Below are 56,147 nucleotides of genomic sequence, written 5' to 3'. Positions count from 1 at the left end.
TGAGCCAGATCGTGTAGACGAACACGTAGAACAGGATCGAGACGGCGAGGATCAGCGTCGCGACCAGGTTGATCGCGACATACATCAGCACCACGCTGAATACCGCGAGACCCACGCCGAAATGCAGCGCCGACTGGCGGTCCATCCGGCCGGCGGGGAGCGGACGGCCTTGCGTCCGCTTCATCTTGGCGTCGAGATCGGCCTCATACCATTGGTTGAGCGCGCCCGCGGCGCCCGCACCCAGCGCAATGCACAGAATCGCGGTGAAGCCGAGCACCGGGTGGATCGGCACGGGGGCGGCCAGCATGCCGCAAAGCCCGGTGAAGACGACCAGCGTCATCACCCGGGGTTTGGTGAGGGCAAGGAAATCGCGCCAATCGGCGGGCATAGCGGGATTGGCGTTGGTCACGGACATCATCGTTCCCGATATACGGCGCACGGCCGGCGGGCGAAAGAGGTCAGCCGAGCCGCTTGGCGTTCGCCCGCACCTTGCGGCGATAATGCCGCAGAGTCTTGCTCGCCTGCGCCTCGGGCGTGCTGCCCAGGCGGCCGGTGGCGGCGGCGACCTGGAGCTCCCAGGCGGCCTGCATCTTCTCGGCGACCATGCGCTGTGCCTCGGCCGTGGCGCCGGGGCCGCCGGCGGCGAGCTTGGTCAGGCGCATCCCGATCACGGTCGAGGCCTCGATGCCCAGCATCCAGCTGTCGAGGCCGATCTTCATCCAGTCGGCATAGGGGCTGCGCATAGACGTCTCCAAAAACTGCCGTATCCCAGATTGAACGCACCAGCGACGCGTACGGGGGCGTCGCGCAGGATAGCGGATACACGTTACCGAATTCGCTGATGCGCCGATCGCCGCGGCGAGGCCAGCCGATTCGGCCTCGGCCTGCCGCGCTGCGCTCAGATGCTATTGCAACTGATTATTAACATGCTTATGCGGCCCGCAAATAAGAACATCTGCATCGGGGCGCATCCATGAACCTATCCTCTCTTCGCCGGCCCAGCATCCTGCTGGCCGCGCTGGCCAGTGGCGCCGCGCTGCCCGCGGCGGCACAGGCGGTGCAGGGAGGGGACGACATCGTCGTTACCGGGCGCGGGGCCAATGCCAGCATCCTCGGCGCCGACGTGCCCGCGTTCACCTATCCGCAATCGGTGCGCGCGCTCGATCGAGACCTGATCGACGCGGTGAACCCGACGCGACTCGGCGACCTGTTCGATCTGGCCGGCGGCGTGGCGCGGCAGAATGATTTTGGCGGCCTGTGGGACAAGGTGTCGATCCGCGGCTTTGCCGGCGACGAGAATGCCGGGCCGGACATCCGCCTCAACCGCTTCAGCAGCAATTTCGGCTTCAACGCGCCGATCGATTCGGCAACGATCGAGCGGGTCGAGGTGCTCAAGGGCGCCACCGCGGCGCTGTCGGGGATCGGCGAGCCGGGCGGGGCGATCAACATCGTCACCAAGGCGCCGCTCGATCACTTCCAGGGCAGTGCCGATCTGAGCGCGGGCAGCTGGAACAGCTGGCGGACGAGCGCCGACGTGACCGGGCCGCTGGCCGAGGGGCTCTCTGCCCGGCTGATCGGCGTGGCGGAAGGGCATGACAGCTTCCGCGACCATGTCGACGGGCCGCGCCGGTTGATCGCGCCGTCGCTCGCCTGGGTGCCGGCGGAAGGGCTGCGGCTGCTCTACCAGGCCGAATATATGCGCAACACCAGCGTGCTCGATCGCGGCGTGGCGGCGGTGGGCGGCGATGCGCGGGCGATGGACCGCAGCACCTTCCTCGGCGAGCCCTCGGACGGGCACATCGTGCAGAACGGCTTCTGGCAGCAGGGCAGCCTGTTCGCCGATCTCTCCAAGGACGTGCGGCTCGAGCTCGGCGCCAGCCAGCGCGACGGATCGCTGCGCGGGTTCGGCACGATGGTCGATTTCGGCCCGCGCGGGCTGCAGGCGGACGGGCGTACTGCCGGGCGCGACCGGCGCTATCACGATTTCGCCTGGAACGACCTGTCGCTCCGCGCCGAACTGGCTGCCAAGGCCACGCTGTTCGGCATGACGCACGATCTGCGAGTCGGCGCCGACCGCGTCCGCTACCACATGGACTTCGTGCTGGACCGCGCGCGCGGCACCCCGACCCGGCCGCTGCTGCCGATCGACCTGTTCGACCCGGTCTATGCCACCACCGCGCTGCCCGTGCCCCCGCCCTTCGCCAGCCGCGACAGCCACTTCCGCAGCGAGAGCGTCTATGCGCAGGACCTGATCGGCGCGGGGCCGTTCACGCTGCTGCTCGGCGCGCGCTGGAACAGCTTCCGCGAGACGGTGAACAACCGGCTGACCGGCGCGCGGTTGAACACGGTGGACAAGGGCGTGACGCCGCGCGCCGCGCTGACCTGGAAGGCGAGCGAGGCGCTGGCCTTCTATGCCAGCTGGGGCCAGTCGCTGCGGCTCAACCCCTCGGACGGCACCAGCACCTTCCATGCGGAGCGCAGCCAGTCGATCGAGGGCGGGGTGAAGTTCGCGCTGTTCGGGCAGCGGCTCACCGGCCAAGCGGCGCTGTTCGACATGATCAAGCGCAACGTGCTCAATCCCAATGCGGTCGATCCGTTCGAGAAGACGCAGATCGGGCGGCAGCGCTCGCGCGGGGGCGAGCTGGAGCTGAACTGGAAGGCGGCGAACGACCTGCTAGTCACCGGCACCTATACCCATCTCGACGCCAAGGTGCGCAACGACGTCAATCCCGCGCTGATCGGCACCGCGCTGAGCAACGTGCCGACCGACATGGGCAGCCTGTTCGTGCAGAAGACGCTGGGCCCGGTGGCGCTGGGCGGCGGGGCGACGCATGTCGGGGCGCGGGCGGGGGATCCGTTCGGGACCAGCTACCGCCTGCCGGCCTACACGATCGCGCGGGCGAACCTGAGCGTCGCGGTGAACGACCGTCTCACGCTGCGCGCGGACGTCGATAACCTGTTCGATGCGTACTACATCGCCAGCTCCTACGCGAATGTCTGGACCACGCCCGGCGCACCCCGCAGCTTCCGGGTGACGGCGTCGACGCGATTCTAGCGCCCGGAGCGCTGACCTCGTGGCGAGGGACGATGACGACAAGCGTGTTCCAGTTTCGACCCGAGTGGAAGGAACGGCTGGTGGTGACGGGCCCCGGCGGCGCCTTCGAGCTCGATCTGCCAATGGGCATCCTGTCCGCCCATCTGCCGAGTGCGATCGCCTGGGCGGAAACAGCACCAGACTGGGCGCGGGACCTGTGGCCGGTGCTCCACGAAGAGCTCGCCCAATGGTGTCTCGACCATGGCGCCGATCTTTATGTGAGCCACGCCGCCACGGCGATCTGGTTGTAGCGTCGGCGCCCCGACCACCGGCATAGAAAAAGCCCCGGAGGTCTCCCCCCCCGGGGCTTTTGTCGTTCGGCTGCGGCCCGATCAGTCGATCTTGGGCAGCGTCTCGAACTGGTGGAAGGGCGGGGGGCTCGACAGCGTCCACTCGAGCGTCGTCGCGCCTTCGCCCCAGGGATTGGCCTCCGCCTTCTTGCCGGCGAGCAGCGAGTAGATGATGTTGACGAAGAACACCGCCATGCCCGCCGCCATGATCATATAGCCCACGGTCGCCGTGTGATTCCAATAGGCAAACTGGTCCGTATAGTCGGGGATGCGGCGCGGCATGCCCTGCAGGCCCAGGAAGTGCATCGGGAAGAACAGCAGGTTCACGCCCACGAAGAACACCCAGAAGTGCAGCTGGCCGAGGAATTCGTTGTACATCTTGCCCGTCATCTTCGGGAACCAGTAGTAGAAGCCTGCGAACAGGCTGAACACTGCGCCTAGCGAGAGCACATAGTGGAAGTGGGCGACGACGTAATAGGTGTCCTGCATGTAGTCGTCGACGCCGCCATTGGCGAGGACGACGCCGGTCACGCCGCCGACGGTGAACATGAAGATGAAGCCGATCGCCCAGACCATCGGGGTCTTGAAGCTGATCGAGCCGCCCCACATCGTCGCGATCCAGGAGAAGATCTTCACGCCAGTCGGCACCGCGATCACCATGGTGGCGGCGGTGAAGTACATCTTCACCTGCACCGGCAGGCCGGTGGTGAACATGTGGTGCGCCCAGACGACGAAGCCGACCAAGCCGATCGCCACCATCGCATAGGCCATGCCGAGATAGCCGAACACCGGCTTGCGGCTAAACGTCGCGATGATGTGGCTGACGATACCGAAGCCCGGCAGGATCATGATGTACACTTCGGGGTGGCCGAAGAACCAGAACAGGTGCTGGTAGAGCACCGGATCGCCGCCGTACTGCGGATCGTAGAAGGCGGTGCCGAAGTTGCGATCGGTGATCAGCATGGTGATCGCCGCGGCCAGCACCGGCAGTGCCAGCAGCAGCAGGAAGGCGGTGACCAGCACCGACCAGGCGAACAGCGGCATCTTGTGCAGCGTCATGCCCGGCGCGCGCATGTTGAAGATCGTGGTGATGAAGTTGATCGCGCCGAGGATCGACGCCGCGCCGGCCAGGTGGAGCGAGAAGATCGCGAAATCGACCGAGGGCCCCGGCTCGCCATAGGTGGAGAGCGGCGCATAGACCGTCCAGCCCGTACCCGCGCCGACGCCCACGAACGGCGACAACATCAGCAGCACGAAGCCCGCCACGGTGAGCCAGAACGAGATGTTGTTCATCCGCGGGAAGGCCATGTCCGGCGCGCCGATCATGATCGGCACGAACCAGTTGCCGAAGCCGCCGATCATCGCCGGCATCACCATGAAGAACACCATGATCAGGCCGTGCGCGGTGATCAGCACGTTCCAGAAGTGCATCGCCTCGTCGAAGGTGCCTTCGCCGTGCAGCTTGGCGACCCACCAGGGCAGATACTGGATGCCCGGCTGCATCAGCTCGGCGCGCATGATGCCCGAGATCGCGCCGCCGATGATCCCCGCGAAGATCGCGAAGATCAGGTAGAGCGTGCCGATGTCCTTGTGGTTGGTCGACATGAACCAGCGCGCGAAGAAGCTCGGCTTGTGATCGGCGTCATGGTCGCCATGCGCTTGGTCGTGCGCGGCGGAATAGGGGAGCGCGGTATCGGTCATGGCTCAGTTGCCCGTGTTGCCGGCGCCGGCGGGGTTCGCGGTCGCAGGCTTGTTGGACGGTGCCGGAGTGGCGGTGGCGTCGACGGTGGGGGCCTTGTCCGCCGCGCTGTTGGCGGTGGGGTCGCTGGCGTCGTTGCCCAGCGCGGTGGTGCTCGCCGGCTCTGCCTTGGCGCCCGGCATGGTGCCGCCCTTGGAGGCGACCCACTGGGCGAACTTGGCTGGGCTCACCGCCTCGACCGCGATCGGCATATAGGCGTGGCGCGCACCGCACAGTTCGGAGCACTGGCCGAAATAGACGCCTTCCTTCTGGATGATGAAGCTTGTCTCGTTCAGCCGGCCGGGGATCGCGTCCAGCTTGATCCAGAAGGCCGGCATCGCCCAGCTGTGGATCACGTCGGTCGCGGTGGTGACGAGGCGGATCGGCACGCCCACCGGCAGCACCACGCGCTGATCAGTGGCGAGAAGGCGGGGACCGTCGGCATCGGTGCGATAGCGCTGACCCTTGCCGACCTGCCCCTCTTCCTTGAGCATGTTGGCGGTCAGCTGGATGTTGCCGTTGTCGGGATATTCGTATGACCAGAACCACTGGTTGCCGATCGCCTTCAGCGTCACTGCGTTCTTCGGCGCGGGCTTGAACTGCGCGGCGAGCAGCTTGATCGAGGGGATGGCGATCGCCACCAGGATCAGCACCGGCGCCAGCGTCCAGACGATCTCGATCGCGGTGTTGTGGCTGGTGCGCGACGGCGTCGGGTTGGCGGCGCGGCGATAGCGGACGATCACCCATACCAGCAGCAGCAGCACGAACACCGAGATGATCGTGATCAGCGGCAGCAGAATGGTGTTATGGAACCAGTGTGCTTCCTGGCCCGTCGGCGTTACCTGTTGCTGGAGATAGAAGGCCTTGTCGACCGGCTCGCCGATGCCCGGCTGGGCGGTGTGCAGCGGCTTGCCCGCGGCATCGAGCGTCGGATCGGCAACCTTTGCGGCGGGCGCGGCCGCAGCTGCAGCGGGCGCCGGCGATGCGGCAGGGGCCGGGGCGGCGGGTTGCGCCAGTCCCGGAGAAGCGAAGGCCAGCCCAGTGGCCAGCAGGATCGTCGGTACCAAGAAACTGCGCATAATGGTGTTGTCACCCCTCTCCAGGAACGCACAACCGGGGCATCCTAGCGGCCCTTTGTACCAAAGGTATAGCTGGGAAAAGGCCATGCTCAACCTTTTTCGCGTGCGGTTGCGGTAGCAGCCCCCGCCACTTAAAGGATCGTTCCACCGTTGACTTCAGGAGCCCAGACATTGACCGGAGACGCCATCCTCGACGAATTTCGCGACGCAGGCGCGTTGCTTGAGGGGCATTTTATCCTGTCTTCGGGTTTGCGCTCTCCCGTATTTCTCCAGAAGATGCGCATCTTCGAGGACCCGGTCCGCACCGAGCGGGTGTGCGGCGCGCTCGGCAAGCTGATTCGCGAGAGCTTCGGCGAGGTCGACATCGTCGTCTCGCCCGCGATCGGCGGGATCATCCCCGGCTATGAGACGGCGCGCGCGCTCGGCTGCAAGGCGGTGTTCGTCGAGCGCGAGGACGGCGAGTTCCAGCTGCGCCGGAGCTTCGAGATTCCCGAAGGTGCACGTGTCGTGATGGTGGAGGACATCGTCACCACCGGGCTCTCCTCGCGCGAGTGCATCGCGGCGATCCGCAAGCATCCCGGCACACTGGTGGGTGCGGCGTGCATCGTCGATCGCTCGAACGGCAAGGCCGATGTCGGCGTGCCGCTGATTTCGCTGACCAAGCTCGACGTGCCCGCCTATCCGGCCGACCAACTGCCCCCCGAGCTGGCGGCGATCCCGGCGATCAAGCCGGGGAGCCGGGCGATCACCGCATGACCGGCAAGCTGCGCCTCGGGGTCAATATCGACCATGTCGCGACCGTGCGGAACGCGCGCGGCAGCGGCTATCCGGATCCCGTGCGCGCGGCACTGCTCGCCGCCGAGGCCGGCGCGGACGGGATCACCGCGCACCTGCGCGAAGATCGCCGGCACATCACCGATGCCGACATCGCCCGGCTCTCGGCCGAGCTCACCGTCCCGCTCAACCTCGAAATGGCGGCGACCGAGGAGATGCTGGCGATTGCGCTGAAGCATCGCCCGCACGCCGTGTGCATCGTCCCCGAGAAGCGCGAGGAGCGCACCACCGAGGGCGGGCTGGACGCGGCGGGCATGTTCGAACTGCTTGCGCCGATGGTCGCCAGGTTGCGCGACAATGGCAGCCGGGTGTCGCTGTTCATCGAGCCCGAGGCGCGCCAGATCGATGCGGCCATCCGGCTCGGTGCCCCCGTCGTCGAACTGCATACCGGCCGATATGCCGAGCTGGACGGCGAGGACCTCGCCGTGGAGCTGAAGCGCCTGTCCGATGCGGCGGCGCTGGCGGCGCGCAACGGCATCGAGCCGCATGCGGGCCACGGCCTCACCTTCGACAATGTCGTGCCGATCGCCGCGATCCCGCAGGTGATGGAGCTCAACATCGGGCATTTCCTGATCGGCGAGGCGATTTTCGACGGGCTCGGCCCGGTGGTCCAGCGGATGCGCGCGCTGATGGATTCGGCCCGGTGAGCTTCGAGCCCCTTCTCCCTCTCCCGCTTGCGGGAGAGGGGCGGGATGAGGGTGAGTCAGGTGTCTTCAGGCCGACGATTTCGTCGAACCCACACACCCTCACCCTTCCGCCGCCTGCGGCGGCTCCCTCCCTCTCCCGCAGGCGGGAGACGGCAATATGATCCTCGGCCTCGGTTCTGACCTGTGCAACATCGAGCGGATCCGCAATTCGCTCGATCGCTACGGCGCGCGGTTCGAGCAGCGCGTGTTCACCGAGGTCGAACTCGCCAAGGCTGCCAAGCGCCCGCACAATTACGCGCCCACGCTTGCCAAGCGCTTTGCGGCCAAGGAGGCATTTTCCAAGGCGGTTGGAACCGGGTTCAGCCGGGGCGTGTTCATGAAGGATATCGGCGTGGTTAATGCACCGTCTGGCGCACCCACGCTGGCGCTGACCGGCGGGGCCAAGGCGAGACTTGACGCCATGACGCCACCGGGACACGTGGCCAAGGTGCACCTGACGCTTACGGACGACATGCCCTGGGCGTTCGCGATGGTGATGATCGAGGCCGTGCCGGCGGAAAAGGAAGTGTAATGGGGGCGGACGAACTGGCGTTGAGCAGCAAGCGGAGCGAGCGACGCCAGAGCGCCACACGCCAGGGTACCGATTGGTGGGCCGAACTGCGCGGCCTCGTCTGGCTGGTGCTGGGGGTGCTCGCCTTCCACAGCTTGATCGCCAAGCCCTTCTACATCCCTTCGGAATCGATGCTGCCCACGCTGCGGGTGGGCGATCAGCTGATCGTCAGCAAATATCCGTACGGCTATTCCTTCGTAACGCCGACCTTCCATCTGCTGCCGCCGATTCCCGGCCGCATCCTCGGCCGGTTGCCGGCGCGCGGCGACATCGTGATCGTTACCCCGCCCCAGCACAGCACCGACTATATCAAGCGTGTCATCGGCCTGCCGGGCGACACCATTGCGGTGCGGGACGGCATCGTCTGGCTGAACGGCAAGGCCGTGCCGCGCGAGCCGCTGGGCGAACGACTGGTGCCGATCGACGGCAACACCCACTGTGATCCCGATCCCGAGCGCGGCGGATCGATCTTCTACGAAGGCCGCCGCGTCGTCCACCAGGGCAAGGCCTATTGCAGCCTGACGCTGTTCCGCGAGACGCTGCCGAACGGCGCCAGCTACGACATCGCCGACCTCGGCGACTCCGCCGGCGACAATTTTCCGCCGACCGTCATTCCCAAAAACCATGTCTTCCTGATGGGCGACAATCGCGACAACAGCGCCGACAGCCGTTTCAGCCTCGAACAGGGTGGGCTGGGCGGTCCGGTGCCGTGGGAAAATCTGGGCGGGCGTGCCGAGTTCATCACTTTTTCGCGCGACGGCTCGTCGACATGGAACCCGCTGACGTGGTTCACGGGTTTCCGCGGGGATCGGTTCGGCATTTCGCTGCACCCTACCCACGAGGATAAATGAGCAACGATCCGCTGGAATCCGCGCACGTCCGCGTCGTGCGCGAGCCGGGCCCGAACGAGTTTCGCGATCCCGCCACCCGCGCCGAATTCAAGAAGGCCGCGGTATGGCTGGGCATGGCGGTGGGCATTGCGCTGATCGTCCTGCTGATCCAGCCGCTGCTGATCATCTTCGCCGGTCTCGTCTTCGCCTCGATGCTCGATGGCGGCGCGCGGCTGCTCGGCAAGGTACTGCCGATCCCGCGCGGCCTGCGCATCGGCCTGGTGCTGCTCCTCGTCTTCGCCTTTTTCGGCCTCGTCTTCTACCGCACCGGCATGCAGATCTCGGCCCAGGCCGAGCAGCTGCGCACCACGCTGGAAACCCAGGCCAACCGCGTCGCGGGCTGGGCATCGAACATGGGCCTGATGCCGGGCAAGTCGGACATCAACGGCATGCTGCGCGAGGCACTCGGCTCGGTTGGCAAGCTGACCAGCGCCGTGGGCACCGCGATCGGCGCCGTGACCAGCATGGTCATGATCCTGATCCTCGGCCTGTTCATCGCGCTCGAGCCGCGCATCTACGAACGCGGGCTGCAATGGATGGTGCCGCTCGACCAGCGCCATGCTTTCGCCCACATGCTGGGCGGCATGGCGACGACGATGCGACGGCTGCTCGCCGGCCGCCTGCTCGGCATGGCGTTCGAAGGCGTGCTGACCTGGATCCTGCTCAGCGTCGCGGGCGTGCCGATGGCGCTGCTGCTCGGTATCATCACCGGCGTGCTGGCCTTCATTCCCAATGTCGGCGCGATCATCTCTGGCGTGCTGATGGCGGCGGTGGGTTTCAGCGCGGGCCAGGAAACCGGCATCTGGGCGCTCGTCATCTATTTCGCCGTGCAGAATTTCGACGGCTATGTCGTGATTCCGATGGTCGCCAAGCGCACCGTCGACCTGCCGCCTGCGCTGACGCTATCGTCGCAGATCCTTGCCGGCACGCTGTTCGGCGTGCTCGGGCTGGCGCTGGCCGATCCGATGGTGGCGATGATCAAGGTGGCGCTGGAGAGCAACGCCCGCCTCAATGGCAAGAAGCCGAAGAGCGACGACGACTCCGAAAAGGACTGAGCCGATGCTCGTGCTGCACGACTATTTCCGCTCCTCGGCGGGGTATCGGGTGCGGATCGCACTCAACCTTAAGGGCGTGGACTATGTGCGGCACGAGGTGCCCTTGCTGGAGAATGCCCAGCGCAGCCCCGAGCATCTCGCACGCAACCCGCAGGGGCTGGTGCCGGCGCTGGAGGCGGACGGCCGCGTGTTCACCCAGAGCCTCGCGATCCTCGACTGGCTCGATGCGCGCTATCCCGAGCCGCGGCTGATCCCAGCCGATCCCGATGCACGCGCCGACGCGCTGGCGCGGGCGATGGTGATCGGGATGGACGTGCACCCGATCAACAATCTGCGGGTGATGCGCCATCTGGAGCATGGCGTGGGCGCTGATGCGGCGTCGCGCTCGGCCTGGACGGCGTACTGGATGACCGAGGGTTTTTCGGCGCTGGAGGCGATGGTGCGCAACTCCGGCGGCGACGGCCCGTTCCTCGGCGGTGCCGCACCCGACATCTCCGACTGTTTCCTGGTCCCGCAATTGTTCAACGCCCGGCGATTCGCCGTGCCGCTGGACGCCTACCCCCTGCTGCGCCGTGCCGAAGCGGCTGCCGTCTCCCATCCGGCGTTCGTCGCCGCCCATCCGGATACCGTCGCACCACATGCTTGAAAAACTGGGATGTGCCGTCGCGGCGCTGTGCGTGGCGGCGCCTGCCGTCGCGCAGGACCGTTCGCAGGACGAGATCGTCGTCACCGGCCGCGGGCTCGATGTGCCGCCGGGCGATGCCGCGTATGACGTGGTGACGATCGACCGCGCGCGGCTTGCCGATACCGCGAGCAACCGGATCGAGGACGTTCTGGCCGATGTCGCCGGGCTGGCGCAGTACCGCCGCTCGACTTCGTCCTCGGCGCATCCGACCAGCCAGGGCATCACCCTGCGCGGCTTGGGCGGCAATGCCTCGAGCCGCGCGCTGCTGCTGCTCGACGGGGTGCCGCAGACCGATCCGTTCGGCGGCTGGGTGCCGTTTCCGGCGTACATGCCCGGTCGCCTCGCCGGCGTGCGCGTGACGCGTGGCGGCGGCAGCGGGTTCGCCGGTCCGGGTGCGCTGGCGGGCACGGTGGAGCTGGAGAGCGGCAGTCCTGCCGAGCTGGGCTTGCTGAACCTTGGCGCTTTCTACGGCAGCCGGAACAGCGTCGACGCGAACGCGGTCGCCGCGGTGCCGGTCCGCAGCGGCTTCTTCACGGTCGCGGGACAATATGGCCGCAGCGACGGCTTCGTGCCGATCGTGAATCCCGGCCGCGTCGACCGCGCTGCGCCCTATGAGCAGGCGAGCCTCGCGGTGCGCGGCGTGACGGATGTCGGGGGCGGCACTGAGCTGCAGACCAACCTTTCCGGTTTCACCGACCAGCGCGATCGCGGGACCGCCTACACCGACGTGCTCAGCAAGGGGGCCGATGCCAGCGTGCGGCTCGTTCACCGTGGCAATGGGCAGAAGGGGGAGTGGGGCTGGTCCGCGCTCGCCTATCTGCAAGTGCGGCAGTTCGAGAGCGGCTTCGCCAGCATCTCCGCTCCACGCGACACGGTGAGCCCGGTGGTGCAGCAGGAAGTGCCCGCGACCGGCATCGGCGGCCGCATCGAAGTCGCGCCGCCGGTGGGCGGCGGCGTCACGCTGCGACTCGGCGGCGACCTGCGCCGCGTCTCGGGCGAGACGCGCGAACTTTACACCTTTGTCGGCACCAACCCCACGCGGCGGCGCATCGCTGGCGGCGCGAGCCTCACCACCGGCGGCTTCGCCAATGCCAGCTACAATAGCGGCGGCCTGACGCTCGATGCCGGGGGGCGGCTTGACCATTGGACGATCTATGACGGCAGCCTGTTCGAGGCGCCGCTCGCTGCCGGCCCGGTGCTGACCGATTCGCGCTACGCCAACCGCCATGGTTGGGAGCCGACCGGGCGGCTGGGCGCGGCCTATGCGATGGGCCCGGTGACGCTACGCGCGGCGGGCTATCGCGGCTGGCGGCTGCCGACGCTCAACGAGCTCTATCGCCCGTTTCGCGCCGGTGCCGATGCCACCGCGGCCAATCCGGGGCTTGATCCCGAGCGGCTCTGGGGCGGGGAAGTCGGCGTCGACCTGCGCCCGCTCCCCGACCTCGTCTTCCGCGCGACCGGCTATTGGAACCGGCTCGACGGCGCGATTGCCAATGTCACGCTGGCGCGCGGGCCGGGGACATTCCCCGGTGTCGGCTTCGTCTCGGCGGCGGGGGCCTATCGCCAGCGGCAGAATCTCGATGCGGTCGAGGCCAAGGGCATCGAACTCGACGGCCAATGGACGCTGGGCGCCTGGAGCCTTGCCGGCTCCTGGGCCTATGCCGACAGCCGTGTCCATGCCTCGGGCGCGGCGGTGTCGCTCGACGGGCTGCGCCCGGCGCAGACTCCGCGCTTCCAGGGATCGGCGACGCTCGCCTGGCGCGCCGCGCTGGCCAACGCTTCGGTGACCGCCCGCTATGCCGGGGCGCGGTTCGAGGATGACCAGAACAGCGCCCGGCTGGATCCGGCATGGACCGTGGATGCGACGCTGGGCGTGCCGGTCACCCGCGCGCTGCGGATCGAGGGGCGTGCCGAGAATCTGTTTGATGCCGAGGTGCAGGCGGGAATCAGCGGCGGCAACGTGATCGAACGCGCGACGCCGCGCACGCTGTGGATCGGCCTGCGCTACGCGATGCGCTGACGAGCCAGCCGGCTGAACAGCGCGAGATAGTCGCCGACCGGATCGCCTTCGTCGGCGCGCGGCGTGGGGCGGGGGCGGCCGGGGACGATCCAGTGGTCGAGCGCCGCCGCCAGCGCATCCCCGTCCTCGCGCGGGACGACGGTGCCGAGCACCGGCGAGTCGATGAGCTCGCGCACCGCCACGCTCGCCTCGGTCGCCACCACGGGCGTGCCTTGCGACAGCGCTTCGCGCACCACGCCGGGCACGCCCTCAAAGTCCGAGGTCAGCGCCGCCACGGTCGCGTGCTTCAGCGCCGGCAGCGGATCGCTGACATGGCCGGGCATCGTCACCCGGTGCGCGAGGCCGAGTCGCGCGACCTGCGCCTCCAGCGGCGCGCGGGCGCTGCCCTCGCCGAGCAGCAGCAGCCGAATCGCCGGGTCCGCGAGCCGTGGCAGCGCGTCGATCAGCCGGTCCCAGCGCTTCTGCGGCTCCAGTCGGCCGACACCGACGATATAGCGGCCCTGCGGCAGCGCGATCGGCACGGCATCGGCGATGCGTTCGGCCGGGGGATTGGCGATCACGCTCACCCGGTCGGCGGGCAGGGCCATTTCCGTCATCGCCTCACGCGCCATCGCCGGCGTCATCGCCACGACGTGATCGAGGAACCAGGGGTGCCAGCGCAGCCAACGGTTGTAGCCCCACGCCACCATCCGCCACATTTCGTGCCGCACCAGCGCGTTCGAGACCTTGGCGATGATCGGCGGGCAGTCGCGGCCGAGCCGGAGGCGGATCATCGCGGCGGCGGCGGTGTAGTAGTTGCCCGGGCAGAACACGATGTCGGGATCGACCTTGCGGACCACGCCGGGCAGCCGCATCAGGATCGGATAATGCGGGCTGCCCAGCTCGATCATCTCGATGCCGGCGGGCACCTCGGCTGCCAGCGGCCCCTCGCACGCACCCAGCACCAGCGTTACCCGGTGTCCCCTTTCGAGCCACCCCGCCGCCATGCGCAGCAATGCGCGTTCGACGCCGCCGCCCTGCAGAGTCTCTGCGAACGCCAGGATGTGGAGCGGCGTGGAGGGGGGAGAGCGGTACAGCATCTACTTGCGGTTTGCCTTTCTAAAGCCCAAATCGCTGCCGGAATAAACCGCAATGTGTTGGGAAAGCCGAGCGTCGCGCGACGCACCCCGGAGACGGGATACGCCAAAACGCGGGAAGTGAGTGATTGTTTCGATCTTGTCGGTGGCGCTTTTGAATCGATTGAACAGGCAGGCAGGGGAGGCTTCGGTGAATACGCGCACAGCCGAAGCTGCGATTCCGGCTGCACCCGATCTTGCAGGGCTCGAGCCCGTCGAGAAGATCAAGCGTCGCTGGCCGATGTGGCTGGGCGCTGGGCTCACGCTGCTGATGGTGGCGGGGCTGGCGCGCGAGCTGTTCGGCGGCGGGCTGACCGGGCTGGCGCGGGCAATGCCCACCAACCCGCTCTTCTACCTCGTCTTCGTGCTGTATTATCTCGGCTCGCCGACCTTCGACTACATCATTTTCCGCAAGCTGTGGCGCATCCCGATCGACGGGATGATCGCGCTCCACAAGAAGCGGATCGCGAACGAAGTGCTGCTCGGCTATTCGGGCGAGGCCTATTTCTACGCCTGGGCACGCCAGCGCACGCAGATGGTCGCGGCCCCTTTCGGCGCGGTGAAGGACGTGACGATCCTTTCCGCGATCGCCGGCAACGCGATGACGCTGGCGGTGGTGGCGATGGCGCTGCCATTCGGCATCGACCTGCTGAAGCCCGCTGAGTTCAATACGCTGATGGGCTCGATCGCGGTGATCTTCGCGATGTCGCTGCCCTTCCTGATCTTTTCCAAGCGAGTCTTCTCGCTGCCCCGCGGCGAGCTGTGGTGGGTGTTCAGCATCCATTGCATGCGCATCATCACCAGCTCGGTGCTGATCGCCTTCGCCTGGCATTTCGCGATGCCGCAGGTTTCGATCGGCATCTGGCTGCTGCTGTCGGCAGGGCGCCTGCTCGCCTGGCGCCTGCCGCTGGTGCCGAACAAGGAACTGCTGTTCGCCAGCTTCGCGATCATGGTGATCGGTCAGGGCGAGGCGCTATCCGAACTGATGGCGCTGATCGCCGGCCTTTCGCTGGTCGCGCACATGGTCCTGATTGCCGGCTTCGGCCTGCATGCTTTGCTTACGAGGAAAACCGCATGAAGCGCACCGTCCTTCTGGCCGCGACGCTGCTTGCCGCCGCTGCTGCGCATCCGGCCTTTGCGCAGACGCTGGGCGAGGACGCCGGCGCCTGCACCAGCGGCCACGGCCCGGCCATCCAGGCCGAGATCGTCGGTCTCAAGGACCGCACCGGGCGGCTGAAGCTGGAGCTGTATCCGGCGACCGAGGAAGATTTCCTCAAAGACGACCGCGACCTGATCAAGGAAGGCAAGACCTTCCGCCGGATCTGGGCGAATGCGCCGCCCTCGGGCCCGGTGATCCTGTGCATCCGCGTGCCGGCGCCGGGCGAATATGCGGTGCTGTTCACCCATGATCGCGACGGCAAGAACAAGTTCAACTTCTGGTCGGACGGCGCCGGCTTTCCGTCAAACCAGCGCCTGGGCCGCAGCCGTCCCAAATTGCGTCAGGCGATGGTGCGGGTCGGGAACGGTGTGACGACCGTGACGATTAGAGCGCAGTATCTGCGCGGCCTGGGAGGATTCAGCCCGCTCGATTGAGGAGCCGCATGCGCATCGTCGACGTCAACGAGTTCTACTCACCCACCGGCGGCGGGGTGCGCACCTATCTCGATCGCAAGATGGGCCTGATGGCCGATCTGGGGCATGAGCTGATCGTCGTCGCCCCCGGCGCCGAGAATGCAGTGGAGGAACGCCCCGGCGGCGGCGCGATCCACTGGATCAAGGCGCCGCCGCTGCTGCTCGATCGCAACTACCGCATCTTCGTCAAGGACGAGCCGGTCTGGGCCGCGCTCGATCGGCTCAAGCCCGATATCGTCGAGAACAGCTCGCCCTGGCTGCCCGCCTGGACGGTAGGGCGCTGGCAGGGCGACGCGCTCAAGGTCTATTTCGCGCATGGCGACCTGGTCGGCACCTATCCGCAGCGCTGGCTCGACACGGTCGCTACGCCGCTGCAGGTTGAGCAGGCGTTCGGCTGGTACACCAAATATATGGCGCGCTTCCTGGCGCACTACGACGCGTTCGTGACCAACGGCCCGGCGCTCGCCAAACGGTTCGAGCGGCGTGGGCTCAAGGTCGATGCTTCGGTGCCGCTGGGCATCGATCGCGGGTGGTTCTCTCCCGATCTGCGCGACGAGAAGCTGCGGGTGTCGCTGCTAGCGCAGCTGGGCCTGCCGCCCGAGGGGCATCTGCTGCTCGGGCTCGGGCGCCAGCACAAGGAAAAGCGCTGGCCGCTGGTGGTCGAGGCGGTGGAAGCCGCCGCCAACGATCTGCCGGTGGGGCTGATGCTGCTCGGCGACGGGCCGCAGCGCGCGCAGCTCGAGGCGCTGATCGCCGGCAGCCCCCACATCCGCATCTTCCGCCCCGTCTATGACCGGCTGCGACTGTCGCGCATCGTCGCCAGCTGCGACGCGCTGATCCACGGATCGGATGCCGAACCGTTCGGGCTGGTCGCCTGGGAGGCGCTCGCCTCCGGGCTGCCGCTGATCGGCCCCGACGAGGGTGGCTTCGCCGAGATCGCCGAGCCGCCCTTTGCGGAGACCTATGCAGCGCGGGACACGCGGTCGGCGGCGGAAGCAATTCGGCGGCTGTTCGCGCGCGACCAGACGATCCTGCGGCACGGGGCTCGGGTAGGCGCCAGGAAGGTGCGCAGCGACGCCGATCACGCCGCCGCGCTGATGGACTATTATGCCGGCTTGCTGGCGGCGCGGCGCGGCGGCTCGGCCGCCGAAGTCTCGGGCGCGGCATAGACGGTGGTCGGCACCGTGCCGATCATATAAGTACCGCGCGACGCATAGCCTAGGCGGTGGAGATAGTGCTCCACGCGGCCCCGCACCGCCAGCCGCTCGCCGCGAAACGGCGTGCGCATCACCACGACTGCCGGGCGCTGGGCGAAAATCCGATCCACCTCGGCGATCTGGTCGACCCCGAGCGCGCCGTTTTCGCGCTCGCGCGACAAGTGATCGGGGAATAGCCATGGGCTCAGTGCGCAGCGCCCGGTTGCGCCATACAGCATCGAATTGCCCGAATGGACATAGAGGCAGCCGTCTCCCCGTCCGATCGCATCGGCGATCGTCGCCAACTGGACGGCGTTGCCGCGCTTGGCCTGGGCGGTGAACACGCAGACCGTTCCCGCGACGAACGCCGTCGCCAGCAGCAAAGGGGCGACGATACGGCGGCCGATACGCTCGCGGGCGAAGAAGGCGGCGCAGCCCAGGCTGCCTGGCACCATCGCCGGCAGCGCGTAATGCGGATACCAAGAACCGAACACGATCAGGCCGACCAGCGCCGCGATCAGCCAGCCGAACAGCAATATATGGGCGGGACGAAGCGCGCCCGCGCGCCGCACGCCGATCCATCCTTTGCAGCTCAGGACCACCAGCGGCGCGAGCGGCACCGACACCTCGAAGAACGCGCCTACCAGATCGATGAACGGGTCACTCCTGCGGTCGAGGATCGAGCCGAAATTCGCATACAGCCACGAATCGAAATGGCCGAGCCAGGCATAGACTCCGGCCGCGAGCAGCGTCGGAAGGATCGCCACGCCGGCATAGCCGAGCCCGCGCCGCGCGACATGGTGCAGGCTGCCGCCGAGCATTGCCTCGCGGTGCAGCAGCCACATCCCAAGGAACAGCCCCTCGAACAGCACCGTGTACTTCACCTGCAGCGCCAGCCCGATCAGCAGCATCGCCAGCAGGTTGCGGCCGATGCGGACGGGATCGCCGTCGCGATCGTCGGCGCGGGGCAGCAGCAGCGAGACTGCGCCCATGGTGAGGAGGTTGTAGAAGACCGGCGCCTGCCCGCCTTGGCCGTCGGCCACGTTGAGCATCAGGATGTAGAGCAGGGCGGCGGGCAGCGCGCCGGCGCTCCAGCCGACCCGGTCGGCCGTCCGCGCGATCATGCCGGCGGTAAGCACCACGCAGGCCAGCGCCATCAGCTGATAGGCGAGGATGCCCCAGGGCATGCCAAGTGCCGCGGCGGGAAGGTAGAGAAGGAACAGGCCGACGGGCTTGCGGTCCCAGATGTCGACAAAGGGCAGCGCGCCGTGGAGCAGGCGCTGGGCGGTGACCAGGTAGAATTGCTCGTCTACCCCCACCAGCGGGTTGCCGAATGTGACCGCGCGCACCGCCATCGCCGTCGCCAGCAGCGTGATCCAGCGCGGCAGGGCTGCAGCAGCGGCGGCAAAGCCTACTTTCGGCTCGGCAATGCCGAGGGATGCGATACGTGTTGCCATCAGCGGCCGGCGCCTGCCGTAAAACGGGAAAAGCTCACGTGCGTCTTTCGTCTCCGTGCTGCCATCGGTGTATTACCGCCCAGCAGGTTGCGCCCCCATTATCAACGCCCCGAAATCGACTCGGGGCTCTGCCTAGCCGAGCTAGGCGCGCCTGTCACGAACACGAACCCAATCGCCGCCCCCTAGCGGCCGACCGAAAAAGGGACGCGACCAGACGATCCTGAGTCCAAAGCGACGCCGAACATGCGGGCGCGCGCGCATGGATTAGTAGGAGGCGCCGCTGGCCACATACCGCTCGGCGCTGCGATCGTCGACTGCCGCCCCATAAACCGAGATGTAGTCATCTCCGATCGGATAGCGTCCGCGCAATCGATAGCCGTCGCGCTGCAGGTACTGCAGAACCCGTTCGCGCACGACGCGGCGCTCGCCGGAAAAGGGCGTGCGCATCGCGACGACTGCCGGATGACGGCGGAAGATCCGATCCACTTCCTCCAACTGGTCGACTCCAACCGCGCCATTCTCGCGCTCGCGCGCGAGATGACTGGGGAAGACCCATGCCGAGGCAGCACATCGCCCGGAAGCGGCGTAGATCGCGGTGTCGCCGGAATGGAGGTAGAGGCACCCTGGGCCGTGCCCGATGGCTGCGGCGATCGTCTCCAGTTGCGCGTCGTTTCCGCGGCGCCAGGCCGAGGTCACGACAATCGTCTCGCCGGCGACGAGGGCAACCGCCAGCAGCGCCGGTGCGACGATCCGTCGACCCTGCGGCGCTGCGCCGAAGAAACCGGCACAACACAAGCTCGCCGGCATCATCACCGGCAGCGCATAGTGATTGAACCAGGATCCGAACAGGATCAGCCCGACGACCGAAGCGATTAGCCATCCGAACAGGAGGTTGCGGCGTTGTTCGGTAAGGGCATCCGCCGGTGGAAGCCGGCGGGAAAACCAACAGACCGTGAGCAGCGGGCCGAGAAACAGCACCATTTGCAGGAAGGCTAGCGCAAGCTCGCTCGCCGGATCGCTTTTCCGATCGAGTATCGACTTGAAGTTAGCGAAAAACCACGCGTCGAAATGGCCCAGCGCGGCATAGACGGCGCCGGCAAGGACCGTCGGCACCATCGCCGCCAGGGCGTAGGCGGCGATGCGGATGGCCCATTGCAGCGGCGTCGCGCCCAGGCGCCATTCGCGCACGGTGAGCCACAAGCCGAGGAACAGGCCTTCGAACAGGACCGAATATTTGACCTGCATCGCTAGCCCGACGAGGAGCATGGCGCCCATCGCTCGGGCGATCCGCCGCCAGTCCGCCGCCGCGTCGTCGGCGCGAGGCAGGACCAGTGCGATCGCGCCGATCATCATCAGATTGTAGAAGATGGGCGCTTGCCCGCCCTGGCCGTCGGCGATGTTCAGCATGAAGATGTAGAGCAGCGCGGCCGGGGTCGCGCCCCGATGCCAGCCAGCGCGATCGGCGAGACGGGCGATCATCACCGCGGTGAGCACGACGCTTGCCAGCGCCATCAGCTGATATGCGAGGATCCCCCACGGAAAACCGAGCGCCGCGGCCGGCACGTAGAGCAGGAAGAGCCCCACCGGCTTGCGATCGAAGATGTCGACGAAGGGCAGGGCGCCGTGCAGCATGTGCTGGGCGGTGACGAAATAGAATTCTTCGTCGACATGGACGAGGGGGTTGCCGAAGGTGGGGCTGCGGACGAGCGCTGCGGCCACAAGCAGTACCAGCCAGCGCGGCAGCGCTGCGGTCATGGAACGCCAGTCCTTGCGGGCGACGGCGGCGCCGTGCGTTTCGATCCGCGCCGTCATATCAGGGCCTTGCCGGGAGCAAGTCGAATAGATGTCACCTGCGTATTCTTCTCCATGCCGCCGGCGGGTCTGCCCCTGCCGCGCGGGTGTGCGTTCCCGCCTATCATGCTCCGAATGCGATGCGCGCGCTCGCCTAGCCGAGTTTTCCGGCGCTGTCACGAACACGACACCAATCGCGGTCACCTACCGGCCGACCGAAAAAGGGACGCGACCAAATGACTCTTCGACTCGACCGCCGTTCGCTGCTGCTCACTGGAACGCTCGGCATCGGCGCGCTGGCGCTGCCGGGCGCTGCGCTCGCGCAAGCGACTGCGCGCGGCTTCACCCATTCGGTGGCGAGCGGTGAGCCGGGGCCGGACACGATGCTGCTGTGGACGCGCTACGTCCCCGCCGATGGCGGCGCGGTGAAGCTGCGCGCGCAGATCGCCACCAGTGCCGATTTCACCCATATTGTCGCCGAGGGCGAGCAGATCACCGGCCCGTGGCGCGACCATACCGCCAAGGTGACCGTCGCCGGCCTCGCGCCCGACACGCGCTATTTCTACCGGTTCGTCGCGCCCGACGGCAGCTTCTCGGCCGTAGGCCGCACCAAGACGCTGCCGCTGGGCGAGGCCCGCCGCTTCGGCATCGCGATCTTCTCCTGCTCGAACCTGCCGTTCGGCTATTTCAACGCTTATGGCCATGCCGCGGCGCGCGACGACATCGACCTGTGGGTGCACCTCGGCGACTATCTCTACGAATATAAGCAGGGCGGCTATGCGCCGGCGGGCGGCGCGATCGGCGGCCGCTGGCCGGAGCCGGCGGGCGAGATGATCCATCTCGCTGACTACCGCCTGCGCTATGCCAGCTACCGCGCCGATCCCGACCTCCAGGCGCTCCATGCCGCCAAGCCGATGCTGATCCAGTGGGACGATCATGAAAGCGCCAATGACAGCTGGGAGGGCGGCGCCGAGAATCACCAGCCCGATACGGAAGGCGATTGGAGCGCCCGCAAGGCAGCGGCGATGCAGGTGTTCCGCGAGTGGATGCCGGTTTCCGAAACGCCCTGGGGCACCTATGAGATCGGCACGCTGGCGACCTTCTTCCGCACCGAGAGCCGGCTGCTCGCGCGCAGCCAGCAGCCCGATGTTGCGCCGCTGTTCAAGGACGCCGATCCGGTCAAGGCGCTCACCGCCTTCCGCGACGGTGCCTGGCACGATCCCGCGGTGACGATGCTCGGCAGCGAGCAGGAAGTGTGGCTCGACCATGCCATGCGCCGCTCGGTGAAGGCGGGGCAGCGCTGGCAGGTGGTCGGCTTCGGCACGATCATGGGCAATCTGTCGACCCCCGCCGCGGCCATGGACTGGCTGGCGCCCGACGCCGATCCGCGCGCCAAGGCCTATGTCCAGGCCGGCGTGCTGGCGGGCAAGCTGGGCCTGCCGCTCGGCTATGACAGCTGGGGCGGCTATCCGGCGGCGCGGGCGCGGTTCCTCAAGTCGTCGCAGAGCATGGGCGCCAACCTGCTGGTGGTGTGCGGCGACAGCCACAATGCCTGGGCGTTCGACCTGGCGCAGGATGGCAAGGCGGCGGGCGTGGAGTTCGCCGGACAGGCGGTGACCTCGCCGGGCTTCGAAAGCGCGCTCAAGACCGATCCGAAGGTGATCGCCGCCGCGATGGTGAAGGCGAACCCCGAGCTGAAATGGTGCGACACCAGCCGCCGCGGCTACATGGCGCTGACGCTCACGCCGGACCAGGCGCGCAATGACTGGGTTTTCGTCGACAACGTCACCGAGCGCAGCCTGAAGGCCAGCGTGGGGCATAGCGCCATCGTGCAGCGCGGCCGTAACGTGATGGGGTAAGAAAAGCTAAACCGTATCCTCCCCCGCCAGGGGGGGGCGGCGAAGCCTGACGGAGGGGGAGGAAGCACGCAGGCTCGAGAGGTTCTGGCATCCCTCCCCTCCGTCGCCTTCGGCGCCACCTCCCCCTGGCGGGGGAGGATACGCTGTTTCAGTGCAGCCAGAGTGCGGCTGCCACTAGCCCAGCACCCGCCACCAGCGCCGTCGCGATCCACCCGCCCGCCTTGGCGATCGCCTGCGCCACGCCGGTATCCACCACCGGCGCCTCCAGCCGTGCCGCCGCCGCGCGCAGCAGGCGTGGTGCATCTTCGCCGAGCTCCACCAGCGCCAGCGCCAGTGCCGCCGAACTCGCCGCCATCCGCGCCGGGCCGAAGCGGTTGGCGAGCAGCGCCACCTGCGCCCGCCCGATCGCGCCCGACAGGTCGAAGCCCGGTGCGATGCGATCGAGCACGCCGTCCATCGTCACCATCGCCTTGAACACCAGCAGCAGGTCCGGCGGCAGCACCAGCCCCTCCTCGCGCAGCAGCCGAAGGAAGTCCGGCATCATCGCGGAGAGGACGAGCGTGCCGCCGCCATGGCGCTGGACGATCGCCTCGGCGGCGCGGTCGATCGTGCGGCGGGGGACGCCGTGTCCCTCGCTCCACAGCGCCAGCGTGTCGGCAAGCGCCCGCGCGTTGCCGCCGGTCAGCGCGAGCACGAAGGCGATGAACTCGTCGCGGCGCTTCGGGCCGACATGGCCGATCGAGCCGAGGTCGAGCAGCGCCAGCTTGTCGCCGGGCAGGCAGAGCAGATTGCCCGGGTGGGGATCGGCATGGAAGCGGCCGTTGACCAGCACCATCGCAATCACGGTGTCGGCGCCCAGTTCGGCAATCGCCTCGGGGTCGACGCCGGCAGCGCGCAGCGCTTCGCCCGAGACCGGCTTCACGCCGGCGATGAAATCCATCACCAGCAGCGTCTCGGAGGTCCATTGCCAGTGGATCTCGGGCACCACGACCCGCGGCGTGCCTGCCATGTCGGCGCGGAGCAGATCGGCGTTGCGGCCCTCGTTGGTGAAATCGAGTTCTTCGAGCAGCGCCTGGCGTAGCTGTCGCGCCAATGCGACGGGTTCGAAACGCCGCGCCTCCGCGCTGCTCCTGGCGACCAGCGCAGCCAGCTCGCCGATCAGCCGAAGGTCCGCCTCCATCGCCGCGCGGATGCCGGGGCGGCGGATCTTCAGCACCACCTCGCGCCCGTCCGCCAGCCGCGCACGATGGACCTGCGCCATCGAGGCGGCGGCGAGCGGCGTGGGATCGAACCAGGCAAAGGCTTCTTCCGGCGGCATGCCGAGCGCCGCTTCCACCTCGCCGCGGATTGCCTCGAAGGGCAGCGTCGGCGCGGCGCTCTGGAGCAATTCCAGCTCGGCGATCCACTCGGGCGGCAGCAGGTCGCCGCGGGTGGCGAGGATCTGGCCGATCTTCACATAGGTTGGACCCAGCGCCTCCAGCGCCAGGCGGGTGCGGCGGGGCAGGGGCAGTGCGCCGGTCTCGGCATCGGCCGCATCGGCCTCGCCTGCAAAGCCGAGCTTTTCCAGCAGCACGCCCAGCCCGAAGCGCGCCGCCACGGCGGCGACGGTCCGCACGCGGGCGGAGTCGCGCACCGTGGCGGTGAGCAGCCGGAGCATCAGTCGAGCGACTTGGTGGCCTGCTCGAACATGTCCTTGCTGAGGCCCGGGCTGGCGACGATCCGCTCCAGCTCGCCCCGCATCAGTGCGGCGCGGGTGGGATCGAAGCGCTTCCAGCGGCCGAGCGGCGGCACCAGCTTGGCGGCGGTCTGCGGGTTGAGCTTGTCGAGCGCGATCAGCTGGTCCGCGACGAAGCGATAGCCTCGGCCCGAAGGATCGTGGAACGCCCGCTGGTTGATGCTGAACGCGCCGACCAGCGCCCGCGCCCGGTTGGGGTTGGCGAGCGTGAAGTCCGGGTGCCGGGCCAGCTTCTCGACCGCGGCGAGCGTATCCTCGCGCGAGGACAGCGCCTGGGTCTGGAACCACTTGTCCAGCACCAGCGCGTTGCCGGCATAGCGCTGGTAGAAGGCCTCGATCGCCTTCTCCCGCAGCGGCGACGTGCCGTTGACCAGGGTGGCGAGGCCGCCCTGGCGATCGGTCATGTTGTCGGCCGCGTCGAACTGGGCAAAAGCGAGCTCCGCCGCATCGGCCGCGCCGCTAGCGGCGATATAGCCGAGCGCCACATTCTTCAGCCGGCGCGCGCCCTTGGCGGCCGGCGAATATTCGAAGCGATTGGCGCGTGCACCCTCATAGGCGGCACGCCATTCGGCTTCGAGCAGGTTGCCGAGATCGGCACGCAGCGCTTCCCGCGCGCGGAAGATCGCGTCGGGATCCACCACTGCCATCTGGTCGCCGATGAAGCTGTCCGAGGGGAGCAGCACCGCCTCGGCGATGAAGGCGCGGTCGAGCGACGGATCGGTCAGCGTGTTGCGGACCGCGTCGACCAGCGCGCCATGCTCGCCCTTGCCGGTGGTCACCGCGGCGACCAGGGTATCGAGCATCAGCTGCTGCATCGCCTCGTAGCGCGCGAACGGATCGTCGTCATGCGCCGAAAGGAAGGCGAGGTCGGCCGCGCTGCGATTGGCGTCGACGATGACGGGTGCCGAGAAGCCGCGGTTGATCGAGAGCACCGCGCGCTCGGGAAGGTTCTCGAAGTGCAGCGCCTGCTCGGGCTTGTCGAGCAGCACCAGTTGCTCGTCGGTCAGCGGGGCGCCGCTCTTCTCGCCGAACAAGCGGATCTTGAGCGGCAGCACCATCGGCTCCTTGACCGGCTGCCCCGGCGTCGGCGGCACGGTCTGGGCGAGCGCGAGGCGGGTGGTGGTGCCGTCCTGCACCAGATTGGCGGAAACCCGCGGCGTGCCCGCCTGGCTGTACCAGCGGCGGAACTGGCCGAGATCGACCCCGCCGGCCTCCTCCATGCTCGCCACGAAATCCTCGCAGGTGGCGGCGGTGCCGTCGAAGCGATCGAAATAGAGGTCGGTCGCGGCGCGGAACTTCTGCGGCCCCAGGATGGTCGCCATCATCCGGATCAGCTCGGCGCCCTTGTTGTAGATGGTCGCCGTGTAGAAGTTCGAGATCTCGATATATTCGTCCGGGCGCACCGGGTGGGCGAGCGGGCCGGCATCCTCGGGGAACTGGCTGGCGCGAAGCGAGCGCACATCCTCGATCCGCTTGACCGCCGCGGAGCCCTGATCGGCCGAGAAGCTCTGGTCGCGGAAGACGGTGAAGCCTTCCTTGAGGCTCAGCTGGAACCAGTCGCGGCAGGTGACGCGGTTGCCCGACCAGTTGTGGAAATATTCATGGGCGACGACGGCGGCGATGGCGTCATAGTCCCAGTCGGTGGCGGTATCGGGATCGGCGAGGATGTAGCGGCTGTTGAAGACGTTCAGCCCCTTGTTCTCCATCGCGCCGAAGTTGAAGTCGTCGACCGCGACGATGTTGAACACGTCGAGATCATATTCGCGGCCATAGACCTCCTCGTCCCACTTCATGCTGAGCTTCAGCGCGTGCAGGGCGTGGTCGGTCTTGGGCAGGTCGGGCGCGCGGACATAGATGCCGAGTTGTACCTCGCGGCCGGACATGGTCGTGAAGGTGCCGGTGTTGGCAACGAGGTCGCCCGCGACCAGCGCGAACAGATAGCTCGGCTTGGGGAAGGGGTCGTGCCACTCCGCCCAGTGGCGGCCGCCCTCGGCATCACCCTGCGCGATCGGATCGCCATTGGCGAGCAGCACCGGGAAGCGCACCTTGTCCCCGGTCATGCGGACCTTGTACTTGGAGAGCACGTCGGGGCGATCGGGGAAGAAGGTGATGCGGCGGAAGCCTTCGGCCTCGCACTGGGTGCAGAGCATGCTCGACGAGGCATAGAGGCCCTGGAGCTGGGTGTTGCGCTCCGGCGCGATCACCACTTCGGTCTCGATGGTGTGGCTGTCGCCGGTGAGCGGGATCACCAGATCCTGCCCTTCCATCCGCCAGTTCTGCACCGCTGCGCCGTCGACCTTCACCGCGGCAGCTTCGAGCCCGTCGCCGTTCAGCACCAGCGCGCGATCATGCGTGCCGTTGCGGGTGACGTGGAGCGTCGCCCGAACCCGCGTAGCAGCCGGGTCGAGGTCGAAATCGAGCGCGATTTCGGGCACCAGCCAGTCGGGTTGACGATAGTCCTCACGGCGAATGGCCTGGGGGGCTGCGGCGGCGATGCGGGCGTCACTCATACCGGTTCGATATAGGACAAGCGGCCCCGGCTGCTACTCTATTCTCTCGATTACCTTCAGCGGAAACGTCGTCGGTGCGTTGGTGTGACGTTACGGAATCGAAATGTCGCGGCGGCGGCGCAGGTGGGAATTGACCGCTCTAGCATCCCTGCTAGGCTTGAAATATTCTTGCGATCCACAGGGAAACCCGATGCTTCGACCGACTGCGCCGCTTGCCCTTCTCCTTGTCGCGGCGTCGCCCGCGTTTGCCCAGACCGCCGCTGAGCGCAATGCCGTCATCACCGCGCCGCTTCCCGCCGACCAGGCCGCGCTGAAGAGCCATGTGATGTTCCTCGCGTCGGATGCGCTGAAGGGCCGCGAGGCGGGATCGCCGGAGTTCGAGATCGCGGCGAACTATGTCGCCTCCCAATTCTACGCCGCAGGCCTGAAGCCGGCGGGTGATGACGGCGGCTATCTGCAGAAGGTGCCGCTGATCAGCTACAAGCTGGACGGCAGCGGCGCGATGTCGATCGGCCGCGCCAAGGGTGCGCCAGTCACGCTCGAAGCGGGCAAGGACTTCATCGCCGGCGCCAACCCGGAAAAGCCGGAATACAGCGTCACCGCGCCGGTGGTGTTCGTCGGCTACGGCATCGTCGGGCTGGGGCGCGACGACTACAAGGGCGTCGACGTGAAGGGCAAGATCGTCGCCTTCTTCGGCGGCGCGCCGTCGAGCTTCCCGGGTGAGGAAGGCGCGCACTTCCAGAACCCCGCCGCCAAGGCCGAGATCGCGAAGAAGCACGGCGCGGTCGGCTATGTCACGCTCGAATCGCCGCTCACCGCCAAGACGCGGCCTTTCGCGATGTACGCCGCCTATGCCAACCGGCCGCGCGTCACCTGGGGCAATGCCGATGGCACCGGCCATATCGCCGCGCCGGGCACGCCGGGCCTGGGGCTGCTGAGCCTCGCCGGCGCCGAGAAGCTGTTCGCGGGGGCGAAGACGCCGTGGTCGGCGATCGCCAAGGCAGCGGCGGTGGACGGCGCGACCTTCAAGGCGATCCAGCTGCCGGGCACGCTGACGATCGCAACCAAGACCGTGCTGACCCCGATGCCGAGCTTTAACGTCGCGGGGATGATCGAGGGCAGCGATCCCAAGCTGGCCGGCGACGTCGTCGTGCTCTCCGCCCATCTCGATCATATCGGCGTGGGCAAGCCCGACGCGAAGGGCGACACGATCAACAACGGCGCGCTCGACGATGCGATCGGCACCGCCTCGCTGATCGAGGAGGCCAAGCGGTTCAAGGCGGCCGGCACCAAGCCCCGCCGCTCGATCCTGTTCCTGGCGGTGACGGCGGAGGAGAAGGGCCTCGTCGGCTCCGACTATTTCGCCAACAACCCTACGATTCGGAACACCATCGTCGCCGACGTGAACCTCGACATGCCGATCATCACCTATCCGTTCGAGGATATCGTGGTCTACGGCGCCAACCATTCGACGCTGGGGCCGATCGTCGCCAAGGCCGCGGCCGAGATCGGCGTGAAGATGTCCGACGATCCGCTGCCCGGCGAGAATATCTTCGTGCGTTCGGATCACTACAATTTCGTGCGCAAGGGCGTGCCCTCGGTATTCCTGTGGCCAGGTGCGGGTGGCCCGGGTCGCGCGGCGATCGATCACTTCATGAAGAACCATTATCACCAGCCCTCGGACCAGATCGACCAGCAGCCGGCGATCAACTGGCAGTCGGGCGTACGCTTCGTCGACGTGAACTTCCGCATCGCAAATGCGATCGCCAACGGCGACGCGAAGCCGGTGTGGAACAAGGGCGACTTCTTCGGCGTCACCTATGACGGTCCCGGCGCGAAGTAAGCCCTGGTGAAGCGTTCGCTGCTTGCCCTGCTCCTGCTCGCCGGCCCCGCACTGGCGCAGCAGGCGCCGCCGCTCACTCCCGAACAGGCGGCGATCAAGGCGCATGTCCAGTTCCTCGCCTCGGACGCGCTGCGCGGGCGCGAGGCCGGGACGCGCGACTTCGACGTCGCGGCCGAATATGTCGCGGCGCGGATGCTGGCCATGGGCCTCAAGCCGGGCGCGAATGGCGGCTGGTTCCAGCCGGTGAAGCTCACCACCTATCGCCCGGCCGAGAAGGCGGTGTGGACGCTGAAGCGCGGCGGCAAGGACGTGCCGTTCGCCTTCGGCAAGGATTTCGTCAACGAGCCGGTGCCCTCGTCGCCCGACTTCAAGGCGGAAGGCGAGCTGGTCTTCGCCGGCTATGGCATCGTCTATCCGCAGGGGAAGCGCGACGATTACAAGGGCCTGGACGTGCGCGGCAAGATCGTCGCGATCCTCGACGGCACCCCCAAGGGTCTGCCCAACGAGGTCAACGCCCATTTCGGCGACGACGGGCAGAAGGCGCGGCTGGCGGCGGCGCGCGGCGCCAGGGCGGTGCTGGTGGTCGAGACGATCGCGCGTGCCAGGGACTTCAGCGTCGAAAAATTCGCGCCCTATTATGCCTATCCGCGCACCGGCTGGGCGGGGCCGGACGGCATCGCTAACGCGATGTCGCCCCAGGCGCCGGTGGTCGGCCAGGTGAGCCAGGCCGGCGCGGCCAAGCTGTTCGAAGGTGCCCGCATCCGCTGGGCCGACGTGCTCGCCGCACAGACGCGGGGCAGCCGCATGCCGACCGGGCCGCTCACCGGCACCTTGGCGGTGGCGAGCAAGACCCGGCTCTCGACCCGAGACAGCCACAATGTGGTGGGCAGAATCGAGGGCAGCGATCCCGCGCTCAAGGCGCAGACGGTGGTGCTCTCCGCCCATCTCGACCATGTCGGCGTCGGCGAGCCGGTGAAGGGCGACACGATCTACAACGGCGCGATGGACAATGCGATCGGCGTGTCGATGCTGCTGGAGATCGCCAAGGCCATCGAGGAAAGCGGCAAGCGGCCGCGCCGCACGCTGCTGTTCGTGGCGCTCACCGCTGAGGAGAAGGGGCTGATTGGCTCCGATTATTTCGCGCATTTCCCGACGGTGCCGAAGGGCTCGATCGTCGCGGACGTCAATTTCGACATGCCGATCCTCACCTATCCGCTGGTCGACCTCGTCGTGCTGGGCGGCGAGCGGTCGAGCATCGGCCCGGTGGTCGCCGCCGCGGCCAAGGCGGAGGGGCTGGGCGTGGTGCCCGATCCCGAGCCGGAGGAGATGTTCTTCGTCCGCTCCGACCATTACAGCTTCGTGCAGGCGGGCATCCCGGCGGTGTCGATCGATACCGGCCCCGGCGGCACCGGTGCGGTGGCGGCGCGCAAGTTCCTCGACGAGAATTACCATAAGCCGTCGGACCAGATCGACCTGCCGTTCGACTGGAATTCGGCGGTGAAGTACAAGCATGTCGGCCTGGCGACGGTGCAGGCGCTGGCCGATGGCGACGCGCGGCCAAGTTGGAACCAGGGCGACTTTTTCGGGATGCTGTTTGGGAGCGTGCAGTGAGCGTCGTTCGCCTGCTGGTCTTCGGCCCCGGCTATACCGCGTCGCGGCTGATGGCGGCGGTGGAGGCTGGCGGCGGAGTCGTCGCCACCGTCACCCGCGCTACCTTCGCCGATCAGGCGCGCACCCGCGCGGAAATCGCGATGGCGACGCACATCCTCTCCAGCATTCCGCCGGGCGAGGCGGATCCGGTGCTCGCCGCCTATGGCGCGGATCTCGCAGCGAGCCGCAAATGGCTCGGCTATCTCTCCTCGACCGGGGTCTATGGCGATACCGGCGGCGGCTGGGTGGACGAGAGCGCGCCGCTCCGGGGGCGACGCGGCGGCCGGGTCGAGGCGGATCTCGGCTGGGGGGCGCTGCCCAATGCGCATGTCTTCCGCCTGCCGGGCATCTACGGCCCCGAGCGCTCGGCGCTGGAGCGGATGGCGGCGGGGGCGACGCGCGTCTATTTCCCCGGCCAGGTGTTCAGCCGGGTGCATGTCGACGATCTTGTCGCCGGCGTGATCGCAGCGTTCGACGGGCCGCCCGGCGCGTACAACCTCGCCGATGATCTCCCCGCGCCCCAGGCCGAGGTGCTTGCCTATGCCGCCGAGCTGCTGGGGATCGATCCCGGCCCGCTGGTGACGCCCGACGAAGTGGAGCTCAGCGCCGCCTCGCGCGCCTTCTATGCCGAGAACCGGCGGGTGGCCAACGGCAAGGCGAAGCGGCTGCTCGGCTGGCAACCGCGCTACGCCGATTACCGATTAGGCCTGCGCGCCCTCAAGGCCAGCACCAGCCCGACCAGCACCAGCACGCCGCCGCCGACCGCGAGCAGCGACCAGCGATAGCCCTCGAACAGCGTCGACAGCAGCATCGCTATCACGGGGATCAGCACGCTGGTGTACGCCGCCTTGGCCGGGCCGATGGTGCGGATCAGCTGGAAATAGATGGTGAAGGTGATCGAGGAGCCGATCACGCCGAGATAGACGATGCCGAGCAGATAGGCAGGCCGCGTCTCGATCACCGGCGGCCCCACCGTGGCGAGCGCAAAGCTCGCATCGAGCGCCGACCCGATCAGCATCGCCCAGCCGAGCGTGGTCGCCATCGGATAGGCCTTGGCGGTGCCGGTCGCCTGCATGACGTTGGCGACCGAGGCGGAGAGCACGCCCGCCAGTGCGATGCCGATGCCGAGCAGCGCCTCGTGCGGGCCAACCGGGTTGAGCCGCGCCTCATGGAGGAACAGCAGTGCCACCCCGGCCATCGCGACGATCGAACCGATCAGCAGCTGCCGCCCCATCTTCTGGCCGAGGAAGATGCGGGCAAGGATCGCATTCGGCACCAGCAGCAGCGCATAGACCACCGCGACGACGCCCGAGGTGACGTGCGATTCCGCGCGGTAGACGAAGTTGAAGTTCAGCACGAACTGCGCGAGGCCCAGGCACGCGGCGAAGAGGAAGCCGCGCGCATCGAGCAGCAGCCGGTCGCGCCGGAACGCCGCCCAGAGCAATGTCGTCACGCCCGCGACGAGGAAGCGATAGCTTACCGACCAGCTGGGCGGCACCACTGCCAGCTGGTCCTTGATGACGAGCCAGGTCGAGCCCCAGATCAGCGTCACCAGCAGGAAGGGGATCAGCACGGTGATCCGCGCCGAGCGCGGCAGGGCCGGTGCCCCGATCACAGCGCCGCGATCGCCTGGGCCAGTGGGCGGATCGCGTCCTCCGCCTGGTCCCAGCTGGTGACGAGGCGGACTTCGCCCTCGGCCCAGTCGTAGAAGTCGAAGCCGAGCGCGCGCAAGGCTTCGGCTTCCGCCGGGTTCGCTTTCAGGAACACCTCGTTGGCCTGCACCGGGTGGACCAGCCGGTCGCCGGCAGCCTCGGCCAGCAGCCGCGCACCGGCATTGGCGGCGCGGGCATTGGCGAGCCACACATCGTTCTCCAGCATCGCCAGCAGCTGCGCGGCGAGATAGCGGCCCTTGGAGAAGAGCAGCCCCGCCCGCTTGCGGCGGTACAGCGTCACGTCGGCCAGTTCGGGCCGGAAGAACACCAGCGCCTCGGCGCTCATGCCGCCATTCTTGACGAAGCCGAAGCTGAGCGCGTCCACCCCGGCGCGCCAGGTCACATCGCCCGGATGGCAATCGAGATGCGCCACGGCATTGGCGAAGCGCGCCCCGTCCATGTGCAGGCCCAGCTTGCGGGCCTTGGCCAGCTCGCCGATCGCCGCGACTTCGTCGGGCGTATAGACCAGGCCATATTCGGTGGCGTTGGTGATCGAGATCGCGTGCGGCTGCACTTGGTGCACGTCGTTGCGGATCGGATCGACGACGGCATGGATCGCCTCGGGCGTCAGCTTCGCACCCGGCCCGGCGGCGGTCAGCAGCTTGGCGCCGTGGGTGTAGAATTCGGGCGCGCCGCCCTCGTCGCAATTGATGTGCGCGTCGCGGTGGCAGACGATCCCGCCATGCGGCGGGCACAGCGCGGTCAGCGCCAGGCAGTTCGCCGCGGTGCCGGTGGGCACCCACAGCGCGCGCACTTGGGTGCCGAACAGGTCGGAAAAGGCGCCGTCGAGCCGCTTGGACCAGGCATCGCCGTCATAGGCGGTATCGAGCGTGTTGGCCTCCACCAGTGCCTGGAGCACGGGCGGGCAGACGGCGGCGGCATTGTCCGAAAAGAAGCGCATGGCCAGACCCTTGCGGCCTGGCACACGCCCGGTCAACGGTCTGTTACGGCGCCCGGCGCAGCGGCTGGGCTTCGCACAGGATCAGCGCGAACCAGTCCTTCTCGTCGGTCCATTGCTCGATCGGGGTCCAGCCGCCCGAACGGAGCAGCTGGCGCGCGCCGTTGGGGCCGTATTTGTGGCTGTTCTCGGTGTGGATCGTCTCGCCTGCCGCCATCGTGAAGGGGCGGCCGTCGACGGTGAAGTCGACGTTACGCTGCGCCTCCAGATGCATTTCGATCCGGGCATAGTCGGTATTCCAGATCGCGCGGTGGCGGAAAGCGTCAACCGGGATGGTGCCGTCCAGCTCGCGGTTGATCCGGGTGAGCAGGTTGAGGTTGAACGCCGCGGTCACGCCCGCCGCATCGTCATAGGCGGGGACGAGGATCTCGGGCGACTTGACCCGATCCATGCCGATCAGCAGCCGCGCGCCTTCGCCGAGCCATTCGCGCATCGCGCGCAGCAGGTCGACCGCGTGCCAGGCGTTCATGTTGCCGATCGTCGAGCCGGGGAAGAAGCCGAGCTTGGGCAGCGTCGTCACCTGCTCGGGCAGCGGCACCGGCCGTAAGAAATCCGCCTCGACCGGATAGACAGGCAGGCCCGGAAACGCCTGGGAGAGCTGCGCCGCGGAATGGCGCAGGAACTCGCCCGAAATGTCGATCGGCACATAGGCGGCCGGCTCGATCGCGCGGAGCAGTCGCGGTGTCTTCACCGAAGAGCCCGAGCCGAATTCCACCACCGCCGCATTCGGGGCGGCAAGGTCGCCGAGATCGCCAGCGATCGATTCGAGCAGCGCCGTCTCGGTGCGGGTCGGGTAATATTCCGGGAGCTCGGTAATCTCCTCGAACAGCTCCGAGCCGCGGCGGTCGTAGAACCAGCGCGCAGGGATCGCGCGCGGGCTGGCGGCGAGGCCGGTCAGCACATCCGAGCGGAAATGGGGGTCGGCAAGGCTCGCCTGGCCGTCTTCGAGTTCCTGCTTGAGCATCAGAGGTCCTTCGCCAGACGCACGCCGGTGAACTGCCAGCGCTGGTGGGGATAAAAGAAATTGCGGTAGCTGGCGCGGACATGGCCGCGCGGGGTGGCGCAGCTGCCGCCGCGCAGCACGAACTGCCCGCTCATGAACTTGCCGTTATATTCGCCGACCGCGCCCTCCGCGGTGCGGAAACCGGGATACGGGCGATAGGCGCTGCCGGTCCATTCCCACACGTCGCCGAACCAGGCGGGGCCGCCGGTGGACGGGCGCGGCTCGACCGGGCCAGCGGCATCGAGCTGGTTGCCGCCCAGCGGATCGGCACCCGCTGCCGCGGCTTCCCATTCGAACTCGGTAGGCAGCCGGGCGCCCGCCCAGCTGGCATAGGCATCGGCCTCGAAGAAGCTGACATGCGTCACCGGCGCGGCCGGATCGATCGGGCGGCGGCCGTCGAGTCCGAAGCGGGTCCACACGCCGTCGATCTCCGCCCAATAGAGCGGGGCGGCAATGCGATTGGCCTGCACCCAGGCCCAGCCGTCCGAGAGCCAGTGGCGCGGGTCGGCATAGCCGCCATCGGCGATGAACGCCGCCCATTCGCCGTTGGTGACGGTACGATCGGCGAGCGCATGCGGGTGAAGAAGGGTGGGGTGGCGCGGGGTCTCGCAATCGAAGGCGAAGCCCGCCAGATCCTCGGGCATGTCGATGCCCGCGCTGGCTTGACCCGTCGTGCCCTCGATCCAGCCGATCGGTCCGGGCATCGCTACCGGCACCTTGGCCGGGGCCGGCCACATCGCGGGTTCGAGCGGGTTGGCCGAGAAATGGTGGAGGATGTCGGTGAGCAGCAGCTCCTGGTGCTGCTGCTCGTGCTGGCAGCCGAGCCCGATCAGCGCCAGCGCCTCGGGCGGCAGAGTCGGCATCGCCGCTACGATCGCCGCATCCACCGCGGCGCGATAGGCGTGGACCTCGTCCAGTGTCGGGCGCGAGAGCATGCCGCGGCGGGGGCGGGCATGGCGCTGGCCCTCGGCCTCGTAATAGCTGTTGAACAGGAAGGGCCAGCGTTCGTCGAACAGACGATAGCCGGGGACATGATCGCGCAGCACGAAGGTTTCGAAGAACCAGGTCGTGTGCGCGAGATGCCATTTGGCCGGGGAGGCATCGTCCATCGACTGGAGCGTCGCATCGGCATCGGACAGCGGCGCCACCAGCGCGGTGCTGAGCGCGCGAACGCCCGCGAACTGCGCCGCCAAGGCGTCCGGGGTGGCGGCATTGGCGGGCATCGTTCGCATTCTGTTCTCCTACCGCAGGCCGGTTGCGCGGGCAACCCATACGGAGGGATGCGCGCGGAACGGGCTATTGGTTACGAGGTCCCCCAGGGACCCACAAAACGTCCGCAGCGCCCTTTTGGTTCATGGTGCGCGCCGCCACGAACAAAAAATCTGAAAGTCTATTGAGATAGATGAGGGCATTGCTGCTCAGCGTGCCCTGGTCGTTGGCGGCCACCGCGGCGCGTTCGGCACGGCGGGTGATCGCGCGGGCAAGGTGGATCGCCGCCGCCGCCGGGCTGCCGCCGGGCAGCACGAAGCTGTTGAGCGGTTGGAGATCGTCGTTGAGCGCGTCGATCGCGGCCTCCAGCCATTCGATCTGTTCGGGCGTGATCCGCAGCACGCCCTCCCGCTCGCCCGGCGTGGCGAGATCGGCGCCGAGATCGAACAGGTCGTTCTGGATCCGGGCGAGCGTCGCATCCAGAGGGTCGCCGGCCACCAGCGTGGTGCGGGCGACGCCAATCGCGCTGTTCGCCTCGTCGATATCGCCGATCGTCTCCATCCGGGCCGAGGCCTTGGAAACGCGCGAGCCGTCGGCAAGGCCGGTGGTGCCGGCGTCGCCGGTGCGGGTGTAGATCTTGTTGAGCTTGACCATGGCAGGGGAGGTAAGGCGAATGGGCTGCCGGTGCTAGGGTGCGAAGGTGCAGGTGCCGACAAACCCCCGCTGCCGGTCGCTAGCGCGGCCAACCACCCCTTGGACGCGTTGGCCGATCTGCTAGGGACGGCGCAGAGTTGATCCGCAGGAGCCCGTTGCCGATGTCCACCGCCACCCCCAAGCCCCGCTGGACGCTGGCGATTCACGGCGGTGCCGGCAGCATGCGGCGCGGCGAACTGCCGACCGAGCAGGAGGCGGGCGCCGAGGCCGGGCTGAACGCCGCGCTGGATGCCGGTGCGGCAGTGCTCGACGCCGGCGGCTCGGCGGTCGATGCCGTGCAGGCGGCCGTGCAGGTGCTGGAGGACGACCCGCACTTCAATGCCGGGCGCGGATCGGTGTTCACCTGGGAAGGCGGCCACACGCTCGACGCGGCGATCATGGACGGCAGCACCCGCGCAGCCGGCGCCGTGGCCGGATCGACCACCACGCGCCACCCGGTCGATCTCGCCCGGGCGGTGATGGAGAAGAGTCAGCACGTTCTGCTCGCGGGCGAGGGGGCGGACCAGTTCGCGCGCGAGCAGCAGCTCGAGCAGGTCGACAACGCCTGGTTCGGCACCGAGGAGCGCCGCCAGCAGCTGGCATGGATGCAGGCAGATACCGCGCGGGGCGGCTTCGACGTCGACATGAAATACGGCACGGTCGGCGCGGTGGCGATGGATGCACAGGGTCATGTCGCGGCGGCCACCTCCACCGGCGGGCTTACCGGCAAGCGCTGGGGCCGCGTGGGCGATTCGCCGCTGATCGGCGCGGGCACCTATGCCGATGATCGCGCCTGCGCGGTTTCCGCCACCGGCTCGGGCGAGTTCTTCATCCGCGAAGGCGTCGCGCACGAGATCTGCGCACGGATGCGGTTCAAGGGCGAAACCGCGAAGCAAGCTGCCGACGTGGTGATGGCCGATGTGAAGGCGATGGGCGGCGTCGGCGGGGTGATTCTGGTCGCACCCACCGGCGAGCTCGACTGGACCTTCACCACCCCCGGCATGTATCGCGGCAAGGCCTCGGCAGGCGGCGAGCGCACGGTGGCGATCTACGAGGATCGGCGCGACTGAACCCCCTTGCCTCGCGGAAATTCGCGAGCAACAATATTGCCCGATCCGCGCCGTTTCGCGTTCGCGAAGATCAATCAAAAGGGGCCGTCACATCATGGTTCGTGCCATTTCGTTCGCCAGCCTGTTGCTGGCCACCGCCGCGCCTGCGCTCGCGCAGAATTCGATGCCGCAGCCGGTGCCGATCGTCGACACCATCCCGGCGGCGCGCGACGTGGCGTATCCCGGCACGCTCAAGATCGACGTGGACGCCACCGATACGATGCGCGGCATCTTCCGGGTGCGCGAGACCATCCCGGTCGCCAAGAGCGGCCGCCTGACGCTGCTCTTCCCCGAATGGCTGCCGGGCAAGCACGGCCCCCGCGGCGAAATCGAGAAGCTGGCCGGCCTGCAGATCAAGGCGAACGGCAAGCGCCTCCCCTGGACGCGCGACACGGTCGACGTGTTCGCCTTCCATGTCGACGTGCCGGCCGGTGCCAAGACGGTCGAGGCCGAGTTCCAGTTCGTCTCCGCGACCGATGGCAACCAGGGCCGTATCGTGATGACGCCCGAGATGATGAGCGTGCAGTTCAACTCGCTCAGCCTCTATCCGGCGGGCTATTTCACCCGGCGCATCCCGATCCAGGCGACGGTGAAATATCCCGAGGGCTGGGCCGCCGCCGGTGCGGTGCCCGCCAAGGTCACGGGCTCGACCTATGCCTATGAGACTACCAGCTACGAGATCCTGATGGACTCGCCGGTGATCGCGGGCCGCTATTATCGCAAGTTCCCGCTCAGCGAGCGCGTGACGCTCGACGTGGTGGCGGACAGCGCCGACGAGCTGGAAGCCAAGCCCGAGCAGATCGAGGCGCACAAGCGGCTGGTCGAGCAGGCGGTGAAGACCTTCGGCGCCCAGCATTACGACCATTACCACTTCCTCCTGTCGATCAGCGACAAGATGGGCGGCATCGGCCTCGAGCATCACCGCAGCTCGGAAGACGGCGTCGGTCCGGGCTATTTCACGAAGTGGGCCGAACAGGCGGGCACGCGCAACCTGCTGCCGCACGAATATACCCATAGCTGGGACGGCAAGTATCGCCGCGGTGCCGAGCTGTGGACGCCGGACTTCCGCATGCCGATGCGCGACCAGTCGCTGTGGGTGTATGAAGGCCAGACCCAGTTCTGGGGCTATGTGTTCCAGGCACGCTCGGGCCTGGTCACCAAGGAAGAGACGCTGGAAGGCTATGCCAACATCATGGCCAGCCTCGACAACCGCGCCGGCCGCAAGTGGCGCCCGATGATCGACACCACCAACGATCCGATCATTACCGCGCGTGCGCCCAAGGGCTGGACCAGCTGGCAGCGCAGCGAGGATTATTACAACGAAGGCCTGCTGGTGTGGATGGAGGTCGATTCGATCCTCCGCGAACAGAGCAAGGGCACCAAGTCGATCGACGATTTCGCGCGCGCCTTCTTCGGCGGCCGCGACGGTGATTTCGGCGAGGTGACCTACAGCTTCGACGACGTGGTGAAGACGCTGGAGGGCATCCAGCCCTATGACTGGCGCAAGCTGCTCACCGCGCGCCTGCACGATGTGTCCGAACACGCACCGCTCAGCGGATTCGCGCGCAACGGTTACAAGCTCGTCTATACCGAGGTGCCGAACAAGATGAGCCGCCCGGGCACGGCGGACCTCAGCTATTCGCTGGGCCTCGCGGTCGGCAAGAAGGGCATTGCCGGCGTGATGTGGGACGGTCCGGCATTCAACGCGGGGATCACCGTCGCCGACGAGATCGTCGCGGTGAACGGCCGCGCCTATGCCGTCGACGCGCTGATCGAGGCGGTGAAGGCCGCCAAGGGGACCAAGGCGCCAATTCGGCTTACCCTGAAACGGGACGATAGTTACCGAGAGGTTGCCATCGACTATCATGATGGGCTGCGCTATCCGCATCTCGTCAAGTCGGTTGAAGGAGAGGCTGGCCTAGACAAGCTGCTGCAAGCCCGCTGAGACGGGCGGGGCTGCCAACCAAGGTTTAGAGAAATATGCGCATCGATCTGATTCCCATTGGCGATGATCCGCCGAACAACCTGAACGTCATCATCGAGGTTCCCTCGGGCGGCGAGCCCGTGAAGTATGAGTTCGACAAGGCGAGCGGCGCGCTGTTCGTCGATCGCATCCTGCACACGCCGATGCGCTACCCGGCGAACTACGGCTTCGTGCCGCACACGCTGTCGCCCGACGGCGACCCGCTCGACGCGCTCGTCATCGCCCGCTCGCCCTTCGTGCCGGGCTGCGTGGTGCGTGCACGCCCGATCGCGGTGCTGAAGCTGGAAGACGAAGCCGGCGGCGACGAGAAGCTGGTCTGCGTGCCGGTCGACAGCACCTTCCCCTATTATTCGGACGTCGGCGAGCGTTCGGATCTGCCTTCGATCGTGCTGCAGCAGATCGAGCATTTCTTCACCCACTATAAGGACCTGGAGTCCGAGAAGTGGGTGCGGATCGGCAATTGGGGCGATGCCGCCGAAGCGCGCCGGATCGTCCTCGAGGCGATCGAGGCCGCGAAGAAGGCAAAGGCAGCCTGAGCCAGAAATTGCGGCGGCGTGGGGCGCGACCCCGAGGGGTCGGCAACGTCCTTGCGCCGCCGCGTTTCCTTGCCTTTGCCGTGACGACGATCGCGGCAGGGCTTTTTCTGGTGCCGCAGTTCGGCATCCGGATGGGCGCGATGCTCGCCTTCGACATCGGCGCGGCGCTGTTCCTGGCGCTGTGCGTTCCGATGCTCAAGCACCAGTCCGACGCGATGCGGCGCTCGGCCTGCAATAATGATGCGAACCGTCTGGTGTTGCTCGGCGTCACCGGCGCGGTCACCATCATCATCCTGATCGCGATTGCCAGCGAACTGATGGAGCGCAAGGCGCCCCAACCGGCGCAGCTCGCGCTGATCATCGGCACACTCGCGCTCAGCTGGACGTTCAGCAACGGGGTCTATGCGCTCCACTACGCGCACCTGTTCTACAGCGAGGCGCCGGGCGGGCGCGACAAGGGCGGGCTGGATTTCCCCAAGACGCCCGAGCCCAATTACTGGGACTTCATCTATTTCGCCTTCTGCCTGGGCATGACCTTCCAGACCAGCGACGTCTCGGTGGAGACGCGCCAGCTGCGCCGGGTGGTGACGCTGCATTGCCTGGCGGCCTTCGTGTTCAACCTGGGCGTGGTGGCCTTCACGATCAACGTTCTCGGCGGTAGTTGAGGAGCCGGGCGTTCGCCCGAACCCAATCTGCCGGAGAAGCCATGTTCCGTGTCGCCGCCCTCGCGCTTGCCGCGCTGCTCGTGCCTGCCGCCGCGTCCGCCCAGACCAACGACAAGTTCGTCGTTGCCAGCCTTACCGACGGCGTGTGGATGAAGGGCGACCTCCACGTCCACTCGCGCCACAGCAAGGATTCGACCAACCATAGCGAGGCGCGGATCATTGCCGATGCGGAGGCCGCCGGCTTCGACTTCCTGCTGATCAGCGACCACGACAACCATGTGAACGGGGACACCGCTCACCACACATGGAGCGACCCCGAATTCCGTTCGGACAAGCTGCTGCTGCTCTACGGCGCGGAATGGACCACGGTGCGCGGCCATGCAGTGATACTCTCGGCCAAACCCTATGATCACCAGAAGCTGTTCGATATCCGCGATGCCCGCGACGTGGCTGTGCAGAAGGTGAAGGAGGGGCTGGGCGTCCACCTCTCCGCCAACCACCCGACCAACAAGGACCATTTCGGCTATTCCTACGACCTGGTCGATTCGATCGAGGTGTGGAACACCGTCCGCTGGGCGCCGAACAAGACCAACCTGATGGTGTGGGACGACATGCTCAGCTCCGGCCGCAAGATCGCGGCGCGGGGCGGCAGCGATTCGCACCATGGCACGGTGCCGGGTGGCACCACTCCGCAGGCGTTGGAGGCGACGGCCAACAATGTCGGTACGCCGACCACCTGGGTGTTCGCCCCGGCCCGCACGCGCGAAGCCGTGATCGCGGCGATCGGTCGCGGCCGCGCGTCGATCAGCGCCAATCCCTATGCGCCGCGGGTGGAACTCACCGCCGATGTGAACGGCGACGGCAAGGCGGACATGCTGATGGGCGACAATGCCACGGCGCCGGCGGGGCCGGTGCGCTTTACCGTGCGGCTGGCGGGCAAGCGGGAGACCGGGGCCTATCACGTCCGCGTGGTGAAGAATGGCGAGGTGTTCGCAACGCTCGACATCGGCGCGGACGGGAGCGTCGGCTTCACCGACACGCCGGACGGCAAGGCCCGCAGCTATTATCGCGTCGAGGTGGAAGGGCCGCAGACCCCGTATCCGGGTGTGGAAAATTTCACCAAGGTCGCCGGGCCGATGGTGGCGATCTCCAACCCGATCTTCTTCAACTTCGACCCCGCATTCTGAGGCTGCCACGCCCTCTCCCGCCCGGGGGAGGGCGCGCCGACCGGGGCCGCGTTCGCGGGCCTCGGCATATACGAAAAAGGCCCGCCTCCTTTCGGAAACGGGCCTTTTTCTTTGCCGGTATCCCGTGCCTCAGGCGACGGGGGCCTCTGCCTCGTCGCTCTTGGTGGTGCGGCGACGGCGGGGCTTCTTCGGGGCTTCCTCGTCCTCGGCCGGGGCGGGATCCGCACCGATTGCCGGAGGGAGGATCGCAACGTCGATGCCGTGCGTCACTTCTGCTTCGACCGGCGCCTCGCGACGGGGGCGACCCCGACGGCGGGGTGCTTCGGCCTGTTCCTCGGCAACGGGCGCTTCGAACGCAGGCGCGGCCTCGGCAGCCGCGGCTTCGATCACATTGCCGTTGGCATGGCCGTTCGATGCACCGTCGGTGCGCTCGCGACGGTCTTCGCGATAGGTGCGCTGCTCGCGGGGCGCGCGCTCCGCGCGTGCTTCGCGGGGCTCACGCTCGGCGCGCGGTTCGCGGGTCTCGCGGTCGCCGCGGGGTTCGCGCTCGCCACGGGGTTCACGATCGGTGCGGGGTTCGCGTGCTTCGCGCTCGTAGCGGGGCTCGCGCTCGCGACGGGGCTGCTGCTGGCGGGGGGCGTCGCCCTCGTCCTCGCGGCCGGCTTCGCCTTCCATCTCGAACTCTTCCTCGTCGCCGTCGAATTCCTCGCGCGGGCGACGCTGCTGGTTCTGCTCTTCGAAGCGCGAACGGTTCTCGTTCAATACGCGGAAATAATGATCGGCAAACTGCAGATAATATTCGGCGTTGACCCGATCGCCCTGCATCTGAGCGTCGCGCGCTAGATTCTTGTATTTCTCAAGCAACTGCGCGGCGTTGCCACGGGCACGGTTATCGATGCGACTGCCATTGCCCTGATTGTTCGAGCTTCCGCCCTGGCGCTGTTGCTGGCCGCCCCGGCCGCGACGGCGGCCGGCCTGACGATTGTTGATCAAGGTCTTTGTGTCCTGTCTTTACAAAGCCGTACGTCGATCCATCGAGGTTCCGGATGCAGGGTTACGTTCGCGGGAGGTGCCGGGGTATCCCAGCGCCTACCGCTTGCCATGGCCGCCGGACTGCAGCGGCACACATGACCATGGAGTCGGGCCTCAGCCCTTTATCTCAACAACTTGGTTGAAGGTGCCTCGCCCCGGCCTTCTTCTAGCCGCTGGCGTACCAATCTCCAAGCACAAATATGTGACGGTTGCGGGTAGTTTCAAGTCAGCCGGACCACGCGCGGCCTTCCACCCATGTCTTTATAGACGCTTGAAGACAGGCCCTGTTCCTGGCCGAGCAAAGAAACTGCATCGCCTTGCGTCCATCCGATTTCGATCACGGCCGCGCCGCCGGGGGCGAGCAGGGCGGGGAGGGCGGGCACGATGCGGTGATAGTCGTCGAGCCCGTCCGTGCCGGCGAAGAGCGCCTCCGCCGGTTCATGGTCGAGCACTTGCGGGGGGAGGGGCTCTTCCGTCCCGATATAGGGTGGATTGGCGAGGATCAGGTCGAAACGGCCTTCGATGCCCGCGGTCCAGTCGCCCAGGCGGAAGTCGGTGCGGTCCGCCATGCCGAGCGCTTCCGCATTGCGCCGGGCATAGCCGAGCGCGGTCTCGGACGCGTCCACGCCCACTCCCTGTGCCTCAGGCCATTCGGCGAGCGCGGCGAGCAGTAGCGTGCCGGGGCCGGTGCCGAGATCGAGGATTCGCGACGGTGCGCGGCCGCCGAACCAGGCGAGCGCGGTCTCGATCAGCGTCTCGCTGTCGGGGCGCGGGATCAGCACCCCGGGACCGACCGCGAGGTCGATCGTCCAGAAGGCGCGGGTGCCGGTGATATAGGCGATCGGCTCGTGCGTCAGGCGGCGCGCGACGAGTGCGGCGAAGGCTTCGGGCGCGGGGTCGTTCAGCCGGCCGAGCAGGAGCCTGTCGCGGGTGGTGCCGAGGGCGTGGGCCATCAGCAGCTCGGCGTCCAGCCGGGGGGTGTCGGACACCGCTTCGAGCTGGCGGGTCGCCTCCACGATAGCGGCGCGCACTCCCCTCCCGCTGGCGGGAGGGGGAAGGGATGGCGGTTCTTGGCCCGACGTCACAGCATCGCTTCCACGTCAGTCCCTCCCCTAGCCCCTCCCGCGAGAGGGAGGGGAACTGAAGGGAGCATCTCAGCCATCCAGCTGGGCAAGCCGGTCGGCCTCGTCCTGCGAGACCAGCGCGCCGACCAGTTCGTCGAGCTCGCCTTCCAGGATTTCGGGCAGGCGGTGCAGCGTCAGGTTGATCCGGTGGTCGGTCACGCGCCCTTGCGGGAAATTATACGTCCGGATCCGCTCCGAGCGATCGCCCGAGCCGACCATCGAGCGCCGCGCGCCGACGCGCTCGGCCGCCAGCCGTTCGCGCTCGGCCTCGTACAGGCGGGTGCGGAGCACCTTCATCGCCTTGGCCTTGTTCTTGTGCTGCGAGCGCTCGTCCTGCTGGATCACGACGATGCCGGTGGGCAAGTGGGTGATCCGAACGGCGCTGTCGGTGGTGTTGACGCCCTGGCCGCCGGGGCCGGAGGCGCGGTAGATGTCGATGCGCAGATCCTTGTCGTCGATCTGCACGTCGGCCTCTTCGGCCTCGGGCAGCACCGCGACGGTGGCGGCGGAGGTGTGGATGCGCCCGCCCGCCTCGGTGGCCGGCACGCGTTGCACCCGGTGCACGCCGCTCTCGAACTTCAGCTTGGCGAACACGCCGGTGCCAGTGATGCCGATCACCACTTCCTTGTAGCCGCCCGCTTCCGAGCTGCTGGCCGAGATCAGCTCGGTCCGCCAGCCCACGCGGTCGGCATAGCGCTGGTACATGCGCAGCAGATCGCCGGCGAACAGCGCGGCTTCGTCACCGCCCACGCCCGCGCGGATTTCGAGCAACGCGGGGCGCTCGTCGGCCGAATCGCGTGGGAGCAGCGCCAGCGCCAGCTTGCGTTCGGCGTCGGCGAGCGTGCCTTCGTTGGCGCGGAGTTCCTCCACCGCCATCGCGCGCAGCTCGTCATCGGCGTCCTGCGTCATCTGCTGGAGCGACTGGCCCTCGGCGCGCAACTGCCGGACCTTGCCCGCCGCGACCGCGACCGGCTCGATCTCGGCATATTCCTTCGAGACCTGGACGAAGCGATCGCCGCCGAGCTCGCCCGACGCCATCAGCGCCTGCAACTCGTCGCGCCGCGCCTCGATCGCCGCGATGCGGTCCGGCGGAATACGGGTCATTCGGTCGGGCCGCCCCAGGCGATGCCGGCCAACACCGCGTCGATCGCGGCGGCATCGCCGGCATTGACCTTGAGCCGCTTCGAGGTGGCGCCGTCCGTCACGGCCAGCGACAGCAGTGCATCGGGGTTGCTCTTCATCGCCTTGTCGAACCGCTTGCGCGGCGAGCCCGTGGCAAGCAACTCGGCTGCCAGCCCGGCGCGACGCAGCGCGGAAACGGCGCGGACGCCGTCTGCCTGCACGCGATCATCCTCGACCACGACATAGACCTGGATCGTGGCTGCCTTGGGCTCCTCGATCAGCATCGCCAGCCGTTCGACACCTGCCGCCCAGCCCACGCCTGCCGTCTCGGGACCGCCTAGCGAGCCGATCAGCCCGTCATAGCGGCCGCCGGCCAGCACCGTGCCCTGCGCACCCAGCCGGTCGGTGACGAACTCGAACGCGGTGTGGCGGTAGTAATCGAGCCCGCGCACCAGCCGCGCATTGCGCGTCCAGGCGACGCCGGCGGCATCCAGCCCGTCAGTCACCGCCTTGAAGAAGGCGGCGGCTTCGTCGGTCAGATAGGCGTCGATGTCCGGCGCGCTGTCGGCGATCGGGCGGTCGCGCGGGTCCTTCGAATCGAGGATGCGCAGCGGGTTCTTCTCGAGACGGGCCAGGCTGTCCTCGGAGAGCTCCGCCTTGTGCGCCTCAAAATGCGCGACCAGCGCGGTGCGCCAGGCGTCGCGCGTCGCGGCGTCGCCCAGCGTGTTGAGCTGCAGCGTCACGCCCTCGGCGATGCCGAGGTCCTTGAGCAGCTGGTCGGCCAGCACCAGCAGCTCGACATCGGCGGCGGGTTCGGGCGCGCCGAGGATCTCGGCGTCGATCTGGTGGAACTGGCGATAACGGCCCTTTTGCGGGCGCTCGTAGCGGAACACCGGGCCGGACGTGGCGACCTTCAGCGGCGCGAACTGCTGCCAGCCCTCGCTGATATAGGCGCGGGCGATACCGGCGGTGAACTCCGGGCGCAGCGTGATCGAATCGCCGCCGCGGTCCTCGAAGGTGTACATCTCCTTGGAGACGACGTCCGAGGTCTCGCCCATCGAGCGGGCGAACACGCCGGTGGCCTCGAAGATCGGGATCTCGAGCCGCTGGAAGCAATAGAGCTTGCGCACCTGGTCGAACTTCTCGAGCACCGCGGCGAAACGCCGCTGGTCTTCACCGAAAATGTCCTGGGTGCCCCGGATGCGCTGGGGGGTCTGGATACGTGCCATTTGGGCGCGGCTATTAGGCCGGTTTGGAGCGCGCCGCAATGTGGGTGAGGGAAGTGCCGCCATGTTGATGCGGACGCGCGGCGAGCCTAGGGCGTGCCCCATGAGTCGCATCCTGTGTATCCTCGCCGCGTTGCTTGGCTTCGGCGCCGCTTCGCCCGCTTCCGCCTATTGGGAATATGGCCACGAGACGGTGGGCGCGATCGCCTACAAGAACGTGACGCCCGCGGTGCGCGCCAAGATCGACGCGCTGCTCAAGCGGCAGGCGCTGCTCGAGACGCCGACCTGCCCGGCCAACACGATCGAACAGGCGGCGGTGTGGGCGGACTGCGTCAAGACGCTCGGGCCGCGCTTCAGCTATGCCTATTCCTGGCACTATCAGAATATCGACATCTGCAAGCCGTTCGACCTCAAGCCGCCGTGCCGCGACGGCAATTGTGTGTCGGCGCAGATCGAGCGCGACGTGAAGCTGCTCAAGGACCGCAAGGTGCCGGTGCGGGAGCGGGTGATGGCGCTGGTGTTCCTCGTCCATTTCGTCGGCGATCTCCACCAGCCGCTCCACGCGGGCGACCATAGCGATCTGGGCGGCAACCAGGTGAAGACCAACTATGGCGCCTTCACCAGCGCCAAGCTCAACCTCCATTCGGTGTGGGACGGCTATCTCGCCGAGCGCGGGATCTCGCAGCCGCCCTCGCCGGTGCGCACCTATAGCGCGGCCGAGCGCAATGCGGTGTGGGGCGGCAGCGTCGCGGACTGGAGCCGGGAGAGCTGGCAGGTCGCGCGCGACGTGGTCTACCCTAGCGCGGTGGGCGAGGCGGTGTGCACGCCGGGCGACCATCCCGCGCATCTCGACGAGGCGACGATCGCCAAGCTGGTCCCGATCGCCCGCCAGCAGGTGGTGCGCGGCGGGCTGCGGCTGGCCAAGCTGCTCGACGAGGCATTGGGCTGACGTTTCGCTCCTTCGGACGGGCTGCTATATCCCGTCCATGAAGAAAGAAACGCATGTGCTGGAGAGGCCGCCCGAGGGCGCGGCGGCGGACTGGACGATCCCGCAGGACTGGGCCGCGTACACGGCGGAAGAGCACGCCACCTGGGACAAGCTGTTCGCCCGCCAGGCAAAACTGCTGCCGGGGCGCGCCTCCTCGGCCTATCTCAAGGGGCTGGAGGCGCTGCGCCTATCCGAATCGGGCATTCCCAATTTCGAGGAATTGTCCGAACGCCTCATGAAGCTCACCGGCTGGCAGGTGGTCGCGGTGCCGGGGCTGGTGCCGGACGACGTGTTCTTCGATCACATGGCGAACCGCCGCTTCGTCGCCGGCAATTTCATCCGCCGGCCGGACCAGCTCGACTATATCCAGGAGCCGGACGTGTTCCACGACGTGTTCGGCCATGTGCCGATGCTCGCGGATCCGGTATTCGCCGATTATCTCGAAGCCTATGGCCGTGGCGGCATGCGCGCGCTGGAGCTGGGGGCGCTCAAGCAGCTCGGCCGGCTTTATTGGTACACGGTCGAGTTCGGGCTGGTCGAGGAGGCCGAGGGGCTGCGCATCTATGGCGCGGGGATCGTGTCGAGCTCGGCCGAGAGTGTGTTCGCGCTGGAGAGCGACAGCCCCAACCGCCTCCGCTTCGACATGCAGCGGGTGATGCAGACCGAATATCGCATCGACGATTTCCAGCAGAATTATTTCGTGATCCCCAGCTTCGAGGCGCTGCTGCACGAGACGCTGGAGACCGATTTCGCGCCGCTCTACGCCCAGATCCTCGCGCAGCCGGATATCCCGATCGCGGCGATCCTGCCGGGGGACGGGGTGATCACGCGGGGGACGCAGGCGTACGCGGCAGGGAAGGCCTGAAGCGGAAGCGCTTGAAGGGGCTCGCAATCTGAAACCCCGCCCGCTACCCGACCCTCCATGTCCGGTTCGCCCCGCCTTGCCTTTCTCGTCGCCGCGCTCGGAATCGCCAATTATTCGGTGATGGATGCGGTGATGAAGGGCATGTCGATCGCGCATGGTGCCTATAGCGCCGTATTGTGGCGCTCGGTTGGGGCGATCGTGCTGCTCGGGCCGATTTTCCTGCTGCGGCGGACGCCCTGGCCGAGCCCCCAGGCGCTCAAGCTGCATTTCGCCCGCGGCGTGCTGGCGGGCAGTTCGGTGGTGCTGTTCTTCTGGGGGCTCGCCCGCGTCACCATGGCGCAGGGCATTGCACTCACCTTTCTCGCGCCGCTGATCGCGATGTTCCTCGCCGCCGCCTTTCTCGGCGAGCGAATCCGTCGCGCGGCGATCGGCGGCTCGCTCGTGGCCAGCCTCGGCGTACTGACCATCGCCGCCGGCCAGGCGCAGGCCCATGCCTCGACCGAGGTCGTGCTCGGCTCGATCGCGGTATTCGCCGCCTCGATCCTCTATGCCGGCAGCCTGATCCTGCTGCGACGCCAGGCCCAGATCGCCGATCCGATCGAGGTCGCGCTGTTCACCAGCCTCGTCCTCGCGCTGGTAATGCTGCCCGGTGCCCCGTGGTTCTCGGCAATGCCTTCAATAAGCCTTTGGCCCTGGATCCTCGGCGCGGCGCTGGTCGGCTCGGTCTCCGCCGTGCTGCTCGCCTGGGCCTATGGCCATGCCGAGGCGCAGGTGCTGGCGCCGGTGGAATATACCGCCTTCGTCTGGGCGGCGCTGCTCGGCTATGTAGTGTTCGACGAGCGCGTCTCGGCCTGGACGGTCGCGGGCGCGCTGCTCATCATCCTCGGGTGCCTGGCCGCGATCCGCGGCCGCGTGGCGCCTGCTCCCCAGACCGAGGCCGCTGCATGACCCAGATCCGTTTCGCCACGCCCGCCGACGTGCCCCAGATCCTCGGCTTCGTCCGCGAACTCGCCGAATTCGAGCGCGAGCCCGACGCCGTGCTCGCGACCGAGCCGATGCTGGAAGCCGCGCTGTTCGGCCCGCGCCCGGCCGCCGAAGCGGTGATCGCGGAAGATGCGGATGGCGCCCCTCTCGGCTTCGCGTTGTTCTTCCAGAACTTCTCCACCTGGACCGGGCTGCCCGGCATGTATCTGGAGGACCTGTACGTCACTCCCGCCGCGCGCGGTGCGGGCGTCGGCAAGGCGCTTCTGCGCCATTTGGCCGATATCGCCGTCACGCGCGGCTATGCCAGGTTCGAATGGTCGGTGCTCGACTGGAACCAGCCGGCGATCGATTTCTACCGCGCGATGGGGGCCGTTGGCATGGACGAATGGACGGTGCAGCGGGTGACCGGCGATGCGCTGGCCAAGCTGGCCGGGCGCTGATGGGCTGGATCTACCTGCTGCTTGGCGGGCTGTGCGAAGTGGGCTTCACCACCTGCATGCGCTTCACCGACGGCTTTCGGAACATCCCCTGGACGCTGGCCTTTCTCGGCTGCATCGCCGTGTCGATGGCGCTGCTCGAGATGGCCTCGCGCACCGTGCCGCTGGGCACCGCCTATGCGGTGTGGGGCGGGATCGGCGCGCTCGGCACGGTGATCGTCGGCATGCTGTGGTTCGGCGAGCCGGTGAGCGCGGTGCGTATGCTGCTAATCCTCGGACTGGTCGGCTGCATCGCCGGGCTGCGGCTGGCAGGCGGCGGGCACTAAGACCCCAACGGGCTAGGCAGGTCTGATCTAGTCTGACAAGATTGCGGCAAGACCGTCGTGTCAGGGGAGAGAATGTCTGTGAAAGCCAAGTCGCTTCTGCTGCTGGGGGCTGCGCTCGCCGCGACTATTGCGCAGAGTTTTGCCGCGCGGGCCGCGCCTCTCCAGGCCGCCGCTGCCGAGGGCGCGACGCTGCTCGCGCAGAACCCGACCGGCGCCACCTTCCGCACCGCGCAGGGCGTGCTCGCGCTCACCATCTGGGGCGACCGGATCGTGCGGGTGTCGCTGCTGCGCGAAGGGGCCGAACGCACGCCCGACCTCGCGCTGATCGGCCACCCGGCGAAGGTGGCGTGGACGCTCGACCAGCAGCCCGATCGCTATCTGCTCGCCACCCCGGCGATGCGGATCAGCGTCGATCGCAAGACCGGCGCGGTGGCGCTGCTCGGCGCAGACGACAAGCCGCTGGTCGGCGAGACCGATCTCTATCGCCGCAAGCTGGGCGGCACCCCCGACGCCGACGGCGCGGTACGCACCGCCTTCACCCTGCCTGAGGGGCGGGCGGTCTACGGCCTGGGCCAGCACCAGGCCGGGCTGCTCGATTATCGCGGCGCTATCGTTCGGCTGCAGCAGGCGAATACCGATGTTGGCGTGCCCGTCCTGGTTTCGCCCGCAGGCTTCGGGGTGTTCTGGAACAATGCCTCGGTCACCGAGGTCGCGGTGGATACGCCGCAGGCGGGCAACCGGGCCGTGTTCCGCTCGGCGGCAGGCGAGGGCGTCGACTATTTCCTCTTCGCCGGGCCCGATGTCGACCAGGTGATCGGCGCCTATCGCCAGCTCACCGGCGCCGCCTCGCTGCTGCCGCGCTGGGCCTGGGGGCTGTGGCAGTCGAAGGAGCGCTATGGCTCGCAGGCCGAACTGCTGAGCGTCGCGGCCGAATATCGCCGCCTCGGCATTCCGCTCGATGCGGTGGTGCAAGACTGGCAGTACTGGCCGGCCGGCCGCTGGGGCAGCCATGAGATGAACCCCGCGCGTTATCCCGATCCCAAGGCGATGCTCGATACGCTGCATCGGCAGAACCTGCACAGCATCGTCTCGGTCTGGCCGCGGCTCGACGTGGGGCTGGAAAATACCAAGGCGCTCGACGCGATCGGCGGGCTCTACCCCAAGACCTACCCCAACGTGTATCCGGCCGGCGAAGGCCGCTGGTACGACGCCTTCTCGCCCAAGGCGCGCGCACTCTACTGGAAGCAGATCTCTGACCGGCTCGGCAAGACCGGGTTCGACGGTTACTGGCTCGACGGCAGCGAGGCAGAACTGGGCGGCCATTGGGGCGAGATGGCCGAGGTAAACACCGCCGCTGGGCCGGGCGCGCAGGTGTTCAACGCCTATCCCTTGATGCACACGACCGCGGTGCACGACGGCATGGCCGCCGATTATGCCGCCAAGCGCCCGCTGCTGCTCACCCGCTCGGCCTGGGCGGGGCAGCAGCGCAACGGCGCCTTCACCTGGTCCGGCGACGTCAGCGGGCGGTGGGACGTGTTTGCCAGGCAGATCCCGGCCGGCGTCAATTTCTCGATGACCGGCAATCCTTTCTGGTCGGCGGATATCGGCGGCTTCTTCGGCGGCAGCCCCAAGGATCCCGCCTATCAGGAGCTGTTCACCCGATGGCTGCAGTTCGCCGTGTTCAATCCGATGTTCCGCATCCACGGCACCGGCGAGGGCAAGGAAGTCTACAGCTTCCCCGAGAGCGTCCGCCAGCCGCTGCTCGACGCGGTCGCGCTGCGCTACCGGCTGCTGCCCTTCCTCTATGCGCAGAGCTGGCAGGTGGCGGACCGCGGCGCCTCGTTCCTCTATCCGGTCGGCATGGTCTTCCCGCAGGACCGCGCGGCGCAGGATCTGCGCGACCAATATCTGTTCGGCCGCAATCTGCTGATCAGCCCGGTGATCGAGCCGGGCGCCACGTCGCGTTCGGTGTATCTGCCCGCCGGCGCCGAATGGATCGATTTCTGGACCGGCACCCGCCATGCGGGCGGGGCGAAACTCCAAGTCGCCGCGCCGATCGGGCAGATCCCGGTGCAGATCGCGGCGGGCACGATCCTGCCGCTGGGATCACCTGTCCAATATGCCGACCAGTCCCCCGATCGCCCGATCGAGCTGCGAATCTATCGTGGTGCCGATGGCCGCTTCACCCTTTATGACGATGCCGGCGACGGCCAGGATTGGCGCCGCGGCGAGCGCGCAACGATCGCGCTGGCGCTGGATGACAAGGCCGGCACGCTGACGATCGGCGCGCGGCAGGGCCGCTATCCGGGCATGGCGAAGACGCGGCGGTTCCGGGTGGTGACGGTGGCGCCGGGCGTCGGTGCCGGGCTCGCCGAAGCGGCCGGGCGCGAGGTGGTGTATGACGGGCGGCAGCAGGTGGTAACGCTGTAGAGGTAGAGAGCGTATCCTCCCCCGCCAGGGGGAGGAAACACTAGCGGCGGCCGCCTCATCTGCTACGATCCTCCCAAGCAAGGGGGAGGATGAGTATGCGGCGTGCGGTGTGGCTCTTGGCGGCGGCATGGCCGACGCTCGCGCAGGCCCAGCAACTTCCCGCCCCGGACAAGACCGCGCAGGGCGATCTTGCCATCACCATCTACCAGAACGGCCAGGCGCTGGTGCAGGACGCCCGTACGCTGGACCTCGCCGCCGGCCGTACCCGCCAGGAATTCGCCGACGTCTCCGCCAAGATCCGGCCCGAGACGGTGACGCTCGCCGGCCCCGGCATCGGCATCGTCGAGCAGAATTTCGATTACGACCTGCTCACGCCCTACAAGCTGATGGAAAAGGCGGTCGGCTCGGTCGTCACCATCGTGCGCACCAACCCCGCGACCGGCGCCGAGACGCGCGAGCAGGCGCGGGTGCTCTCGGCCAATGGCGGCATCGTGCTCCAGATCGGACCGCGCATCGAAGTGCTGCGCGACGACGGCCTGCCGGTCCGGGTGATCTTCGACAAGGTGCCCGAAAATCTCCGCGCCCGGCCCACGCTGTCGGTGACGCTGCAGGTCGCTAGCGGCGGTCGGGTGCCGGCGACGCTCAGCTATCTCACCCCCGGCCTCGGCTGGACCAGCGACTATGTGATGCTGTTCGACGAGGCCAAGAGCGCGATCGACGTGCAGGGCTGGATCACGCTCACCAACGATACCGGCACGTCGTACCAGAATGCCGCGGTGACGCTCGTTGCCGGGGCGCCCAGCGGCGCGAAGGCTTTCGGCCGGCTCGGAGGAGATGACGCAACCATCGACCAGCCCGGCACCGAGACCGGCCCGCGCGAGCGGCTGGGCGACTATATCTTCTATCCGCTCGCCCAGCGCACCACGATCGCCAATGCCCAGCAGAAGCAGGTCAGCTTCCTCGACGTGAAGGCCGCCCCGGCGCGCAAGACCTATGAGTGGATCAATGGCTGGCTGGGTGCCGACACCGATCCGCGCAGCGCGTCCTCGGTGCTCAAATTCTCGACGTCGAAGAATGGCGGCCTGGGCGACCAGCTGCCGAGCGGCACGATCCGCGTCTATATGCGCGATCGCAAGGGCGAGCCGCAGTTCATCGGCGAGAGCCGGGTCGATGCGGCGCCGATGGGCTCGGCCATGTCGATCCGCACGGGAGAGGCGTTCGACGTGAAGGGCGCGGCGGTGGTGGTCGAGCGCAAGAAGCTCTCGGCGCGGCGCTGGAAAACCACGATGCGCTACGACTTCACCAATGCCCGCACCGAGCCGGTCACCATCGATCTCGCCCAGACCGGGCTGTGGGGCGATGTCCGTGTGATCGACCAGACCCTCGCCGGCGAGCGTGTCTCGGCCGATCGGATGGAGTGGAAGGTGCCGGTGCCCGCCAATGGCAAGGCATCGGTGACCATGGTGTTCGACAGCCGCGACTGATCCGATGCTCGCCCGCATCGCCTTTGCTGTTGTCGCGCTGCTCGCCGCTCTGCCGGCGGCGGCGCAGACGCTCGTCGTCTCGGACAAGCCCGATGCGGTGGCGGTCACGGTCTATCGCGATCCGAACCGCGGCGAAGGCGCGATCCGGCGAAGCTGGCCCGGGGGCTATGCGCTGGTCACCGAAACCCGGACGCTGCAGCTCCCCGCGGGTGCGGCGGTGATCCGCTTCGTCGGCGTGTCCGAGGGGATGATGCCCGAGACCGCGATCGTCACCGGTCTGCCGCGCGGGGTGGGCGAGAAGAATCGCGACGCCCGGCTGCTCGGCCCGGCGACGCTGGTCGATGCGTATCTCAAGCGCCGCGTCACCGTCCGGCGCACCAATCGCGCCACCGGCAAGGTCCGCGAAAGCGAGGCGGTGATTCAGGCCGGGCCCGAAGGCGGCGTGCTGCTCACCACCGAGCAGGGGGTGGAGGCGCTGGGCTGTTCGGGGCTTCCCGAGGCGCTGGTCTATCCGGGCGTGCCCGCCGATCTCGCCGCAAAGCCGACCCTGTCGGTGACGACCAACAGCCCCCGCGCGCAGACGGTGACGGTGCAGCTTTCCTATCTGGCGCAGGGCCTCGACTGGTCGGCCAATTATGTCGCGAAGCTGGGAGAGGGCGATATGCTCGATCTGTTCGGCTGGATGACGGTGGTGAATGGCGGCAGCCAAGGCTTTGCCGATGCCCGCACCAGCGCGATGGCCGGCCAGCCCAACAAGGAGAAGGCCGCGCGGCTGCCGCGCGGTGCCGCGACCGCCTTGCAGCTGGAGTGCTGGCCGATGGGGAAAACCAGCGATGCCCCGGCACCGGGTGCGCCGTTGGCGCCGCCCCCGCCGCCGCCGCCAGCGCCGGAACCTGCGCCGATGGACCTTGCCGGAAGCATCATCGTTACCGGATCGCGCATCGCGTTCGCGCCGGTGATGATGGCCGAGCAGGAGGATCTGGGCGACCTCAAGCTCTATCGCGTCCCCGAGCCGGTGAGCGTCGCCGCGCGCGCCACCAAGCAGGTCGCGCTGCTCCACCGCGAGCGCGTGCAGATGGCGCGGATCTATGCGGGGACGTTTCGGCCCTTCGCCTATGATCCCGACCGCGACGCCGAGAGCGAACCCGCCGCCATCCTCCTGCGCGCCGAGAATCGGACGAGCGCCGGCCTAGGGCTCCCTCTGCCGGCCGGATCGGTCGCGCTGTTCGCGGCGCGGGGCGACCAGCCGGTGCTGCTCGGCGAGTCGACGCTCCAGGATCGCGCGATCGGCGACGAGATCGAGCTGCACCCCGGCGACAGCAGCGAGGTCCGCTATGCGGTGGTCGGCAAACCAGGCTCCAAGCGGCGCGCGAACTACCAGATCGAGGTGACCAACGCGCTTGCCACCCCCGTCACCTTCGAGCTGCCGATCCCCTATCGCGACGCCAAGGCCGGCGCGCCGCTCGTCTCGCACAAGGGCGTGCCCACCTGGCGGGTAACCGTGCCGGCGAACGGCACCGCGAGCCTCGACCTCACCCTCAAGCGGGCGCGCTGAGGCTTCAGTCGAGGTCGACCTGGTCCTTGAGCGGGTCTTCCACCTGCGCGTCATGGCCGCTGCCCGAGCTGAGGAACATCAGCCCCATCAGCGCCGCCGCCATCATGATGGTGAAGAACACGCCCAGAAAGGTGGCGATCGCGGTGACGATGTGCAGCTCGCCCATCGTCGCCCACAGCCAATATTCCGCCACGCCAGCGGCGAGCACCGCCACCGCCGCCATCCCCCACAGGATGCGGCGGAACCGCCCCCAGGCGAAGGCGGCATAACCTGGATCATCGAGTCCGTCGGGCTGTTCCATCGCTTTGCAAGTTGGGCCGATTCGTGGGATAAACAACGCCTAAAAAATGAAAGCCAAGGAGAGAAGGCGATGACCATCGCGGCAATCCTCGAAGGCAAGGGGCGAGACATCGTGTCGATCGCCTCGACCGGCACCGTCGCGGAGGCGGTGGCACTACTCGCGGCCCGCCGGATCGGCGCGGTGCCGGTTCTCGAAAACGGGCAAGTCGTCGGCATCTTTTCCGAGCGCGACGTGATCCACTGCATCGAGCGCGAAGGCGCGATCGGGCTCGAGCTCCCGGTCGGCCGCGTGATGACCGCGCCCGCGATCACCGTCGGGCCGGAAGAGACGGTGCTCGGCGCGCTGGCGCTGATGACGCGGCGGCGCATCCGCCATCTGCCGGTGATCGACGGGCAGGCGGTGGTCGGTTTCATCTCGATCGGCGATCTGGTGAAGTACCGCATCGATCGCATCGAGTCCGAGGCCGAGGCGATGCGCGCCTATATCCAGGCGGCCTGACGCGGCTCAGCCGGCGCGGTTGCGCACCAGCGCGATCGCGCCGCCGAGCGTCTCCCGCGCAAAGGCGAACAGCAGCGCGCCATAGCTCGCGCTACCCACACTGACGAGCAGTGCCAGCCGGGGCAGGGGGGCGAGCGGCGGCAGTTCTCGGTCGACGAGGGTGACGATCAGGCCCATCGCCAGCGCCGCCAACACCGGCGCCGCGATCGCTCGGCCGAGCCGCGCATAGGAAACCCCGATCGCTGGCAGCGTGCGGTGCGCCGAAAAGGCGAGGTACAGCGGATAGGCGACATACCAGGCGGCAACGAGGCCGAGGATGCCCCAATGCACGCCGACCAGGAAGGCGATCGGCAGGAACAGCGCACCGGTCGCCCCGTTGCGTGCGCTGATGCCGGGGCGACCCCGCGCATCGCTGGCGGGCGCGAACAAGATCTGCAGCGTCATCAGTGGCATCACCAGCGCCAGGCCATGCACCACCGGCGCAGCTTCCGCCCATTTCGGCCCGAGCACCACGGCGACCAGCGGCTCGGCGGTCGCGGCCAGCCCGATATAGAAAGGCATGGCGGCAAGCAGGATCAGTTGCGCCCCGCGTACGAACGCCGCCGCCACCGCCTCGGGATCGTCGCGTATCCGCGCATAGGCCGAGAAGGCGACCTCGTTGAGCGGCGGCACGAACTTCGAGACGAAGATCTGGGTGAGGAACAGGCTGGTCGTATAGATGCCGAGCAGATGCGGGTCGAACATGCGCCCGGCGATGAACACGTCGGCCTGGCTCTGCAGGAACCAGAAGACCTGCCCCGCCGCCATCACCCCGCCATAGCGCGCCATGTCGCCCGCGCCGCGAAAGTCGAAGCTCGGCCACACCAGTGCGCGGGCCGCCACCGTCATGCCGATCGCGCGGCTGGCGAACAGCACGATGGGGGCGGCGACCAGGGTCCACACACCCCAGCCGGCATAGGCCCCGGTCAGCGCGGTGATCGCGCCCGCAA

General features: G+C 67.9%; 50 protein-coding genes (2 of these 50 running past the window's edge). 30 read left to right on the top strand and 20 right to left on the bottom strand.

Annotated elements, in window-relative coordinates; all coding sequences use genetic code 11:
• On the bottom strand, window positions 1–418 hold the start of the coding sequence (locus ACTJKY_RS00255) for a heme o synthase (protein WP_440843388.1). It extends 488 nt beyond the left edge of the window; 418 of the gene's 906 nt are visible here — the first part of the coding sequence; its start codon is at window positions 416–418; its stop codon lies off the left edge, out of view.
• A 40-nt stretch (window positions 419–458) separates the two neighbouring features.
• On the bottom strand, window positions 459–743 hold the full coding sequence (locus tag ACTJKY_RS00250; RefSeq protein WP_121072049.1) for a hypothetical protein: 285 nt from the start codon (window positions 741–743) through the stop codon (window positions 459–461).
• 230 nt (window positions 744–973) lie between these two features.
• On the opposite strand from ACTJKY_RS00250, the gene ACTJKY_RS00245 reads away from it, so the two are divergent.
• Both ACTJKY_RS00245 and ACTJKY_RS00240 read left to right on the top strand, forming a co-directional pair.
• A complete protein-coding gene (locus ACTJKY_RS00245; RefSeq protein WP_440843387.1) occupies window positions 974–3,055 on the top strand; it encodes a TonB-dependent siderophore receptor in 2,082 nt (693 codons plus the stop codon).
• A 32-nt stretch (window positions 3,056–3,087) separates the two neighbouring features.
• A complete protein-coding gene (locus tag ACTJKY_RS00240) occupies window positions 3,088–3,345 on the top strand; it encodes a hypothetical protein (RefSeq protein ID WP_440843386.1) in 258 nt (85 codons plus the stop codon).
• Window positions 3,346–3,426: 81 nt separating this feature from the next.
• Here ACTJKY_RS00240 and ctaD read toward each other — a convergent pair whose 3' ends face one another.
• Together ctaD and coxB are read right to left on the bottom strand one after the other, a co-directional pair.
• A complete protein-coding gene (ctaD, locus tag ACTJKY_RS00235; protein WP_440843385.1) occupies window positions 3,427–5,085 on the bottom strand; it encodes a cytochrome c oxidase subunit I in 1,659 nt (552 codons plus the stop codon).
• Between the two features lie 3 nt (window positions 5,086–5,088).
• The gene (gene coxB, locus ACTJKY_RS00230) at window positions 5,089–6,201 is read right to left on the bottom strand and encodes a cytochrome c oxidase subunit II (protein WP_440843383.1); all 1,113 of its coding nucleotides are present in this window, start codon (window positions 6,199–6,201) and stop codon (window positions 5,089–5,091) included.
• A gap of 171 nt (window positions 6,202–6,372) precedes the next feature.
• On the opposite strand from coxB, the gene pyrE reads away from it, so the two are divergent.
• The 7 genes from pyrE to ACTJKY_RS00195 all read left to right on the top strand — a co-directional run bounded on the left by pyrE (window position 6,373) and on the right by ACTJKY_RS00195 (window position 12,942).
• Window positions 6,373–6,957 carry an orotate phosphoribosyltransferase gene (gene pyrE, locus ACTJKY_RS00225; protein ID WP_440843382.1) on the top strand — a complete coding sequence of 195 codons (585 nt, stop codon included), beginning with the start codon at window positions 6,373–6,375 and terminating at the stop codon, window positions 6,955–6,957.
• Window positions 6,954–7,682, top strand: coding sequence for a pyridoxine 5'-phosphate synthase (locus ACTJKY_RS00220; RefSeq protein WP_440843381.1), 729 nt, complete (start codon window positions 6,954–6,956; stop codon window positions 7,680–7,682). The genes pyrE and ACTJKY_RS00220 overlap by 4 nt, the downstream gene beginning before the upstream one ends.
• Window positions 7,683–7,839: 157 nt before the next feature.
• Window positions 7,840–8,253 (top strand): holo-ACP synthase, encoded by a 414-nt coding sequence (gene acpS / locus ACTJKY_RS00215; RefSeq protein ID WP_440843380.1) that lies wholly within the window; start codon window positions 7,840–7,842, stop codon window positions 8,251–8,253.
• Window positions 8,253–9,143 carry a signal peptidase I gene (gene lepB / locus ACTJKY_RS00210; RefSeq protein ID WP_440843379.1) on the top strand — a complete coding sequence of 297 codons (891 nt, stop codon included), beginning with the start codon at window positions 8,253–8,255 and terminating at the stop codon, window positions 9,141–9,143. The genes acpS and lepB overlap by 1 nt, the downstream gene beginning before the upstream one ends.
• Window positions 9,140–10,237, top strand: coding sequence for an AI-2E family transporter (locus tag ACTJKY_RS00205; protein ID WP_440843378.1), 1,098 nt, complete (start codon window positions 9,140–9,142; stop codon window positions 10,235–10,237). Before lepB ends, ACTJKY_RS00205 begins: the two co-directional genes overlap by 4 nt.
• Before the next feature lie 4 nt (window positions 10,238–10,241).
• Entirely contained in the window at window positions 10,242–10,883 is a 642-nt protein-coding gene (gene maiA / locus ACTJKY_RS00200) for a maleylacetoacetate isomerase (RefSeq protein ID WP_440843377.1), read from the top strand.
• The gene (locus ACTJKY_RS00195) at window positions 10,876–12,942 is read left to right on the top strand and encodes a TonB-dependent receptor (RefSeq protein ID WP_440843376.1); all 2,067 of its coding nucleotides are present in this window, start codon (window positions 10,876–10,878) and stop codon (window positions 12,940–12,942) included. The genes maiA and ACTJKY_RS00195 overlap by 8 nt, the downstream gene beginning before the upstream one ends.
• Here ACTJKY_RS00195 and ACTJKY_RS00190 read toward each other — a convergent pair.
• Window positions 12,927–14,021, bottom strand: a complete 1,095-nt coding sequence (locus ACTJKY_RS00190; protein ID WP_440843375.1) for a glycosyltransferase — start codon at window positions 14,019–14,021, stop codon at window positions 12,927–12,929. The genes ACTJKY_RS00195 and ACTJKY_RS00190 overlap by 16 nt on opposite strands.
• A 187-nt stretch (window positions 14,022–14,208) precedes the next feature.
• Here ACTJKY_RS00190 and ACTJKY_RS00185 point away from each other — a divergent pair, with 187 nt between their 5' ends.
• Genes ACTJKY_RS00185 through ACTJKY_RS00175 form a run of 3 tightly spaced genes read left to right on the top strand, consistent with a single transcriptional unit; the run spans window position 14,209 to window position 16,858 of the window.
• On the top strand, window positions 14,209–15,135 hold the full coding sequence (locus ACTJKY_RS00185) for a hypothetical protein (RefSeq protein ID WP_440843374.1): 927 nt from the start codon (window positions 14,209–14,211) through the stop codon (window positions 15,133–15,135).
• On the top strand, window positions 15,132–15,650 hold the full coding sequence (locus tag ACTJKY_RS00180; RefSeq protein ID WP_440843373.1) for a DUF2141 domain-containing protein: 519 nt from the start codon (window positions 15,132–15,134) through the stop codon (window positions 15,648–15,650). The genes ACTJKY_RS00185 and ACTJKY_RS00180 overlap by 4 nt, the downstream gene beginning before the upstream one ends.
• An 8-nt stretch (window positions 15,651–15,658) precedes the next feature.
• Entirely contained in the window at window positions 15,659–16,858 is a 1,200-nt protein-coding gene (locus ACTJKY_RS00175; protein ID WP_440843372.1) for a glycosyltransferase, read from the top strand.
• On the opposite strand, the gene ACTJKY_RS00170 is transcribed toward ACTJKY_RS00175, so the two are convergent.
• Together ACTJKY_RS00170 and ACTJKY_RS00165 are read right to left on the bottom strand one after the other, a co-directional pair.
• Entirely contained in the window at window positions 16,795–18,342 is a 1,548-nt protein-coding gene (locus ACTJKY_RS00170; RefSeq protein WP_440843371.1) for a hypothetical protein, read from the bottom strand. The two genes, ACTJKY_RS00175 and ACTJKY_RS00170, sit on opposite strands and share 64 nt — an antisense overlap.
• A gap of 264 nt (window positions 18,343–18,606) precedes the next feature.
• Complete coding sequence (locus ACTJKY_RS00165) at window positions 18,607–20,337, bottom strand: ArnT family glycosyltransferase (protein WP_440843370.1); 1,731 nt, start codon at window positions 20,335–20,337, stop codon at window positions 18,607–18,609.
• Window positions 20,338–20,369: 32 nt separating this feature from the next.
• Here ACTJKY_RS00165 and ACTJKY_RS00160 point away from each other — a divergent pair, with 32 nt between their 5' ends.
• Window positions 20,370–21,992 (top strand): alkaline phosphatase D family protein, encoded by a 1,623-nt coding sequence (locus ACTJKY_RS00160; RefSeq protein WP_440843369.1) that lies wholly within the window; start codon window positions 20,370–20,372, stop codon window positions 21,990–21,992.
• 148 nt (window positions 21,993–22,140) lie between these two features.
• On the opposite strand, the gene ACTJKY_RS00155 is transcribed toward ACTJKY_RS00160, so the two are convergent.
• Both ACTJKY_RS00155 and pepN read right to left on the bottom strand, forming a co-directional pair.
• Complete coding sequence (locus ACTJKY_RS00155; RefSeq protein ID WP_440843368.1) at window positions 22,141–23,649, bottom strand: ABC1 kinase family protein; 1,509 nt, start codon at window positions 23,647–23,649, stop codon at window positions 22,141–22,143.
• The gene (gene pepN / locus ACTJKY_RS00150; RefSeq protein WP_440843367.1) at window positions 23,649–26,237 is read right to left on the bottom strand and encodes an aminopeptidase N; all 2,589 of its coding nucleotides are present in this window, start codon (window positions 26,235–26,237) and stop codon (window positions 23,649–23,651) included. The genes ACTJKY_RS00155 and pepN overlap by 1 nt, the downstream gene beginning before the upstream one ends.
• Window positions 26,238–26,427: 190 nt before the next feature.
• Between pepN and ACTJKY_RS00145 the strand changes: the two genes are divergently transcribed.
• Genes ACTJKY_RS00145 through ACTJKY_RS00135 form a run of 3 tightly spaced genes read left to right on the top strand, consistent with a single transcriptional unit; the run spans window position 26,428 to window position 30,515 of the window.
• On the top strand, window positions 26,428–28,080 hold the full coding sequence (locus ACTJKY_RS00145; protein ID WP_440843366.1) for a M28 family metallopeptidase: 1,653 nt from the start codon (window positions 26,428–26,430) through the stop codon (window positions 28,078–28,080).
• A gap of 6 nt (window positions 28,081–28,086) precedes the next feature.
• Window positions 28,087–29,691 (top strand): M28 family peptidase, encoded by a 1,605-nt coding sequence (locus ACTJKY_RS00140; protein WP_440843365.1) that lies wholly within the window; start codon window positions 28,087–28,089, stop codon window positions 29,689–29,691.
• Window positions 29,692–29,741: 50 nt separating this feature from the next.
• A complete protein-coding gene (locus tag ACTJKY_RS00135) occupies window positions 29,742–30,515 on the top strand; it encodes an NAD(P)-dependent oxidoreductase (RefSeq protein WP_440845194.1) in 774 nt (257 codons plus the stop codon).
• On the opposite strand, the gene ACTJKY_RS00130 is transcribed toward ACTJKY_RS00135, so the two are convergent.
• From ACTJKY_RS00130 to ACTJKY_RS00110, 5 genes are all read right to left on the bottom strand, one after another.
• Window positions 30,425–31,345 carry a DMT family transporter gene (locus tag ACTJKY_RS00130; protein ID WP_440843364.1) on the bottom strand — a complete coding sequence of 307 codons (921 nt, stop codon included), beginning with the start codon at window positions 31,343–31,345 and terminating at the stop codon, window positions 30,425–30,427. The two genes, ACTJKY_RS00135 and ACTJKY_RS00130, sit on opposite strands and share 91 nt — an antisense overlap.
• Window positions 31,342–32,343, bottom strand: a complete 1,002-nt coding sequence (locus ACTJKY_RS00125; RefSeq protein WP_440843363.1) for a threonine aldolase family protein — start codon at window positions 32,341–32,343, stop codon at window positions 31,342–31,344. Before ACTJKY_RS00125 ends, ACTJKY_RS00130 begins: the two co-directional genes overlap by 4 nt.
• 43 nt (window positions 32,344–32,386) lie before the next feature.
• Window positions 32,387–33,364 (bottom strand): L-histidine N(alpha)-methyltransferase, encoded by a 978-nt coding sequence (gene egtD, locus ACTJKY_RS00120; RefSeq protein WP_440843362.1) that lies wholly within the window; start codon window positions 33,362–33,364, stop codon window positions 32,387–32,389.
• The gene (gene egtB / locus ACTJKY_RS00115; protein ID WP_440843361.1) at window positions 33,364–34,635 is read right to left on the bottom strand and encodes an ergothioneine biosynthesis protein EgtB; all 1,272 of its coding nucleotides are present in this window, start codon (window positions 34,633–34,635) and stop codon (window positions 33,364–33,366) included. The genes egtD and egtB overlap by 1 nt, the downstream gene beginning before the upstream one ends.
• 64 nt (window positions 34,636–34,699) lie before the next feature.
• Entirely contained in the window at window positions 34,700–35,266 is a 567-nt protein-coding gene (locus tag ACTJKY_RS00110) for a cob(I)yrinic acid a,c-diamide adenosyltransferase (protein WP_440843360.1), read from the bottom strand.
• A 161-nt stretch (window positions 35,267–35,427) separates the two neighbouring features.
• Between ACTJKY_RS00110 and ACTJKY_RS00105 the strand changes: the two genes are divergently transcribed.
• The 5 genes from ACTJKY_RS00105 (at window position 35,428) to ACTJKY_RS00085 (ending at window position 40,786) form a co-directional block, all read left to right on the top strand.
• Window positions 35,428–36,375 carry an isoaspartyl peptidase/L-asparaginase family protein gene (locus tag ACTJKY_RS00105; protein ID WP_440843359.1) on the top strand — a complete coding sequence of 316 codons (948 nt, stop codon included), beginning with the start codon at window positions 35,428–35,430 and terminating at the stop codon, window positions 36,373–36,375.
• A gap of 94 nt (window positions 36,376–36,469) precedes the next feature.
• A complete protein-coding gene (locus ACTJKY_RS00100; RefSeq protein WP_440843358.1) occupies window positions 36,470–38,359 on the top strand; it encodes a M61 family metallopeptidase in 1,890 nt (629 codons plus the stop codon).
• A gap of 35 nt (window positions 38,360–38,394) precedes the next feature.
• A complete protein-coding gene (gene ppa / locus ACTJKY_RS00095; RefSeq protein WP_440843356.1) occupies window positions 38,395–38,934 on the top strand; it encodes an inorganic diphosphatase in 540 nt (179 codons plus the stop codon).
• A gap of 140 nt (window positions 38,935–39,074) precedes the next feature.
• Window positions 39,075–39,599, top strand: a complete 525-nt coding sequence (locus ACTJKY_RS00090) for a DUF1345 domain-containing protein (protein WP_440845192.1) — start codon at window positions 39,075–39,077, stop codon at window positions 39,597–39,599.
• Between the two features lie 41 nt (window positions 39,600–39,640).
• On the top strand, window positions 39,641–40,786 hold the full coding sequence (locus ACTJKY_RS00085; RefSeq protein WP_440843355.1) for a CehA/McbA family metallohydrolase: 1,146 nt from the start codon (window positions 39,641–39,643) through the stop codon (window positions 40,784–40,786).
• Between the two features lie 129 nt (window positions 40,787–40,915).
• On the opposite strand, the gene ACTJKY_RS00080 is transcribed toward ACTJKY_RS00085, so the two are convergent.
• The 4 genes from ACTJKY_RS00080 to hisS form a co-directional block, all read right to left on the bottom strand.
• Window positions 40,916–41,779 (bottom strand): DUF4167 domain-containing protein, encoded by an 864-nt coding sequence (locus ACTJKY_RS00080; protein ID WP_440843354.1) that lies wholly within the window; start codon window positions 41,777–41,779, stop codon window positions 40,916–40,918.
• Between the two features lie 260 nt (window positions 41,780–42,039).
• Window positions 42,040–42,849, bottom strand: a complete 810-nt coding sequence (prmC, locus tag ACTJKY_RS00075) for a peptide chain release factor N(5)-glutamine methyltransferase (RefSeq protein WP_440843353.1) — start codon at window positions 42,847–42,849, stop codon at window positions 42,040–42,042.
• Window positions 42,850–42,972: 123 nt separating this feature from the next.
• Window positions 42,973–44,046, bottom strand: a complete 1,074-nt coding sequence (gene prfA, locus ACTJKY_RS00070; RefSeq protein ID WP_440843352.1) for a peptide chain release factor 1 — start codon at window positions 44,044–44,046, stop codon at window positions 42,973–42,975.
• Window positions 44,043–45,293 carry a histidine--tRNA ligase gene (gene hisS, locus ACTJKY_RS00065; protein WP_440843350.1) on the bottom strand — a complete coding sequence of 417 codons (1,251 nt, stop codon included), beginning with the start codon at window positions 45,291–45,293 and terminating at the stop codon, window positions 44,043–44,045. The genes prfA and hisS overlap by 4 nt, the downstream gene beginning before the upstream one ends.
• Before the next feature lie 100 nt (window positions 45,294–45,393).
• Here hisS and ACTJKY_RS00060 point away from each other — a divergent pair, with 100 nt between their 5' ends.
• From ACTJKY_RS00060 to ACTJKY_RS00025, 8 genes are all read left to right on the top strand, one after another.
• Window positions 45,394–46,239, top strand: a complete 846-nt coding sequence (locus ACTJKY_RS00060; protein ID WP_440843349.1) for a S1/P1 nuclease — start codon at window positions 45,394–45,396, stop codon at window positions 46,237–46,239.
• A gap of 37 nt (window positions 46,240–46,276) precedes the next feature.
• Complete coding sequence (gene phhA, locus ACTJKY_RS00055) at window positions 46,277–47,143, top strand: phenylalanine 4-monooxygenase (protein ID WP_440843347.1); 867 nt, start codon at window positions 46,277–46,279, stop codon at window positions 47,141–47,143.
• Window positions 47,144–47,200: 57 nt separating this feature from the next.
• The gene (locus ACTJKY_RS00050; protein WP_440843345.1) at window positions 47,201–48,091 is read left to right on the top strand and encodes a DMT family transporter; all 891 of its coding nucleotides are present in this window, start codon (window positions 47,201–47,203) and stop codon (window positions 48,089–48,091) included.
• Entirely contained in the window at window positions 48,088–48,567 is a 480-nt protein-coding gene (locus ACTJKY_RS00045; RefSeq protein WP_440843343.1) for an N-acetyltransferase family protein, read from the top strand. The genes ACTJKY_RS00050 and ACTJKY_RS00045 overlap by 4 nt, the downstream gene beginning before the upstream one ends.
• On the top strand, window positions 48,567–48,890 hold the full coding sequence (locus ACTJKY_RS00040; RefSeq protein WP_440843341.1) for a DMT family transporter: 324 nt from the start codon (window positions 48,567–48,569) through the stop codon (window positions 48,888–48,890). Before ACTJKY_RS00045 ends, ACTJKY_RS00040 begins: the two co-directional genes overlap by 1 nt.
• Before the next feature lie 72 nt (window positions 48,891–48,962).
• Window positions 48,963–51,320 (top strand): TIM-barrel domain-containing protein, encoded by a 2,358-nt coding sequence (locus ACTJKY_RS00035; RefSeq protein ID WP_440843339.1) that lies wholly within the window; start codon window positions 48,963–48,965, stop codon window positions 51,318–51,320.
• A gap of 89 nt (window positions 51,321–51,409) precedes the next feature.
• Window positions 51,410–52,804: a DUF4139 domain-containing protein gene (locus ACTJKY_RS00030; RefSeq protein ID WP_440843338.1), complete on the top strand. Its 1,395-nt coding sequence runs from the start codon at window positions 51,410–51,412 to the stop codon at window positions 52,802–52,804.
• Between the two features lie 4 nt (window positions 52,805–52,808).
• The gene (locus tag ACTJKY_RS00025) at window positions 52,809–54,359 is read left to right on the top strand and encodes a DUF4139 domain-containing protein (protein ID WP_440843336.1); all 1,551 of its coding nucleotides are present in this window, start codon (window positions 52,809–52,811) and stop codon (window positions 54,357–54,359) included.
• Between the two features lie 4 nt (window positions 54,360–54,363).
• Here the strand turns inward: ACTJKY_RS00025 and ACTJKY_RS00020 are convergent, their stop codons facing one another.
• Window positions 54,364–54,660 (bottom strand): hypothetical protein, encoded by a 297-nt coding sequence (locus ACTJKY_RS00020; protein WP_440843334.1) that lies wholly within the window; start codon window positions 54,658–54,660, stop codon window positions 54,364–54,366.
• 69 nt (window positions 54,661–54,729) lie between these two features.
• On the opposite strand from ACTJKY_RS00020, the gene ACTJKY_RS00015 reads away from it, so the two are divergent.
• Window positions 54,730–55,158: a CBS domain-containing protein gene (locus tag ACTJKY_RS00015; RefSeq protein ID WP_440843332.1), complete on the top strand. Its 429-nt coding sequence runs from the start codon at window positions 54,730–54,732 to the stop codon at window positions 55,156–55,158.
• Window positions 55,159–55,164: 6 nt separating this feature from the next.
• On the opposite strand, the gene ACTJKY_RS00010 is transcribed toward ACTJKY_RS00015, so the two are convergent.
• A protein-coding gene (locus tag ACTJKY_RS00010; protein ID WP_440843331.1) for a lipopolysaccharide biosynthesis protein crosses the window boundary here: on the bottom strand, window positions 55,165–56,147 show its 3' portion. Its footprint extends 505 nt past the window's final position; only the last 983 of its 1,488 coding nucleotides appear in the window; its start codon lies off the right edge, out of view; it ends in the stop codon at window positions 55,165–55,167.

Origin of the sequence: Sphingomonas sp. 22176 (assembly GCF_052045505.1) — a bacterium.
Lineage (GTDB): Bacteria > Pseudomonadota > Alphaproteobacteria > Sphingomonadales > Sphingomonadaceae > Sphingomonas.
This window is presented reverse-complemented; position numbering and strand designations above follow the sequence as displayed.

What these genes read in the sequence shown, in the direction of transcription:
- ACTJKY_RS00180 (WP_440843373.1), top strand. Translation starts at nt 15,132, where the DNA reads ATGAAGCGCACCGTCCTTCTGGCCGCGACGCTGCTTGCCGCCGCTGCT.
- ACTJKY_RS00105 (WP_440843359.1), top strand. Translation starts at nt 35,428, where the DNA reads ATGTCCACCGCCACCCCCAAGCCCCGCTGGACGCTGGCGATTCACGGC.
- ACTJKY_RS00025 (WP_440843336.1), top strand. Translation starts at nt 52,809, where the DNA reads ATGCTCGCCCGCATCGCCTTTGCTGTTGTCGCGCTGCTCGCCGCTCTG.
- ACTJKY_RS00090 (WP_440845192.1), top strand. Translation starts at nt 39,075, where the DNA reads ATGCTCGCCTTCGACATCGGCGCGGCGCTGTTCCTGGCGCTGTGCGTT.
- egtD (WP_440843362.1), bottom strand. Translation starts at nt 33,364, where the DNA reads ATGCTCAAGCAGGAACTCGAAGACGGCCAGGCGAGCCTTGCCGACCCC.
- phhA (WP_440843347.1), top strand. Translation starts at nt 46,277, where the DNA reads ATGAAGAAAGAAACGCATGTGCTGGAGAGGCCGCCCGAGGGCGCGGCG.
- ctaD (WP_440843385.1), bottom strand. Translation starts at nt 5,085, where the DNA reads ATGACCGATACCGCGCTCCCCTATTCCGCCGCGCACGACCAAGCGCAT.
- ACTJKY_RS00110 (WP_440843360.1), bottom strand. Translation starts at nt 35,266, where the DNA reads ATGGTCAAGCTCAACAAGATCTACACCCGCACCGGCGACGCCGGCACC.
- ACTJKY_RS00015 (WP_440843332.1), top strand. Translation starts at nt 54,730, where the DNA reads ATGACCATCGCGGCAATCCTCGAAGGCAAGGGGCGAGACATCGTGTCG.
- ACTJKY_RS00175 (WP_440843372.1), top strand. Translation starts at nt 15,659, where the DNA reads ATGCGCATCGTCGACGTCAACGAGTTCTACTCACCCACCGGCGGCGGG.
- ACTJKY_RS00040 (WP_440843341.1), top strand. Translation starts at nt 48,567, where the DNA reads ATGGGCTGGATCTACCTGCTGCTTGGCGGGCTGTGCGAAGTGGGCTTC.
- ACTJKY_RS00170 (WP_440843371.1), bottom strand. Translation starts at nt 18,342, where the DNA reads ATGGCAACACGTATCGCATCCCTCGGCATTGCCGAGCCGAAAGTAGGC.
- ppa (WP_440843356.1), top strand. Translation starts at nt 38,395, where the DNA reads ATGCGCATCGATCTGATTCCCATTGGCGATGATCCGCCGAACAACCTG.
- ACTJKY_RS00050 (WP_440843345.1), top strand. Translation starts at nt 47,201, where the DNA reads ATGTCCGGTTCGCCCCGCCTTGCCTTTCTCGTCGCCGCGCTCGGAATC.
- ACTJKY_RS00035 (WP_440843339.1), top strand. Translation starts at nt 48,963, where the DNA reads ATGTCTGTGAAAGCCAAGTCGCTTCTGCTGCTGGGGGCTGCGCTCGCC.
- ACTJKY_RS00205 (WP_440843378.1), top strand. Translation starts at nt 9,140, where the DNA reads ATGAGCAACGATCCGCTGGAATCCGCGCACGTCCGCGTCGTGCGCGAG.
- ACTJKY_RS00045 (WP_440843343.1), top strand. Translation starts at nt 48,088, where the DNA reads ATGACCCAGATCCGTTTCGCCACGCCCGCCGACGTGCCCCAGATCCTC.
- ACTJKY_RS00160 (WP_440843369.1), top strand. Translation starts at nt 20,370, where the DNA reads ATGACTCTTCGACTCGACCGCCGTTCGCTGCTGCTCACTGGAACGCTC.
- ACTJKY_RS00125 (WP_440843363.1), bottom strand. Translation starts at nt 32,343, where the DNA reads ATGCGCTTCTTTTCGGACAATGCCGCCGCCGTCTGCCCGCCCGTGCTC.
- egtB (WP_440843361.1), bottom strand. Translation starts at nt 34,635, where the DNA reads ATGCGAACGATGCCCGCCAATGCCGCCACCCCGGACGCCTTGGCGGCG.
- ACTJKY_RS00145 (WP_440843366.1), top strand. Translation starts at nt 26,428, where the DNA reads ATGCTTCGACCGACTGCGCCGCTTGCCCTTCTCCTTGTCGCGGCGTCG.
- ACTJKY_RS00020 (WP_440843334.1), bottom strand. Translation starts at nt 54,660, where the DNA reads ATGGAACAGCCCGACGGACTCGATGATCCAGGTTATGCCGCCTTCGCC.
- ACTJKY_RS00245 (WP_440843387.1), top strand. Translation starts at nt 974, where the DNA reads ATGAACCTATCCTCTCTTCGCCGGCCCAGCATCCTGCTGGCCGCGCTG.
- ACTJKY_RS00190 (WP_440843375.1), bottom strand. Translation starts at nt 14,021, where the DNA reads ATGCTGTACCGCTCTCCCCCCTCCACGCCGCTCCACATCCTGGCGTTC.
- pepN (WP_440843367.1), bottom strand. Translation starts at nt 26,237, where the DNA reads ATGAGTGACGCCCGCATCGCCGCCGCAGCCCCCCAGGCCATTCGCCGT.
- ACTJKY_RS00085 (WP_440843355.1), top strand. Translation starts at nt 39,641, where the DNA reads ATGTTCCGTGTCGCCGCCCTCGCGCTTGCCGCGCTGCTCGTGCCTGCC.
- coxB (WP_440843383.1), bottom strand. Translation starts at nt 6,201, where the DNA reads ATGCGCAGTTTCTTGGTACCGACGATCCTGCTGGCCACTGGGCTGGCC.
- ACTJKY_RS00135 (WP_440845194.1), top strand. Translation starts at nt 29,742, where the DNA reads ATGGCGGCGGTGGAGGCTGGCGGCGGAGTCGTCGCCACCGTCACCCGC.
- ACTJKY_RS00030 (WP_440843338.1), top strand. Translation starts at nt 51,410, where the DNA reads ATGAGTATGCGGCGTGCGGTGTGGCTCTTGGCGGCGGCATGGCCGACG.
- prfA (WP_440843352.1), bottom strand. Translation starts at nt 44,046, where the DNA reads ATGACCCGTATTCCGCCGGACCGCATCGCGGCGATCGAGGCGCGGCGC.
- ACTJKY_RS00250 (WP_121072049.1), bottom strand. Translation starts at nt 743, where the DNA reads ATGCGCAGCCCCTATGCCGACTGGATGAAGATCGGCCTCGACAGCTGG.
- ACTJKY_RS00155 (WP_440843368.1), bottom strand. Translation starts at nt 23,649, where the DNA reads ATGCTCCGGCTGCTCACCGCCACGGTGCGCGACTCCGCCCGCGTGCGG.
- ACTJKY_RS00100 (WP_440843358.1), top strand. Translation starts at nt 36,470, where the DNA reads ATGGTTCGTGCCATTTCGTTCGCCAGCCTGTTGCTGGCCACCGCCGCG.
- lepB (WP_440843379.1), top strand. Translation starts at nt 8,253, where the DNA reads ATGGGGGCGGACGAACTGGCGTTGAGCAGCAAGCGGAGCGAGCGACGC.
- ACTJKY_RS00220 (WP_440843381.1), top strand. Translation starts at nt 6,954, where the DNA reads ATGACCGGCAAGCTGCGCCTCGGGGTCAATATCGACCATGTCGCGACC.
- ACTJKY_RS00195 (WP_440843376.1), top strand. Translation starts at nt 10,876, where the DNA reads ATGCTTGAAAAACTGGGATGTGCCGTCGCGGCGCTGTGCGTGGCGGCG.
- maiA (WP_440843377.1), top strand. Translation starts at nt 10,242, where the DNA reads ATGCTCGTGCTGCACGACTATTTCCGCTCCTCGGCGGGGTATCGGGTG.
- ACTJKY_RS00240 (WP_440843386.1), top strand. Translation starts at nt 3,088, where the DNA reads ATGACGACAAGCGTGTTCCAGTTTCGACCCGAGTGGAAGGAACGGCTG.
- hisS (WP_440843350.1), bottom strand. Translation starts at nt 45,293, where the DNA reads ATGGCACGTATCCAGACCCCCCAGCGCATCCGGGGCACCCAGGACATT.
- acpS (WP_440843380.1), top strand. Translation starts at nt 7,840, where the DNA reads ATGATCCTCGGCCTCGGTTCTGACCTGTGCAACATCGAGCGGATCCGC.
- ACTJKY_RS00060 (WP_440843349.1), top strand. Translation starts at nt 45,394, where the DNA reads ATGAGTCGCATCCTGTGTATCCTCGCCGCGTTGCTTGGCTTCGGCGCC.